Raw genomic sequence first — 48,291 nt, 5'->3', positions numbered from 1 at the left:
GGTACTGCAGGGGGGACCCTGTGGGAGAGTAGGACACCGCCGGACTTCTTTTAAGTAAAATGGCCACCCAATGCTGGGTGGCCATTTTGCGTTTATAGGGATAGGAATCATCATGCCGGAAGACGACCAGCGCCGCCCGCGTCGCGACAACGACCGCGGAGCCCGCAACGAGCGCCCTTCCGGCGGACGACCGAACTATCGCGAAGGGGGGCAGCGCCGCGAGGGCGGCTATAACCGCGACGGTGGTTCTGCTCCGCGTCGCGAGGGCGGCTACAACCGCGACGGTGGCTCCGCGCCCCGTCGCGAGGGCGGTTACAACCGCGATGGTGGTGCTCCGCGTCGTGAGGGCGGCTATAACCGCGATGGTGGTTCCGCGCCCCGTCGTGATGGCGGGTACAACCGTGACGGCGGAGCCCCGCGTCGTGAGGGTGGGTACAACCGTGACGGTGGTGCCCCGCGTCGTGAAGGTGGGTACAACCGTGACGGTGGTGGCCCGCGTCGTGAAGGTGGGTACAACCGTGACGGTGGTGCCCCGCGTCGTGAAGGTGGTTACAACCGTGACGGTGGTGCCCCGCGTCGTGAAGGCGGGTACAACCGCGAGGGCGGTGCTCCCCGTCGTGAAGGCGGGTACAACCGCGAGGGCGGTGCTCCCCGTCGTGAGGGCGGCTACAACCGTGATGGTGGGTCCGCGCCGCGTCGCGAGGGCGGCTACAACCGCGACGGTGGTGGCCCGCGTCGCGAAGGCGGATACGACCGCGACCGCGCGCCGCGCCGTGAAGGCGCCGGCGCTGGCCGCTCCTACCCGCAGCGCGGGGGAGCGGGGCGTGAGCGTCCTGTGCAGGCGACGAACGAGCGTCCTCGCTTCGATGAGCCGCAGATTCCCGAAGAGGTCACCGCGCGCGATCTCAATGGCGCCGCGCGCAATGAACTCAAGACGCTGAGCAAGGAGAACGCCGAGCACGTCGCTCGTCATCTCGCAATGGCGTCGCGACTCATCGACGAAGACCCCGCGCTGGCACACGAGCACGCCCTCGCAGCGTCGCGCAGCGCCGGACGTATCGCGATCGTTCGTGAAACCCTCGGGATCACGGCCTACGCGACCGAGGACTTCGCCCTGGCGCTGCGCGAGCTTCGCACTTTCCGTCGTATCTCCGGAAAGGACGACCAGATCGCGCTCATGGTCGACAGCGAGCGCGGCATCGGTCGTCCCGACCGTGCGCTCGAGACCGGACGATCCGTCGACCGTTCCACGCTGGCGACTCCCGTGCGGGTCGCGCTGGCGATCGCGATGTCGGGTGCTCGTCTCGACCAGGGCGACCTCGAACTCGCTCTCGGTGAACTCGAGATTCCCGAACTCGACCCCGATCGCGCCTTCGAGTGGAGCCCGGCACTCTTCGCCGCTCGCGCCGCTGTGCTCGAGGATCTCGGTCGTGATGACGAAGCGGCGTTCTGGGCGCACCGCGCGGAGGTCGCCGCCGAAGCACTCGGTATCGACGAGGCAGGCGACGAGGAGATCTTCATCGAGGACGGCCTCATCGAGGGCGAATTCGATGACGACGCCGAGGACGCCGACACGGAGGACGAGACCGCCGCCGAAGCGACTTCGGAGTCCGAAGCGTCAGAAGACTCGGTTCCCGAGTCGGATGCCGTGGACGCCGAGCCGTCCGTCGACGACGAGGTGCGCGAGCTCCTCGGCGAGTCCGACGACGACTCCGAGACGCCGGGGGCCTGAGTGGCGCTGTTCTCCAAGAAGCGCGCGGCAGTGACCCCGCTCGACGGGGTCGACACCGTCCTGGCCGACCTCGATGGTGTGGTCTACGCCGGTCCCGGAGCCCTTCCGTACGCCGTCGACAGTTTGAACGAAGCGGCACGTCGTGTGCGTCTCGGGTACATCACCAACAACGCGTCCCGCACGGATGCGTCGGTCGCTGCCCACTTGACCAGCCTCGGTCTCGAGGTCGCGCCGCATGACGTGGTCACCAGCCCTCAGGCGGCGATGCGGCTTCTGGCCGATATCGTCCCCGCTCCCGCCACGATTCTGGTGGTCGGGGGAGACGGCCTCGTCGACGAGCTGCAGAAAGCCGGATACACCGTCACCCGCAGCGCGCAGGACTCCCCGCAGGCCGTCGTACAGGGCTTCGCACCCGAGGTGGCCTGGACGGATCTCGCCGAAGCATCCTTCGCCTTGCAGCTGCCGGAGGACGAGGGTGGCATCCCCTGGATCGCCACCAACACCGACTGGACGATCCCGCGTGAGAGGGGCGTCGCCCCGGGCAACGGCACGCTCGTCTCGGCAGTGCACACGGCGGTCGGTCGGCTCGCGACCGTGGCCGGAAAGCCCGAGACGCCGATCTTCGACGAGGCCATCGCGCGCTTCGACGCGAAGAAGGCGCTCTTCATCGGCGATCGGCTCGACACCGACATCATGGGAGCCAATCGCGTCGGCATCGATTCGGTGCTCGTCCTGACCGGCATCGACCGCCCGAAGCATGTTCTGGCGGCTCCCGAGGGGTCGCGCCCGACGTTCATCGTGAGCGACCTTCGGGAGCTGCACCAGCCGTACCCTGCGACCGTCGAGCGCGACGGCGTCTTCTACGTGAACGGGGCCGCGGTGCGCGTGCACGGCGCCGATGTCGAGATCGTCGCCGACGCCGGGGAGCAGATCGACCTCCTCCGCGCGGGTGCGGCCGCGATCTGGGCGTCGGGAACCCCGGTGTTCGTCCTGCGCGTGCCCGAGCACTTGTACGACGATCCGTTCCACCGTCCCTGATCGCAACCGGTGTCCGGTTCGTCGCCTGCGCCGTGGCGACCGCCGCTGTCCGAGGCGCCGCGTACAGTGGAATCCGTGAGCGAAGATAAGACGAGCACCCCGACCGACGGGCTGTGGAGCCGGCTGCGTCTGATCGAAGGACAGCCGTTGCCTGCGCGCGCCGACGCCTACTCGGCCCTGCACGACGACCTCGCGCGACGCCTCGAGAGCGGGGCGAAACTCGACCCCCGGGAGACGCCGACACGATGACGCGCCTCGATGCCGCCCTCGCCGCGCGGGGACTCGCTCGTTCGCGCACGCACGCCGCCACTCTGATCGCCGAAGGACTCGTGTCGGTCGACGGCACGCCCGTCGTCAAAGCGTCCACCGCGGTGACGGACTCCTCCGAGATCTCGATCGCAGGCGCAGATCACTACGTAGGTCGGGCCGCGCACAAGCTGATCGCCGCGCTCGACGGCTTCGATGTCGACGTCGATGGGCGTCTCGCCCTCGACATGGGGGCATCCACCGGCGGCTTCACCCAGGTGCTCCGTGAGCGCGGTGCTCGTCGGGTCCTCGCGGTCGACGTCGGTCACGGACAGCTCGCGCCGTCGATCGCGGCGGACGCCTCCGTCGTCTCGATCGAGGGGTACAACGTCCGCCACATGACCCCCGGGAATCTCGCGGAGGCGACCGGGGAACAGGCGTTGCCCGATGTCATCGTCGGTGATCTCTCGTTCATCTCCCTCGAGCTCGTGCTCCCGGCTGTCTCGGGAGTCGCAGCCCCGACGGCAGACATCGTCCTCCTGGTGAAGCCGCAGTTCGAAGTGGGCCGCACCGCGGTGCGCGGTGGACTCGTCACCGACCCGGCGACTCGCGCCGATGCCGTGGCGCGAACCGTGTGGAGCGCGTGGGACGCGGGGCTCGGGATGCTGGGCATCCTTCCCTCCCCGATTCTCGGAACACACGGCAACTCCGAATACCTCGTCCATCTCGCGCCGGGGCGCGGTAGCAATCCGACAGAATGGTTGGATCGCATCAACGCTTTGGCAGGAGGACGATGAACGAGCGCAACATCCTGGTCGTCGCCCACGCCGGTCGCGCCGACACGGTCGCGGCTGCACGGCGGGTGATCGAGTCCCTGCGCGGTGCGGGCGCGCGACCTGTGCTGGCGTCGGACGACCGCTCCGAGCTCGCCGCGGTCGACGCGTTCTTCGCCGACGTCGCCGAGCTGGGCACCACCGTCGATCCCGGAACTCTCGAGCTCGCGATCGTGCTCGGCGGCGACGGCACGATCCTGCGGGCGGCCGAGCTCGTGCGAGAGACCGGGGCGCCGGTGCTCGGCATCAACATGGGCCACGTCGGCTTCCTCGCCGAGATCGATCGTGACGATATGGACGACGCCGTGCGGCGCGTGATCGCTCGCGACTACGAGGTCGAAGAGCGTCTGGCCCTCTCGGTGCGCGTCAAGGATGCGGATGGCGCGGTCGTCTACGAGACCTGGGCTCTCAACGAGGCGACGGTCGAGAAGGCCAGCCGGGAGCGCATGATCGAGGTCGTGCTCGAGATCGACGGGCGCCCCCTGTCGAGCTTCGGATGCGACGGAATGGTGATCTCGACCCCCACGGGCTCGACCGCGTACAACTTCTCGGCCGGCGGTCCCGTGATCTGGCCGAGTGTGGAAGCGATCGCCGTCGTGCCGCTCTCGGCGCACGCGCTGTTCGCCAAGCCTCTCGTCGTCAGCCCCGACGCCGCCGTCGCGATCGAGATGCTCGAGCGTACGGACGGCTCCGGCATCCTCTGGTGCGACGGACGTCGATCCCATGAACTTCCGCCGGGTGCGCGAGTGGTCGCGCGCCGCTCGTCGCGGCCCGTGCGACTCGCTCGTCTTCACCCGACCGCGTTCACGGACCGCCTGGTGCGCAAGTTCCAGCTCCCGGTCGAAGGATGGAGAGGGCAGGAGGTGCCGTCGTGATCGAAGAGATGCGGATGCAGGGACTCGGCGTCATCGATGATGCCGTGCTGCCGCTGGGTCCCGGGTTCACGGCGATCACCGGCGAGACCGGTGCGGGAAAGACCATGGTCGTCACCGGCCTCGGGCTGCTGCTCGGTCAGCGCGCTGATTCCGGCGCGGTGCGCGCCGGGGCCGCCCAGGCATCCGTCGCCGGCGTATGGATCGTGCCCGAGACCGGACCGGTCTCGGAGATCGTGTCGGATGCCGGTGGCGAACTCGAGCCGGCCGGCGCAGGTCGTTCCGAGCTCTACGTGTCGCGCACGCTGAGCGCCGAGGGGCGCAGCCGCGCGAGCGTCGGCGGACGAGCGGCCCCGGCGGGCGTGCTCTCGGCACTCGCCGACGAGCTCGTCGTGGTCCACGGCCAGTCCGAGCAGCTGCGGCTGCGATCCGCGGCCGCTCAACGCGACGCCCTCGACCGCTTCGGTGGAGCGCCGATCGCATCCGCACTCCAGACCTACGTCATTGCGTTCGAGCGTTGGCGGGCGTTGGATGCCGAGATCTCCGACATCAGCGAGAATCGCGACCGCCGCGCCGACGAGGCGACCCGGTTGAGGGAGGCGCTCGCCCTGATCGAGGCGACGGCGCCCGAGACGGGGGAAGACGAGGAACTCGCCGAACGGGCGGAGCGCCTCGCGAATTCCGAAGAGCTCCGGCTCGCGGCATCCGTCGCCCATGGGGCGCTCTCGAACGAAGAGGGGGAGCCCGACGCCTCTGCTCTGGTGGCCGAGGCGCGACGCGTGCTCGAGCGGGTGACCGATGCCAAGCTGGCGGCGATCTCCGAAAGCCTCGCCGACATCGGTTACCGCCTGACCGATGTCGCCGGTCTGCTCTCCGCGTACCTGGCCGACCTCGACGAGTCCGGTCCGCACGAGCTCGCGGCCGTCGAGGAGCGGCGTGCCGCCCTCGGCACCCTGATCCGTGCGCACGGCTCCCTCGATGAGGCGCTCGAGGTGTGGCAGACGGGCTCGGCCCGGCTCGCCGAGCTCGACGACGATGACGACCGCCTCGAGCGGCTGCTCGCCGAACGCGACGCCGCTCGCGAAGAGCTCGATGTCGCGGCGGATCGTCTGACCGCCGCGCGCACCGAGGCGGCGGAACGTCTGGGCGCCGCCGTGACCGACGAGCTGCATGCGCTGGCGATGCCTGACGCTCGCCTCTCCGTCGCGGTATCGACGGGATCCGAGAGCACCCATGGTCGTGACGATGTCGCGATCCTGCTCGCTCCGCATCCGGGCGCCGAACCGCGCTCCGTCGCCAAGGGCGCCTCGGGAGGAGAGCTCTCCCGCGTGATGCTGGCGATCGAGGTCGTCATCGCCGCGACCGATCCTGTGCCGACCTTCGTCTTCGACGAGGTCGACGCCGGCATCGGCGGCGCAGCGGCGATCGAGGTCGGGCGGCGACTCGCCCGGCTTGCAGAGAAGTCGCAGGTGATCGCGGTGACGCACCTCGCCCAGGTCGCGGCGTTCGCCACGAACCACCTGTCCGTCGTGAAGTCCAACGACGGAGCAGTCACCGCCTCGAATGTGAGGCGGCTCGACGGTGCGGATCGAGAGGCGGAGATGGCTCGTCTGCTCTCCGGACTCGCCGATTCCGACGCCGCACTGACCCACGCCCGTGAACTACTCAGCCTCGGTCGCTGAACGAACTGTTAGGATAGAAGCCCGTGATGAACTCTTCTTCTGCGGGACCCAACAACGACACCACCAAGCACATTTTTGTGACGGGCGGTGTCGTTTCGTCTTTGGGTAAGGGGCTCACCGCAGCGAGCCTGGGAAACCTGCTCACGGCCCGCGGAATGCGCGTCGTGATGCAGAAGCTCGACCCGTATCTCAACGTCGATCCGGGAACGATGAACCCGTTCCAGCACGGCGAGGTCTTCGTCACCGACGACGGTGCCGAGACCGACCTCGACATCGGCCACTACGAGCGTTTCCTCGACATCAACCTGTCGCAGGCCGCGAACGTCACGACCGGCCAGATCTACTCGCAGGTCATCGCCCGTGAGCGCCGGGGGGAGTACCTCGGCGACACCGTCCAGGTCATCCCGCACATCACCGACGAGATCAAGCGCCGCATGCGCCTGCAGGCGTCGGAGGACCCGCGCCCCGACGTCATCATCACCGAGGTCGGCGGCACCGTGGGCGACATCGAGTCGCAGCCCTTCCTCGAGGCGGCCCGCCAGCTGCGCCACGAACTCGGTCGCGACAGCGTCTTCTTCGTGCACGTCTCCCTGGTCCCGTTCATGGGAGCCTCGGGTGAGCAGAAGACCAAGCCGACCCAGCACTCGGTCGCGGCCCTCCGCCAGGTCGGTATCCAGCCCGACGCGCTCGTGCTCCGCAGCGACCGCCCGGTGAGCGAGAGCAACCGCAACAAGATCGCCCTCATGTGCGACGTCGACGTCGAGGGTGTCATCAACACCGTCGACCTGCCGAGCATCTACGACATCCCGTCCACGCTCAACGATCAGGGCCTCGACTCCTACATCGTGCGCCGCCTCGGACTCGACGCCAAGGCGGCCGATGTCGACTGGACGCGCTGGAACAAGGTGCTGCACGCGGTCCACAACCCCAAGCACGAGGTCACGATCGGGCTCGTCGGCAAGTACATCGACCTGCCCGACGCGTACCTCTCGGTCACCGAGGCGCTGAAGGCGGGCGGCTTCGCGCAGGAGACGAAGGTCAACATCCGCTGGATCCCCTCCGATCTCTGCGAGACGCCAGAGGGTGCGCAGGAGCAGCTGTCGCAGCTGGACGGCATCTGCGTTCCCGGCGGCTTCGGCATCCGCGGCATCGAGGGCAAGCTCGGCGCCCTGCGTTTCGCCCGTGAGCAGGGCATCCCGACCCTGGGCCTGTGCCTCGGACTGCAGTGCATGGTCATCGAGTACGCTCGCCACGTCGCCGGCATCGAGGGCGCGTCGTCGAGCGAGTTCGACCCCGAGACCTCCGAGCCGGTCATCGCGACCATGGCGGAGCAGGTCGAGATCCTGGACGGCGGCGACCTGGGCGGCACGATGCGTCTGGGCCTCTACCAGGCGACTCTCGCCGAGGGGTCGCTCGCACGCGAGGTGTACGGCGCGCCGCAGGCATCCGAGCGTCACCGTCACCGCTACGAAGTGAACAACGCCTACCGCGGTCGTCTGTCCGACGCCGGCCTGGTCTTCTCGGGCCTGAACCCCGAGCTCGACCTGGTCGAGTACGTCGAGCTGCCGCGCGACGTGCACCCGTACTACATCGCCACCCAGGCTCACCCCGAGCTGCGTTCGCGCCCGACCGACCCGCACCCGCTGTTCCGCGGTCTCGTCGGTGCCGCCATCGAGCGCCACCGCGCGAGCGAGCTGTTCGACGTCGACGCGGCCGCCGATGCCTGAGACTCACGTCGACGCGGGCGATCTCCACGACGAGCCCTTCGAACCCGAGGTCCTGCAGAGCGACCTCGCGTTCGAGGGGGCCGTGTGGGACGTCCGCGACGACCGGGTGCGTTACGGCGACGGTGAGATCCGTCGCCAGTACGTCGCCCACACCGGTGCGGTGGCGATCCTCGCGCTCGACGACGACGGGCGCGTGCTGCTCATCCAGCAGTACCGGCATCCGATCCGTCACCGTGACTGGGAGCTGCCCGCCGGGCTCCTCGACGTGCCGGGGGAGGAGCCGCTGGAAGCGGCTCGCCGAGAGCTCGCCGAAGAGGCCGACCTCACCGCTTCCCAGTGGGAGCCGCTCGTCGCATCGTGGACGACTCCGGGCGGAAACGACGAGCTCATCCACATCTTCCTCGCGACGGGACTCTCGGATGCCGAGACTCCGCACGCGAGAGAAGACGAAGAGGCCGACATCCGCGTCGAGTGGGTTCCCCTGGCGGATGCCGTCGACGCGGTGCTCGCCGGGCGCATGCGCAACGGCATCCTGAGCCTGGGCGTGATGGCGGCGACGCTGAGGCTGCGCGACCGGGGCTGAGGATGCTGCTCGCGCGCGCCCTCGACTCGTATCTGCGTCACGTCACGATCGAGCGCGGCCTGAGCGACCACACGGTTTCCGCCTATCGACGAGACCTCGACGGCTATATCACCTGGTTGTCGGAGCAAGGAGTCACGGATACCTCCGAGGTCACGGCCCAAGTAATCGGCCGGTTCATCGAGGAGCGCTCCTCGGAGGTGCCGCCGCCTGCTGCGACCAGCCTCGCGCGACTGCAGTCGTCCGTGCGCGGATGGCACCGGTACCTCGCGCGCGAGGGCATCGAACAGGACGATCCGAGTGGGCGCCTGCGACCGCCGAAAGCCCCCCGGAGACTGCCGAAAGCGCTGACGATCGACCAGGTCGAGAGGTTGCTCCGGGCGCCCTCGTCGGAGGAGCCGATCGGCATCCGCGACCGTGCGCTTCTCGAGCTGCTCTACGCGACCGGTGCGCGCGTGTCGGAGGCGGTCGGACTCGACGTCGACGATCTGGCCCACGGCGATGTGCTGCGTCTGCGTGGCAAGGGGTCGAAGGAGCGCATCGTTCCCATCGGGTCGTTCGCCCGCGACGCCGTCGACGCGTATCTCACTCGGGTGCGTCCGGGTCTCGCCGCGAAGGGGCGGGCATCGGCGCGCCTTTTTCTCGGAGCGCGGGGGGCGCCGCTCTCGCGGCAGAGCGCCTGGCTGGTGATCCGTTCGGCCGCCGAGCGTGCGCAGATTACGGCCGAGGTCTCGCCGCATACGCTGCGCCATTCGTTCGCCACGCACCTGCTCCAGGGCGGAGCGGATGTGCGCGTCGTGCAGGAGCTCCTCGGGCATGCCTCGGTGGCCACCACCCAGATCTACACGCACGTCTCGGTCGACACCCTCCGCGACATCTACGCGACCTCGCACCCGCGTGCCCGCTGACGCGGCGCGCTTCTCGCGTCGGCATCCGGGTGCTGATCCGGTGGATCAGTATGCCGGAAGCCTCCGAGTCCCCCTCCAAACGGGCCCGAGTACCGCGTCGAGGATGGGTGACGACTATACGGTGAAGACTTCCCTTCGACAAACATTGGAGTCATTCGTGCGCTCATCCACCTTGCTCGCTCCTGTGGCTGCGATCGTCATGGTCGCTCTCGCCGGCTGCTCGGCGACACCGTCCACCGGCGATGCCGACGACGCTGCGCTGACCGCCGAGGATTCGCCTCTCTCCGAGTATCTCGATGCCTCCTACTCGGCGGGGCTCTCGCCGGAAGACCAGGACAAGAAAGACGCAGCCGTCTGGGACGCGGGGGAGGAGCTCATCGCCGAATGCATGAAGGACCAGGGCTTCGAGTACACGCCTGCCGCATACGTCTCGGAGAATACGGTGACCGTCGATGAAGGCGATTGGAGACCGGATGATGAGGATTGGGTCGCCGAGTGGGGCTACGGCATCACCGACTCTCCTGCGAGACATATGTCGGCAGATGAAGCCGCGCCGGATAGCGCGGGGACGAGTCCGAATCTTGACTACCTCGGCACGCTGTCGCAGGTTGAACTGGAGGCGTATCTGGAGGCACTCGATGGGCCCCCTGCTGATCCGGAGGAGCTCGTCGACGGCGAGAGCGTGTACGACTGGGAGGAGTCCGGCTGTACGGGGCGTGCCTATCACGAGGTGGTCGGAGAGCAAGCCGACTTGAGTGAATTCGATGGTCTGTGGGAACGCATCCATGCGTTCGAGAAAGACGTCGTCGACGCTCCGGAGTTCGCCGACCTCGACGCAGGCTGGTCGTCGTGCATGTCGGATGCCGGCGAATCGGGCTTCACTCGCCAGGAGGATGCATGGCAATCGATTACGGACGCGATGCCCGAGCCGAAGGAAGCGCCGGAGGGCGGGTCAGCGGCCGAGGAGTACGAGAACCCGATGGATGACCCCGTAGTCGCAGAGCTGCATGAGCGAGAGATCGAGCTCGCGCTCATCGACCTCGAATGCCGCACGAAGACGGACTATTACCAGTCAGCGTTGAGGATTCAGTTCGAGCTCGAGGAGCAGTTCATCGCGGCGAACAAGACCGAACTGGACGCGTACAAACTCGCGGCAGAACAGGCGGGCTGAGTTCAGGGGCGGGCGGGCGATCACCCGTCCGCCCGGCCGGCGAATCCGGTGGATCAGTATGCCGGAAGCCTCCGAGTACACCTCCAAACAGCGGCAAACGCTCCAGAATCCGTGGTGCCTCTTCGTACGGTGAGATCTTCCGTCCCCGCGATATTGGAGTCTTCATGCGATTCTCGCGCCCCCTCGCTGCCTGCGCGGCAGCGGCTGTCATCCTCACCCTCTCCGCGTGTGCCGAGGCGCCGTCCGACAGCGACGAGTCTGTCGAGACACCGCTGACCCCCTACTGGGAGGCGCTCTACGGAGGGGGTGCCGATATGGACGAGCAGATGAAGGAGCAGCAGGAGGTGGAGGCGAAGATCCAGAAGAAGGTCGCAGAGTGCATGACCGAGCAGGGGTTCGAATACACGGCCTTCGTCCCTGACTTTCAGAATGACACCGACATGTCGGGCTCCGATGATGACGTCTGGGATCCCGACGACGAGAAGTGGGTGGCCAAGTGGGGGTACGGCATCACCGACTGGCCGGGACGCGAGGACGAGGACCAGGAGCAGGAGCAGTACGAGGAGGAGGCTTCCGATGATCCGAACTACGCGTACTACGAGTCCCTCACCGACGGTGAGAAGGCCGCGTACGACGAGGCCCTCTCCGGTCCGGTTCTGACCGACGAGGAGTACGCCGACCCCGATTACGAATACAAGTGGGAGGAAGGCGGATGCTACGGGAAGGCGTCGCACGAGGTCGAGGTCGACGTCGGCGACGACCCGCTGATCGAGTACGAGGATCTGATCGAGAAGATGAACTCGTTGTGGGAGGAGCATGAGAGCGATCCGAAGGTCATCGCCCTCGAGGGCGAATGGTCCAGCTGCATGAGCGATGCCGGCGAATCGGGATTCGAGGCCCAGTACGACGCCGCGGAGTCGATCTCCACGGAATACGGGGAACTGAACCCGACGCAGGTCGATCCCGGGCCGGCTGACTCTGCTGCCGAGGGCGAAGCAGCCGAAGAACTCGACATGTCGCCGGAGACGAACCCAGAGATCGCGGAGTTGAAGGAGCGCGAGATCGCTCTCGCCCTCGTCGATCTCGAATGCCGGGAGAAGACCTCGTACTGGGACGAGATGCAGAAGATCTCCTTCGACCGGGAGCAGGAGTTCGTCGACCAGAACAAGGCCGAGCTCGACGCGATGAAGCTTGCGCTGGAGCAGGCCGACTGAGCCACACGCCGACTCGTCGAATCGCGAACTGCGATTCGACGAGTCGGCGGGCGATCGGCTCGGGCGAACGCGCGCGTTCTTGGCATACCGGAAGCCTCCGAGTACGCCGCCAAACACCCGGAAACACGCGCTTTTCGCCAATGTGGTTTCGTACGGTGAAATCTTCGTCCCCCGATGACTGGAGACTCACCCATGCGTTTCATTCGCCCTCTCTCGGCCTGCGCTGCGGCAGTCCTCGCTCTGTCTCTCGCGGCGTGCGCAGCCGAGCCCGCTACAGATGACAGCGACGGTGGGGGAGGTGGCGAGGCAGAGGAGTACACCTCGCCGTTGACGCCCTACTACGAAGCGATCTACAGCGGTGGCGCCGATTCCGAGCAGCAGCAGAAGAAGCGATTGGAACGGAACGCCGAGATCGAGGAGCTCGTCGCCGTGTGCATGAAGGACCAGGGGTTCGAATACACCCCTGCTCAGCCCGACTCGCAGAGGGAACGCGACCTGCTGAACGGTGTGGAATCCGATGACGAAGGGGTGGAGCCCGTCTCGGAGCCCGACGACAAGGCATGGGTCGAGAAGTACGGCTACGGCATCGTCGATTTTCCGGGCCGTGTCGAGATCGAGCAACAGGCAGCCGCCGCCGAGGAGGACGACGCTGCCGACCTCGGCGACCCGTACTACGACTCCCTCTCGGAGAGTCAGAAAGCTGCATACGACGAGGCCCTGCACGGTCCTACGGTCGACAAGGAAGCGGTGCTCGCCGACGAGAACTACGAGTACAAGTGGGAGGAAGCCGGGTGCTACGGCAAAGCCGATCACGAGCTCGGAGACGAGGCGGGTGAGACTTTCGATCCAACCGAGTATCAGGATCTGATGGACCGGATGACCGCGCTCAGCGACGAGATCGCCACCGATCCGGAGATTGCTGCTCTCGATGCCGAGTGGGCCGCCTGCATGGAGGATGCCGGTGAGTCGGGCTTCACCGTCCAGGCGGATGCCGAGACATCGATCCGTGCGGAGTTCGATGGGCTCTACGCCGTGTCGGATGGTGGCGAACTGACCGAGATGCCTGACCTGTCGCCGGACACGAATCCGGAAGTGGCTGAGATCCAGAAGCGCGAGCTGGCGCTGGCACTGACCGACCTGGAGTGTCGCGAAGAGACCTCCTATTGGGATACCTGGGACACGGTCACCAACGATCGCGAGCAGGACTTCCTCGACGCGAACAGGGCCGAACTCGACGCGATGAAGCTCGCGCTGGAGCAAGCCGGCTGAGCCGGGCGCCGAAACGACCGGAGCAGATTCGAATGGACATCAACTGACCATGAACACACCTGACGAGAACGACGAACGCACGAACGACCACCACGAGAATGATCGCACCGAGCCGATCACGTCACGCGCCGAACTGGCGAGGATCCAGGACGCGACCCCGACGACTACCTTCTCGGAACTGCTCTACGACGCGCCGGATGACGACATCCGACTCGAGAATCTCGACCTTGCGGGCGACGCTGACGCGCCCGATGAGGAATCAGCACCGACCGAGTCTTCCCGTGTGTCGGGCTGGGGCCGCGTGCTCCGTGGCAACCGAACGCTGTGGATCGTCGCCGCCAGTGCGGTCGTGTGCCTCGTCGCCGGGCTGCTGGTCGGCCGATTCGTCCTGACGCCGGAGGACGCATCGGCCGATGCGCCTGATCCCGGGCTGGTGACCGCGCCGGTCGAGTTCGGCGAGCTGACGAACGACGTCACGCTGCGCGCGGACGTCGGCTACGCGGATGCCGTCGACGTGAAGATCGACACCTCCGGGCTGTCCGGAGGTGCGGCCGTGGTGACGATGGCTCCCCCTGCCGTCGGCACGGTGCTCAATCCGCTCTCCGTCGCGCTGGAGGTGGCGGGGCGCCCGGTCATCGTGCTCCCCGGCGAGCTGCCCGCCTACCGCACGATGAAGTTCGGAACCTCGGGCCCCGACGTGCTCCAGCTCAAGCAGGCGCTCGCGGGCCTCGGCTTCGGCGTCGGCGACGTGAAGTCGAACCTCTACGATCAGGCGACCGCGGATGCCGTCGGGGCGATGTATGCGAAAGCGGGCTATCCGGTACCGAAGTCGGACGAAGAAGGTGCTGAAGACGCTGTTGCCGTGGCAGAGAAGGCGGTGCGCACGGCGCAGGACACCGTGACGTCCAATGAGCAAGCGCTCGCCAAGGCTGGCGAGGGGCCGAAGGGGTCCGAGCTGATCGATCTCAACGGCGCCGTCACGATCGCCGAAGCGGAACTCGCGGCCGCCCAGAAGTCGGGTGAGGGCCTCCAACAAGCGCAAGTGAATCTGGAGAAAGCGCGGGCTGAACGTGACGAGGCTCTCGCCCCGAAGAACACGAGTGCCGAACAGGCCACACTCGACTCATCGCGAGAAGATCTGACGGCCGCAGAGAAGGACCTGGAAGAGGCGCGACAGAACGCCCTCCCGTTCCTCCCCGCCAGCGAAGTACTGTTCCTGACCGAGCTGCCGCGTCGCGTCGATGAGGTGAAGGTCAAGCGCGGCGCCGTGCTGTCGGACGCGGCCATGACCGTCTCCGGGGCAACGATCCGCCTGACCGGCGCGGCCGCGGAAGCAGACGGGGCCCTCCTCAAGAAGGGCGGCGAGGCGACGTTCGAACTCACCGGCGGCGATGGCACGGAGTTCCACGCCGTGATCGCCGCGGTGGCGAAGGGCGAGGGGGAGTCCTCCCGCTGGACCGTGATCCTCGAGCCCGATCCCCTGAAGCCCGAGCAGATCGAAGCACTCAAGGGACAGAACGTCCGTGTGAAGGTGCCCGTCGGCAAGACCGAGGGCGAGGTGCTCTCGGTACCTCTCGCGGCCGTGACGGCTGGCCCGGGTGGCGAATCGCGCGTCGAGGTCGTCGATTCGGACCCCCGGGAGGGCGACGAAGCCAAGACGCACATCGTGGTCGTGGAGACCGGTCTCGCGGCGAAGGGGGCCGTCGAGGTCACACCCGTCGAAGGCGAACTCGACAAGGGCGACCTGGTGGTGATCGGAGAGTGAACACCGCACTGGTCGAACTGCGAGACGTCACCCGCTCGTTCCCCGGACCGCCCGAGGTGCAGGCTCTGAAGGGCGTGAACCTGAAGGCCGATGCCGGCGACTACATCTCGATCGTCGGGCCCAGCGGCTCCGGCAAGTCGACGATGCTCAACCTCTTGGGACTGCTCGACCGCCCGAGCGTAGGGGAGTACCGGCTCGCCGGCTCGTTGACCGGCGACCTGACCGACGACGAACGCGCGGCCGTGCGGGCGCGCTTCATCGGATTCGTCTTCCAGGCGTTCCACCTGATGCCGCGCCGCAGCGTGCTCGATAACGTGTTGATGCCGATGCTCTACAGCGGGGTCCCCCGCAGGGAGCGGGAGGCGCGCGCTCGAGACGCGCTGAAGCGCGTCGGACTCGGGCACCGGATCGAGTTCTTCCCGAACTCGCTCTCGGGCGGAGAGCGCCAGCGCGTCGCGATCGCGCGCGCCGTCGTCAGCGGCCCGAAGCTGCTGCTCGCCGACGAGCCCACGGGCAACCTCGACCAGACGACGTCGGGTGAGGTCATGGAACTCTTCGAAGAGCTCAACGACGACGGCCTCACGCTCATCGTCATCACGCACGACCCTGTGGTGGCGCGCCGCGCTCGCCGCAGTATCCGCATCGCCGACGGCCGATTGAGCGAACTGTGACGCCGGACTCGCCGCGCCGCCGGCATCGGCGTGCGGAGAAAGCCGCATCGGCGGAGCAGGGGACGACGGATGCCGAGAACGACGCTGCCGCGACCGCAGACTCCGATGCTCCGGACGCCGCGACCTCCGCGACCGCTCTGCTCTCCGACGTCGCTCATGCCGACCGATTCACGTTCCAGGATCTGGTCACCGAAGCCACGGCCGATATCGGCTCGCGCCCCGCACGATTGGTCATGACGATCCTCGGCACGGTGCTCGGCATCGCCTCTCTCGTCGCCACTCTCGGGTTCGCCCAGACGGCCGCCGCGCAGGTCGCACGCCAGTTCGACGGCGTCGCGTCGCGGCAGGTCGTGGTGGCCCCGCTCGAAGCGGAGACGGGGCAGGAGAACACGACGGTCGCGGCCGGGCGACTGCCCTGGGACTCTCCGGAGCGCGTGAAGCTGCTCGCCGGCGTCGAGAGCGCGGCCCTCACCGCTCAACTGGAGCTGCCCGAGGGAGAGACGATCACCGCGGTCCCGGTGAACGACCCCTCGGCCCCCGCCGTGGCCCCGCCGAAGCTCTTCGCCACCACTCAGGACCTTCCCGACGCCGTCGACGGGCATCTGGTCACCGGTCGGTTCTTCGACGACGGGCACGACGTGCGCGGAGATCGGGTCGCCGTGCTCGGCCGCACCGCCGCGGAGCGCATGGGGATCAACCGCGTCGACTCGCAGCCTTCGATCTTCATCGCGGGCGTGCCGTACTCGGTGATCGGGATCATCGACGGAATGGATCGTCGAGGGGAGTTCCTCGACGGCGTGATCGTTCCGCAGGGCGCCGCGCGCGCCGACTTCGGCCTCGAAGCACCCTCGGAACTCACGATCCACATCGCCGTCGGTGCGGGGCCGCAGGTCGCGAAGCAATCGGTGCTCGCGCTCGAGCCCGACGCGCCCGACACGCTCAAGGCGCGAGCCCCTGCGGCCGCATCCGAACTCAGCCAGAACGTGCAGGCCGATGTGAACATCGTGTTCCTCATCCTCGGCGTGATCGCGTTGCTCGCCGGCGGACTCGGCATCGCGAACGTCACTCTGCTGTCGGTCATGGAGAGGGTGGGAGAGATCGGCCTCCGCCGCGCACTGGGAGCCACCCGTCGCCAGATCGGGCGGCAGTTCATGGTGGAGTCCATCGTCATCGGCTTCGTCGGAGGCCTGATCGGCTCGGCGCTCGGGGTGATCGGCGTCATCGTCGTCGCGATGGTGCAGGGCTGGGCTCCCGTGACCGACCCCGTGATCGCCGGCGCCGGCGCTCTTCTCGGGGCTCTCGTCGGGTGGGCGTCGGGGTGGTATCCGGCGCGCCGGGCCGCGCGGATCGAGCCGGTGGCCGCCCTGCGAGGAGCTTGATCCGACCGTTCCGCGCGCCCGGCCATGTCATCCTTTCGGTGGACGCGCGGAACGGATCCGAATCTCTAGTGTGGGATATTCCGGTACTCGCCGGATGCACAAAGGAGTCCCCACATGCGTTCCACCGTTCCTCTCGCTGCGCTCGCGGCGACCGCCATGGTGCTCGTCCTCTCGGGCTGCGGAGGCGCGTCCTCCGACGAGCTGTCCTACGAGGACTCGCCCCTGAACGAGTACCTCGCCGCGGCCTGGGGCAGCGACCTCTCGCCCGAGGAGCAGCAGAAGAAGTTCGACGAGCAGCAGGTCAAGGTCGAGGAACTGATCTCGGAGTGCATGTCGGAGGAGGGATTCGAGTACGTCCCGAACACCAGCAGCGGCGGCGTGATGACCAGCGACGGCGGCGAGTGGGAGCCGGACAAGCGGGAATGGGTCGAGAAGTACGGCTACGGCTACGTCAACAGCCCGTTCGCCGAGCAGCAGGACGAGGGCCCCACCGACCAGGAGTACGTCGACCCGAACGCGGACTACGTCTCGTCGCTCTCGGAGTCCGAGCAGACGGCGTTCTACGAGGTGCTGTACGGCCCGCCGCAGGAGGAGTCCGAGATGTCGGAGGACGGCAGCTACGAGTACAACTGGGAGACGGCCGGATGCCAGGGCTGGGCGCAGCACGAACTCGAGGGCGATGACCTGTGGCAGGCCGAGGAGTTCGCCGAGCTGCGCGCCAACATGGAAGAGCTGTGGACGACGTCGCAGGACGCCCCCGAGCTCGCCGATCTGAACGCGGAGTGGGCCTCCTGCATGGCCGACAAGGGCGAGCCCGGATTCGAGAAGCAGATGGATGCCGGTCAGTCGATCATCGACGACCAGAACGCGCTGTACGACGCGGCCTACGGTGATGGCTCCGAGCAGGTCGACCTCGACTCGCCCGACTTCGTCGACCCGAGCGAGAGCCCCGAGATGAAGGAACTGGGTGAGCGGGAGATCGCCCTCGCCCTCGTCGATCTCGAGTGCCGCGAGAAGACGTCGTTCACGAAGAAGTCGATGGAGATCCAGTTCGCGCTGGAGGAGAAGTTCATCGCCGCCAACAAGGCCGACCTCGACGCCTTCAAGGCCGCCGCCGAGCAGAGCAAGTGATGCGCGACGATGAGACCCCGACGACCCAGATCCCCGCAGAGGGAAGCGACGCCGGGGCAGGGGAGAACTCTGCCACGGCGGAGACCACGACGTTCACCGACCTGATCGACGGCCCCGCCGACGACGCCGCGGGAACGACGAACACTTCGCGGGTGAACGGGTGGGGCCGCGTGCTCCGCGGCAACCGCACCCTCTGGATCGTGGCGCTCGCGGCGGTGGTCTGCCTGGTGGCCGGGCTGCTGGTCGGGCGCTTCCTGCTCTCGCCCGACGCATCGAGCGCGGATGCGCCCGAGCCCGGTCTCGTAACCGCCCCGGTGGAGTTCGGCCCGTTGAGCAACGACGTCACCCTGCGCGCGGACGTCGGATACGCGGATGCCGTCGACGTCAAGATCGACACGTCCACCCTCACCGGCGGCGCCGTCGTCACCGGGAAGACGCCGGAGGTGGGGGCCACGCTCGAACCGCTCTCGGTCGCGCTCGAGATCGTCGGACGCCCGGTGATCGTCCTGCCTGGAGAACTTCCGGCGTATCGCACCCTGCGTTTCGGCGTCTCTGGTCCGGACGTGCTGCAGCTGAAGCAGGCGCTCGCGAGTGTCGGCATCGGCGCCGGCGACGTGAATTCCAACATGTTCGACCAGGCCACCGCCGAGGGGATCGCGCAGCTCTACGCGCAGGCCGGGTACCCGGTGCCGGAATCTGAGGAGGGGACCGCCGATGGCGTGCGGTCCGCCGAAGAGGCCGTCCGTTCCGCGCAGTCCGGAGTCGCCGACGCCGAGAAGGCGCTGACCGCCGCGGGAGCGGGCCCGACCCCGGTCGAAGCCTTCCAGGCGGATGTCGCCGTGCAGACGGCTGTGGAGGCGCTCGACGCCGCGCGCGCTGCCGGCGAAGGAGTCCCTGCCGCGGAGCGCGCCCTGCACACGGCGAATCTCGAACGGGATGCGATCTGGGCGCCGCGGGACACGAGCAGCGAAGCATCCGCTCTGGAGAGCGCGCGCGCCGCCGTAGCCTCGGCGAACGAGGCGCTCGAGGAGGCGCGTCAGAAGGCGCTTCCCTTCCTGCCTGCCAGCGAGGTGCTGTACCTCACCGAACTTCCGCGTCGTGTGGACGCGGTGAACGTGCAGCGCGGCTCGATCATCGAGGGCGCAGCGATGACCGTGTCGGGCGCGACCGTTCGTCTCACTGGGGCTGCGGCCGAGGCCGATGCCCGCCTGCTCGAGGCGGGAGCCGAGGCGACGTTCGAGCTGCCGGACGGCACCGAGCACCGTGGGGTGATCGCGACGCTCAAGGAGGGCAAGGACAGCAGTGCTCGGTGGTCGGTGATCCTCGAACCGGACCCGCTCACGCCCGAGCAGATCAGCCAGCTCCAGGGGAGCAACGTCCGGGTCAAGATCGCGGTCGGAGCCACGGACGGCGACGTGCTCTCGGTGCCGCTCGCGGCACTCACTGCCGGCCCCGGTGGTGAGTCGCGCGTCGAAGTGGTCGAGTCCGATCCCCGAGAGGGCGAGGACGCCATGACGCGCCTCGTCGTCGTCGAGCCGGGTCTCGCGGCCAAGGGCGCCGTCGAAGTGACCCCGGTCGACGGTGAACTCGACGAGGGCGATCTCGTGGTGGTGGGCCGGTGACGGCCGCGCCGCCGCTGGTCGAGCTCCGTGACGTGACGCGTTCGTTCCCCGGGCCGCCCGAGGTCCAGGCGTTGAAAGCGGCCACGCTGAGCGTCGCGGCGGGGGACTACATCTCGATCGTCGGACCCAGCGGATCCGGCAAGTCGACCATGCTCAACCTGCTCGGGCTGCTCGACCGGCCCAGCGTCGGGGAGTATCGGCTGGCAGGATCGCTCACGGGAGACCTGTCGGACGACGAGCGTGCGGCGGTGCGCGCCCGATTCATCGGCTTCGTCTTCCAATCGTTCCATCTGCTTCCCCGACGCAGCGTGCTCGACAACGTGCTCATGCCCATGCTCTACAGCGGTGTTCCTCGGCGCGAACGCGAGGAGCGGGCGCGCGAGGCGCTCTCCCGGGTGGGCCTCGGACACCGCATCGACTTCTTCCCGAACTCGCTGTCCGGCGGCGAGCGGCAGCGCGTCGCCGTTGCGCGCGCGGTCGTCAGCGGACCCCAGCTGCTGCTGGCCGATGAGCCGACGGGCAACCTCGACCAGCGCACCTCCGGCGAGGTCATGGAACTCTTCGAGGAGCTCAACGCGGACGGGCTCACCCTCATCGTCATCACGCATGACGATGCGGTCGCGCGCCGCGCCGGGCGGAGCATCCGCATCTCCGACGGCCGATTGAGCGAGCTGTGATGCGCCTGCTCCGGCGTCGACGCAGGGATGCCGGGTCGACGCACGATACGGCCGAGGGCACGACAGCCGAGAACTCCGCGTCTGAGAGCGCAGCCCCCGAGAATGCGGCGCCCGAGAATGCGGCGACGGCGCTCCTGCCGTCGGTGAAGCATGCCGATCGGTTCACGTTCCAGGACCTGGTCGCCGAGGCGACGGCCGATATCGGATCGAGGCCCGCGCGTCTGGTGATGACGATCCTCGGAACCGTGCTCGGCATCGCCTCGCTGGTCGCGACGCTCGGGTTCGCCCAGACGGCGGCGGCGCAGATCGCCGCGCAGTTCGACGGAGTCGCAGCGACCCAGGTCGTCGTCACGCCGGCGAAGGCGCAGTCCGGCCGGGAGAACACGACCGTCGCTGCCGGACGGCTGCCCTGGGACGCCCCGGAGCGTGTGAAACTCCTCGCCGGTGTCGACAGCGCGGCTCTCATCGCCGACGTCGAACTCGCCGACGGCGAGACGATCACGGCCGTGCCGGTGAACGACCCCTCGGCTCCGATCACCGCCTCGCCGAAGCTGTTCGCGACGACCCAGGATCTGCCGGATGCCGTCGACGGGGAACTCGTGACGGGACGCTTCTTCGACGACGGTCACGACGAGCGGGGTGATCGCGTGGCGGTCCTCGGCCAGCGCGCCGCGGAGCGGATGGGGATCAATCGTGTCGATTCCCAGCCGTCGATCTTCATCGCCGGCGTGTCGTATTCCGTCATCGGCATCATCGACGGGATGGAGAGGCGCTCCGAGTTCGTCGACGGGGTGATCATCCCGCAGGGAGCGGCACGCGCGGACTTCGGATTGGCCGCGCCGTCGGAGCTGGCGATCCACATCGTCGTCGGTGCGGGGCCTCAGGTCGCCGAGCAGTCGGTGCTCGCGCTCCAGCCCGACGACCCGGAATCACTGGACGCACGCGCGCCGGCGGCATCCTCCGACCTCAGCCAGAACGTGCAGGCCGATGTGAACGTCGTCTTCCTCATCCTCGGGATCATCGCGCTCCTCGCCGGTGGGCTCGGGATCGCGAACGTCACCCTGCTCTCGGTCATGGAGCGCATCGGTGAGATCGGTCTCCGTCGGGCGCTGGGCGCGACGCGTCGCCAGATCGGCGGGCAGTTCATGGTCGAGTCGATCGTGATCGGCTTCATCGGGGGGATCATCGGCTCCGCCCTCGGGGTCGTCGCGGTGATCGTGGTCGCGGCCGTCCAGGGGTGGTCGCCGGTCACCGACCCGCTGATCGCCGTCGCCGGGATCTTCCTGGGGGCGCTGGTGGGATGGGGATCGGGCTGGTATCCGGCACGGCGCGCCGCACGCATCGAGCCGGTCGCCGCGTTGCGCGGCGTGTGAGGGAGAGGGCGACCGCTAGAATCGAGCAAGCACGAAGGAGCAGGAGAACCGGTGGCGGAGAAAGCGGCGAAGTCCAGGGCGACGGCCAAGAAGGTCGACGAGACACCCATGGGACCCACCGGTCGGCCCTATCACGGGTTCGACACACCCGAACCGTTGAGCTCCCACGGTCCCGCGAGGATCATCGCGCTGTGCAACCAGAAGGGTGGCGTCGGCAAGACGACGACGACCATCAACCTGGCGGCAGCCCTCGCCGAATACGGGCGCAAGGTACTCGCGGTCGACTTCGACCCGCAGGGTGCCCTCTCCGCAGGCCTGGGCATCCAGACGCACGACGTGCCGACGATCTACGACCTGCTGCTCGACACCAAGCGCGACGCGAACGACGCGATCGTCCACTCCAGCGTCGAGAACCTCGACGTCCTGCCCGCGAACATCGATCTGTCCGCCGCCGAGGTGCACCTCGTGAACGAGGTCGCCCGCGAGACGATCCTCGCCCGGGTGCTCCGCCAGGTCGCGGGGGAGTACGACGTCATCCTCATCGACTGCCAGCCGTCGCTCGGCCTGCTGACGGTGAACGCCCTCACCGCGGCGCATGGCGTGATCATCCCGCTCGAGTGCGAGTTCTTCGCGCTGCGCGGTGTCGCGCTCCTGATCGAGACGATCGACAAGGTGCGCGATCGGCTCAACCCCTCGATCACGATGGACGGCCTGCTCGCGACGATGTACGACCCGCGCACGCTGCACTCGCGCGAGGTGCTCGAACGCGTCGTCGAGGCGTTCGGCGACGACGTGCTCGAGACCGTGATCGGTCGCACCGTGAAGTTCCCCGATGCGTCGGTGTCGGGTGTCCCCATCACCGAGTTCGCGCCGGAGCACGCCGCCGCACAGGCGTATCTGCGACTGGCGCGGGAGCTGGTCGCCCGTGGCGCCGTCGCCTGATTCCGAGTACGACGCCACCCTCGCGCCCGACGGCACCGCCCCTGCGCCGGAAGGCGCTTCACTCGCGCCCGAAACCGACGCCGCTCTCATCGAGCAGCCGTCGGCATCGGATCCCGGATTCCGCGTCTCGCTGTCGAACTTCGACGGACCGTTCGACCTGCTCCTGAACCTCATCTCAAAGCACGAGATGGACATCACCGAGGTCTCGCTGAGCGCGGTGACCAACGAGTTCATCGCCTACCTGCGCGACCTCGACGGCGATGAGGAACTCGACCAGGCCTCCGAGTTCCTCGTGGTCGCGGCGACGCTCCTCGACATGAAGGTGGCGGGGCTGCTGCCGCAGGGCGAACTGGTGGATGCCGAGGCCGTGGCGTTGCTCGAGGCACGCGACCTGCTCTTCGCACGTCTGCTGCAGTACCGCGCCTTCAAGGAGGTGTCGGCCTGGTTCTCGCGCTGCCTCCAGCGGGAGGACCGTCGTCACGTGCGCGCGGTGCGGCTCGACGAGAAGCACCGTCGCAAGACGCCCGAGCTCGTGTGGTCGCTCACCGCCGACGACTTCGCCGCGCTCGCGCTCCTCGCGTTCGCGCCGAAGGAGATCCCGCACGTCGGCCTCGATCATCTGCATGCGCCGCTGGTGAGCATCCGCGAGCAGGCGGCGATCGTCGTGACGCTCCTCCGCGGCACCGAGTCGCTGAGCTTCCGCGAGCTCGTGGCGGGGGTCAGCGAACCCGGCATCGTGGTCGCCCGGTTCATCTCGGTGCTCGAGCTCTATCGGCACGCGGCACTCTCCTTCGAACAACTGGAACCGCTCGGTGAGCTGACGCTGCGCTGGGCCGCCGACTCCTGGTCGGACGAGACACTCGCGAGCCTGGGGGCCGACTATGACCGATGACGTGACCGCCGCCGAGACCGTGAGCCGCCCCGAGAACGCAAGCGACACCGAGACCGAGCAGACGCCGTCGACGCCCCTGACGGAGCGCATCGAGGCAATCCTGCTCATCATCGACGAGCCGATCGGACTCGTGGCCCTCGCCGCCGCGGTCGGATCGCCCGTGCCGGCCGTTCGGCAGTCGCTCGAAACGCTGGTCGACGACTACGACGGCCGCGGACAGGGGCCCCGGCGCGGCTTCGAGTTGCGCGAGGTCGGTGGGGGCTGGCGCCTCTACGTGCGCGAGGACCATGACGATCTGATCGCCGAGTTCGTCGGCGGGCAGGCGCCGGCGCGACTGTCGCAGGCCGCGCTCGAGACCCTCGCCGTGATCGCCTACAAGCAGCCCGTCACTCGCAGCCAGGTCGCATCGATCCGCGCGGTGAACGTCGACTCCGTCGTGCGCACCCTGCTCGCTCGTGGCCTGATCACCGAACTGTTCGCCGATTCAGAGACCGGCGCCATCAACTACGGCACGACCGAGGCGCTGCTCCAGCATCTCGGAATCAACTCGCTCGACGAGTTGCCCCCCATCTCTCCGCTGCTCGATGACGGTGCCGATGGGTTCGACGAAGGGACCATCCGATGACCGATTCCGAAGCGCCGCAGGGCGTCCGCCTGCAGAAGGTGCTGGCCGCGGCCGGTGTGGCCTCCCGTCGTGTCGTCGAGGAGTACATCGTCGCGGGTCGCATCCGCGTGAACGGCGAGGTCGTGAGCGAGCTCGGACGCCGCATCGACCCCGAGACAGATCTGGTCGACGTCGACGGCACGGCGATCCAGCTCGACGTCTCGAAGCGCTACGTCATGCTCAACAAGCCCACCGGCGTCGTCAGCAGCATGCGCGACGAGAGCGGTCGTCCCGACCTGCGCCGGTTCACCGACCAGTACGAGGAGCGCCTCTACAACGTCGGTCGCCTGGACGCGGAGACCAGCGGTCTGCTGATCCTCACGAACGACGGGGAGCTCGCGCACGTGCTCGCCCACCCGTCGTTCGGCGTCACCAAGGTGTACATCGCCAAGGTCGAGGGCACCGTCACGGCGCAGACCATCGCGAAGCTGACCGCCGGGTTCGACCTCGAGGACGGGTACATCCGCGCCGATAAGGCCCGCCTCCTCGACACCTCGCGCGGATCGAGTCTCGTCGAGCTCACGCTGCACTCCGGCCGCAACCGCATCGTGCGTCGCATGATGGCCGCGGTGGGCCACCCGGTCACCGAACTGGTGCGTCGTCAGTTCGGGCCGCTCCACCTGGGAACGCTCCCGGCAGGAAAGTCCCGCGAACTGGGTAAAATCGAACTCGGCGCGCTGCTCACTCTGTCGCGCCGTGATTCCGGTGTCGCCTCGGCGCCAGGCGAGCAACAGGAGAACGAGTGACCGACACGTCCAGTGCGTCCAGCGTGCGATCGACGTCCGTCGACGCTGCTCGTCGTCCGGGATCCGAACGATCGGCGGTCGCCCCGCGTCTGTCGGGGACCGTCCGTGTCGTGGGCGCCGGACTCCTCGGCGCGAGCGTCGGACACGCGCTCCGCGCGAAGGGCATCGACGTCGTCCTGACGGACTCGTCGCCCGCGCAGCTGCGCCTCGCCGTCGACTACGGCGCCGGCCGCCTCGCCGCAGAAGACGATCGTCCCCGCCTCATCGTGGTCGCTGTGCCGCCGGACGTGACGGCCGACGTCGTCCAGGCCGAGCTCGCGCAGTACCCGGATGCCGTCGTCACCGACGTCGCGAGCGTGAAGCTCGAGCCGTTCCGCGAGCTGCAGGAACGCGGTGTCGATCTCGCTCGCTACATCGGTTCGCATCCGCTCGCCGGGCGCGAGCGCGGGGGAGCGATCTCCGCGCGCGCCGACCTGTTCATCGGGCGCCCCTGGGTCGTGTGCCGTGACGGTGACACCGCCGCCGCCGACCTCGCTCTCGTGGAGGCGCTCGCCCTCGACGTCGGCGCCATGCCGTTGGAGATGACGCCCGAGGAGCACGATCGGTCGGTCGCTCTCACCTCGCACGTTCCGCAGGTCGTCGCGAGCCTGCTCGCCGGGCGCCTGGCCGAGGCCGACGAGGCCTCCCTTCGGCTGTCGGGCCAGGGCGTGCGCGACACGACGCGCATCGCGGCATCCGCTCCGGAGCTGTGGGTGCAGATCCTCGGAGCGAACGCCGGGCCCGTCGTCGAGATCCTCGATTCTCTGGCCGCCGACCTGCGTGAGGTGTCGGACGCGCTGCGCGACCCGGGCGCCGCGGGTGCCCGTCGTGTCGTCGCGGAGACGATCCGTCACGGTAACGACGGCGTCGACCGGCTTCCTGGCAAGCACGGCCAGAACCGGCGTTTCGAATCGCTCGTCGTGATGATCGATGACACCCCCGGTCAGCTCGGCCGTCTGTTCGGTGAGCTCGGAGAGCTCGGCGTCAACGTCGAGGACCTGCGTCTCGAGCACTCGCCGGGCGCGCAGTTCGGCCTCGCCGAGATCAGCGTCGAACCGGCCTCGCTGCACGGCGCGATCTCGGGGCTTCAGGAACGTGGATGGCGGATTGCGGGGAACACCAATGACTGACACCTCTCTCGACCGGTCCGCCGCCGACACCTCGGCCGTGGACTTCATCGCGATCGACGGTCCCGCAGGTTCCGGCAAGTCGAGCGTGTCGAAGGCGGTCGCGCGGCGCCTCGGCTTCGGGTACCTCGACACCGGATCCGCGTACCGGGCGCTCGCGTGGCACGTGCTCGACCGGGGCGCCGACACGGCGGATGCCGACGCGGTGCTCGCCGCGGCATCCGACTTCCCCGTGCGTCTCGGGCTCGACCCCGACGACCGCACCGTGCGCGTCGGCGACGTCGACATCACCGATGAGATCCGCGAACCGCGGGTGTCGGGTGCCGTGAGCGGTGTCGCCCGCGTGCCCGCCGTGCGGGCCCAGGTCAACGATCTCTTCCGCTCCCTCGTCGCCGAGGCGCCGTATCCGGCCGTCGTCGTCGAGGGCCGCGACATCACGACGGTCGTCGCCCCCGACGCCCCCGTCCGCATCCTGCTGACCGCGGCCCCCGAAGTGCGGGCCGCACGCCGAGCCGGTGAACTCGCCGGCGAGAACGCGGATGCCGTCGCCGCTGCCCTGCACAAGCGCGACGCCTCCGACAGCGCCGTCGTCGACTTCCTCAACGCCGCGGACGGCGTCGAGGTCGTCGACTCGACGGAGCTCGATTTCCCCCAGACCATCGATGCCGTCCTCACGGTGATCGAACGACTCCGAGGAGCACACCGTGGCTGACGAAGAATACGAAGGCGGCCCTGACCGTCTCGCCGAGAAGATGGAGGAGCTCGACGAGCACCTCGCCGAGCAGCGCGCCGAGACGCTGCGTGCCGGCCTCGCCGACTACGACCTCGACGACGAGGATGCCGCGCTCCTCGCCGGTGTCGAACTGGGCGAGGACGGGATCCAGTTCCTGCCCGCCCTGCCCGTCGTCGCGATCGTCGGGCGCCCGAACGTCGGCAAGTCGCAGCTGGTGAACCGCATCCTCGGCCGCCGCGAGGCCGTCGTCGAGGACACCCCCGGCGTCACCCGCGACCGCGTCACCTACAAGGCGGAGTGGGCGGATCGCCGCTTCACCCTCGTCGACACCGGTGGGTGGGAGCCGGATGCCCGCGGCATCGATCGCTCCGTCGCCGCGCAGGCCGAGGTCGCGATCGACCTCTCCGACGTCGTACTGTTCGTCGTCGACGCGATGGTCGGTGCCACGTCGACCGATGAGCACGTCGTGAAGCTGCTGCGCAAGAGCGGCAAGCCGGTCTTCCTCGTCGCCAACAAGATCGACGACGCGCGCCAGGAGCCCGAGGCCGCAGCCCTCTGGAACCTCGGTCTCGGCGAGCCGCACCCGGTGTCGGCCATCCACGGTCGTGGCGTCGCGGATCTTCTCGACGAGGTGCTCAAGAAGCTGCCCGAGGTCTCCGCGGTCGCGAAGGCCGAGATCGGCGGACCGCGTCGTGTCGCGATCCTCGGCCGTCCGAACGTCGGCAAGTCGTCGCTGCTCAACAAGGCCGCGGGCGAGGAGCGCGTCGTGGTCAACGACCTCGCCGGCACCACCCGCGACCCGGTCGACGAGATCGTCGAGCTGGGCGGAAAGCTGTGGACGCTGGTCGACACCGCCGGCATCCGTCGTCGTGTGCACATGGCGCAGGGCGCCGACTTCTACGCGTCGCTGCGTACTTCGGCCGCTCTCGAGAAGGCCGAGGTCGCCGTGGTCGTGCTCGACGTCTCGGAGACGATCAGCGAGCAGGACGTGCGCATCATCGACCTCGTGCTCGAGTCGGGCCGCGCGCTCGTGCTGGCGTTCAACAAGTGGGATCGTCTCAACGACGACGACCTCGAGAACGCCGATCGTCGTCGTTACCTCGAGCGCGAGATCGAGCAGGACCTCGCGCACGTCGCCTGGGCTCCGCGCGTGAACATCTCGGCGAAGACCGGCCGTCACCTCGACAAGCTGGTGCCCGCGCTCGAGACGTCGCTGGAGAACTGGGATCGCCGAATCCCCACCGGTAAGTTCAACGCCTTCCTCGCGGAGCTCGTGGCCGAGCACCCGCACCCGCTGCGCGGTGGCAAGCAGCCGCGCATCCTCTTCGGGACGCAGGCGTCGACGCGTCCGCCGACGTTCGTGCTGTTCACGACGGGATTCCTCGACCCGGGGTACCGCCGGTTCATCCAGCGTCGCCTGCGTGAGCTGTACTCGTTCGAGGGAACGCCGATCGTCATCAACATGCGGGTGCGCGAGAAGCGCCAGCGCTGATCCTCGTCCTCGTGAAGCGGGCGCATCCTCTGCGAGGTTGCGCCCGCTTTCGCATGTCTTGGGCTTCTGCGGCGGGCTCCCTCGGGCGAGTGCTGTTTTCTCTCTGTGACCGATTCGATGCCCGGACGCGGCGGCTGTGACAGGGTGGAGGGGTGACGATCGTTCCCCCCGCTTTCGATGAGCCGCGCCGCCCGGAGGGGCCGCGCGATCCCGGGGATGCCTGGGTCGTCGCCGACTCGGGGGAGCGGTACTGGGGGCGTTTCGGCGCTGCCGGGCTGCTGGCCGTGGATGCCGAACGCGGGGTGCTGCTGCAGCACCGCGTCGCCTGGAGCCATTTCGGCGGCACCTGGGGCCTGCCGGGCGGCGCGCTGCACGAGGGCGAGAGTTCGATCGTCGGCGCGTTGCGCGAGGCGCGGGAGGAAGCGGGAGTGCCCGAAGGCGCCGTCCGCCCGAGATTCACCAGCGTGCTCGATCTCGAGATCTGGTCGTACACGACCGTCGTCGCCGATGTGCAGACGCCCTTCGAGCCCGTGATCAGCGACCCGGAGAGCGTCGCGCTCGAGTGGGTGGCCATCGACGACGTGGAGTCCCGGCCGCTGCATCCCGGCTTCGCCCGCGCCTGGCCGGAGCTGCGCCGCCTTCTCGAAGAGCGCGTGGCCCTCGTCGTCGATGCGGCCAACGTGGTCGGGTCGGTTCCCGACGGTTGGTGGAAGGATCGTGCCGGCGCCGCCGAGCGACTTGCCGGGCGGCTGGACGGCGTCGCAATCGCAGCCCCCGAGCTGGGCATCGGCGGAACCGAATGGTTCCCGGAGGTGTCGCTCGTGGTCGAGGGCCAGGCGCGGGCGCTGGACGCGCATCCGCACGGAGTCTCGATCGTGCGCGCGGATGCCGCCGGTGATGACGCCATCGTCGCCGAGGTCGAGAGGCGCGTCGGTTCCGGAGCGAACGTCGTCGGGGTCACGAGCGACCGCGAGCTCGCCGACCGCATCCGGCGGACCGAGCCGGCGCAGGTGCGCTCGGCGAGATGGCTGCTCGAGCGACTCTGAACGAGTCCGTCCCCGCGGTGTTCGCGGAGCGGACGTCAGCGGAGGAAATCGTCCGATCCGCGCTCGGACCGTGCGTGCAGGCGATCGATCTCCCGGCGTTCGCGTTTGGTGGGGCGTCCGGCCCCACGGTCGCGGAGGCCGAGCGCCGCCTGGGGCTCGCGCTCGGGCGTTCTGTCGTCGTAGGCGACGGCGGCGAGGGGTGCGCCGACGCGCTTGACGAGGAGTTGCCGCACGAAGAGGATGCGGTCGAATCCGGCGATGCGGATGCGCACCTCATCGCCGATTTTGAGAGCCTGCGCCGCCTTGACCTTGTCGCCGTTGACGCGCACATGCCCTGCACGGCATGCCGTGGTCGCAGCGGAGCGGGTCTTGTAGACGCGTACCGCCCAGAGCCAACTGTCGACGCGTGCGGTGGTGCTCATGGAGTGCTCCTACGGGTGAGGGCGGCGATCGCGCCGGCGATGAGGAGGCCCTGCCCGAGCGTGTAGGTCAGCATCACGACGGGGCTGCCCCAGGGGGAGACGACCTCGGGGAGGAAGAGGCGAAAGGCGAGGACCGTGTCGCTCGCGAGGAAGAAGGCGCCGCCGACCGCGATGGTCGAGGTGCTGCGTGCCGAACTGGCCGCTGTCCCCGCAAGGACGAGCCCGTAGATCGCCAGGGCGAGGAGGAGCCCATCGGTGTGCGGTCCGAGGATCACCAGCATCGCGATCCACCAGAGGGCGTAGATCAGCGTCCACCACGGCATCCTTCTCCGGGTCAGGAAACCGACGAAGAGAGCGATGTAGGCGAGGTGGGCAAGACCGAAGAAGCCGAGCATCAGCGGCAGTTCGGGAAGCGCGGGGAAGAAGGCACCCGCGCTGTCGCCCAGCCACGAGAACACGAGCGCCGCGGCCAGGAGCCACGTGGCCTGCGGGGATCCGATCCGCCGCGCGAAGACGATCAGCGGGACGGCCAGGAGCGGCATCAGCAGGATCTTCGTCGGTCCCGCCGCCGTGCTGTCGATGGATAGAAGGATGACGTGCACGACCGAGACGATGGCGTAGGGCGTGAAGGCCCAGACCAGCGCGGGGGAGAGGACGCGTCGGTGCATCCCTCCATCGTAGAGTCGCGGCGGGTCGATGCTCGGGTCAGGGCTCGACGGGTCAGGACTCGACGGTGACGTGCGTGATGGTGTCGTCATCGCCGAGATGGGCGGCAGGCCAGTAGCCGTCGGGGAAGTGCGTGCCGCAGGTGTCGGTCAGGTGGAGCACGATCGTGCCGTCGGCCGACGCCTCGATCGCTTCGAGTGCCAGGTCGGATGCGGCTTCGTCGAGCTCGAACGGTTCGGGGTCGCCCTGACTGAAGGCCGTGACCACCGCATCGGATGCGCGGCGCTGAATCGAGTCGATGTCGGCGACGACGGCGCGGAGGCGGGGGAGTCGTGCGCGGGATTCCTCGGCCGACGTCCCCTCGAGCATGAGCTCGATCGAGGAGTCGTCGCGGACGAGCGATCCGCCGTACCAGTCGTGCGTGAGCACCGTGCCATCGGTGAGTTCAGTCGTCGCGCGGGTGAAGGTGCCGAGCTCGGCGTCGTCGATGATCGGATGCTCGTCGCTCATGGCTCCACGCTATCGGTCGACGCAGGTACGTCGGGGTTCATTTCGAAAGGTCGAGCGTCACGAGTGGACGCCCGGTCTTCAGCTCGCCGCGCGGGCGGAACCCCTCGGCGAGGAACGTCGTGAGCATGCCGTGGAACAGTTCGTTCGCCTGCTGCTTCGAGCCGCCGGTGTCGACGGGGTAGCCCTCGATCAGACGGGCCCCCGCTGTGCGGGCATAGTCGACGGCCGCGCGCAGCAGGGCGCCGTTGAGGCCCTGTCCCCGGTGCTCGCGTCGCACGACGAAGCAGGTCACGGCCCAGACCGAGTCGTCGTCGAACGGCTCTTCGGTGGCGGCGGCGATCGCGCGGGTGTGCTCCAGCCGGCGCTGCACCGTTCGTGGGCCGATGCGGATCCATCCGGCGGCCTCGCCGTCGACGTAGGCGATCAGTCCCGGTGGCGGCCCCGCGTCGATCTCTTCGTGGAGCATCGTCGTGCGCTCGGGCGTCGTCGTCTCGTTCCAGTCCTTGTTTCGCAGCATCGGCCAGATGCACTGACAGCTGGCGCCGTCACCGCCTCCGGTCAGCGCGTGCTGCACGTCGTCCCACCGGGTGCTCGTGGCCAGCTCGGTCGTGATCGTGGTCATGGGCGGCACGCTACGCCGGGCATCCGACACTCGCAACGCCGGTGGTTCGCGGAGGCCTCGGCGTCAGGCTAAGATGGATGAGTTGCCTGCGCGAGAGTGCAGAACAACGGGCTGTGGCGCAGCTTGGTAGCGCACTTGACTGGGGGTCAAGGGGTCGCAGGTTCAAATCCTGTCAGCCCGACCAGAGAGAAGCCCCGGAGAACCGCTGAACGACGCGGAACTCCGGGGCTTTTTTCGTGCCCGGCGGCTCGTCCTCCTCCTGCTGACGAGCCGCCGAACATCCCGCGTCTAGTTGGACTCGCAGGCGATTCCGTCCTTGTCACGGTCGAGCCCGAAGACGTCCCCGTACCACGGGTAGTACTTGTTGAAATCTGCTTGGGCGGCCGCCTGCGAAGGGTAGTCAGAGCAGTTCTTGTCGAAGTTCGGCTTCGGCGGCGCGGTCGGCTTGGGGGGAGTGGTCGGCTTCGGAGGTGTTCCCCTCATCTCCGGGCGGGGTGAACCCAGCGCCTTGTACTCAGCGGCCGTGAGCGCCTTCGAAACCGTTGGGCCGGAGTAATAGATCGTGCCGCTGCCGTAGTTCTGCCAGACCTTGTCGTTCGGGAATCTCGTGCGCACGACGGGCGTCGGGCTCCCCTCCGCCTTCCAGCGCGCCGCGCTCACGGGCGAGCCCAACCCCTGTGCGTAGTCGGTCAGGAACGCGATGCTGGAGTTCCACGAGAGTTTGACGAAGCCCTGATTAGTGCGCTTCTCGAACGCCGGCTTCCCAGCTGCCGCCCATTCCGCGCCGGTCAGCGCGTGCTTGGTTCCGCCCACATCCTGGACGAAGATCTGCGAGGATCCGGCCCACTGATAGTAGGTCGACCCTTCGATCCACCCGGCGTTGCGCGGCTTCGGGTTGCCCGCCTTCTTCCACTCGGCTGCGCTCACGTGCTTCCAGATCCAGCGCGACCTGTCGGTGCCGAAGATCGTGACGGCGCTGATGGTGGGCGACCATGCGTACTTGACATAGCTGGTCGGCGCCGGTCGAGGAGTGGGAGTGCCCGCCGCCTTCCACTGCGCGAAGGTGAGGGCGGTGATGGATGTGCCCGTGACCGCCCAGATCGTCCCGTCGTACTTCGTGATGTAGTAATCGGTCGGCGATGCCGGTGTGGCAGGGCGGTCGTCCGGAAGCGTCGGAACGACGGCCGTCTGCGGCCCGCATCCGGCAAGCACGTTCAGCACCGCGGTCACCATACGCAGCGACCGCGCATCGCCGATGTCGTGCGGATCAGGCGTCGATGCGTGCACGCCTCCGCAGCAGAAGCGCGGTCGCTCCGAGAACCAGCAGAACGCCGGCCAACGGCCCGGCACCGAGATCGAGTCCGCTCTCGGCGAGCTCCGGTGCAACCGGCGCCTGAGGTGCTCCGACGACCGGTCCTGCCGGCGGTGCGGCGACGACCGCGGGCGCGATCGTGATCTCATACGCGACCACGACATCGGGCGAGGTCCCGTTGCTCACCACGACGGTGAAGGGGAAGGTTCCGGGTGCGGTCGGCGTTCCGGTGATGACGCCGGTGATCCCATCGAGCGCGAGTCCGGGAGGCAGGGAGCCCTCGGCGATCGCGTATGTCGGAGCCGGAGTACCGGTGGCGGTGATCGTATGCGTGTAGTCCACACCGGTCTCGCCGTTCGCCGGTGCGCCGGAGGTGACCTCGGGGCTTGTGCTCACCGTACCGGGAGCAGAGCAGCCGCTCGGAGCGACGATGACGTTGTCATCGAGTGTCACGGCGCCGGTGCGGGCCAGCAACCTGCCCTCGACGGTCGCGGCGGTCTGCGCCGTGACGGAGACGTCTGCCATGACGGTGCCGATGAACTGAGCTGCCGAGCCGATCGTGGCGGACGACCCCACCTGCCAGAACACGTTGCAGGCGCTCGCACCGCCGGTCAGGATGATGGTCGCGCCGGTCCCGATCGTGAGAGTGGATGCGGCCTGGAAGACCCAGACCGACTCTGCCGTACCCGCGAGCGTGAGTGCACCCGAAAGCGAGAGCTCGCCACCCGCGTAGACGCCAGGGGTGAGCGAGGCCCCCGCGAGATCGCCCAGCCCGGACACGGTCGGCGTCAGGCCGGCGGCGACATCGTATGCCGTCGTCAGATCGACCTGCGCCTGGGCGGCGACGGCGTCTGTCTGGTGCACAGTGCCGTTCACGGTTCCCGGAGGGAAGCCGGTGATCGAGGTCTCGGGGCTGAGTCCGAGATCGCCGTCGAGCACCGAGGGCCCGGTGTTGGTGACCGCCGCCGCTGCCAGCACGGCGAACGGGGTTGCGGTACCGAGGTCGATCGGGCCGTCGATCGTCGTGTCGGCGGATGCCGCGCTCGGGGAGGAGACGAGAAGGACGGCGGCGACGGCCGCCGCGAGGATGATGGCGGGTCTACGTGAGGGGAACATGACGTTCCTTCCGTTCAGGAGGGCTCGTCATCGACGGGGGTCAACAGGTCGGCACCTCCCGCCTGTCTATCACCGATATATCAATGCTCCCGATCTGGGCGGAACTGACTACTCAATCGTGACCTGGGCGCTCCCGCGCTCACGGACTCAGCATCCGCATTCCTCCCGCTCCTAGACTGGGCCGCACGGCGCACGTGCCGAGGAGGACCGGATGGACCACGAATCACTTTCCGACGCCAAGCCCTGGCTGAATGCCTACGCCGACGGCGTTCCGCACGAGATCGACGAGGTGACCCAGACTCTCCCCGAGATGCTCCGGCAGAGCGCCAAGAAGCACGCCAAGCGCACGGCGCTCGAGTTCTTCGGCGCACGGACCAGCTACGCCGATCTCGACGAGCGGGTCAGGCGCGCGGCCGCCGGTCTCCGGAGCCTCGGCGTGCGAAAGGGAGACCGGGTCGCACTCGTCCTCCCGAACTGTCCGCAGCACGTCGTCGCCTTCTACGCGGCGCTGCGACTCGGCGCGATCGTCGTCGAGCACAACCCGCTGTACACGCCGCGCGAGCTGCGCCATCAGTTCGAGGATCACGGTGCGACGTTCGCCATCGTGTGGAACAAGGTCGCCGACACCGTTGCGGCGTTCCCGTCCGACGTGCGCCCGGCGCACATCCTCACCGTCGATCTGACGCGGGCGATGCCGGCCGCTCAGCGCCTGGCGCTGCGTCTGCCGGTCCGACGAGCGCGCGACGCACGCGCGGCCCTGACCGCCAAGGCACCGCGGGGTCGCGGCATCCGCGAGTGGGAGAGCATCGAGCGCTCCCGGCCACTGCCGCGGCGCGCATCCGGCCCCGAACTCGACGACATCGCCCTGCTGCAGTACACGAGCGGAACCACCGGCGAGCCCAAGGGCGCGATGCTCACCCATCGCAACCTCCGCGCGAACGCGATGCAGGGTCGTGCCTGGTTGCCCGGCCTCCGCGAGGGTGAGGAGACGGTCTACGGAGTGCTGCCGCTGTTCCACGCCTACGGGATGACGCTCTGTCTGACGTTCGCGATGGGCATCGGAGCCAAGCTCGTGCTCTTCCCGACGTTCGACGTCGGTCTCGTCTCGACGGCCGTGCGCAAGTCTCCGCCCACGTTCCTCCCCGCAGTGCCGCCGATCTACGACCGTCTGACTCGCGCAGCATCCCGCGACGGCCTCGATCTCTCGACCGTGCGATTCGCCATCTCGGGGGCGATGAGCCTGCCCGTGTCGACGGTCGCACGCTGGGAGGAGGTCACCGGCGGCCTCCTCGTCGAGGGCTACGGGATGACCGAGACCTCGCCCGTCGCCCTCGGCAACCCCGTCGGCCCGACGCGGCGTCCCGGAACCGTCGGAGTCCCGTTCCCGAGCACGACCATCCGGGTGGTCGATCCCGACGATCCCCAGATCGACGTGGCAGCCGGCGATCCGGGCGAGTTGCTCATCCACGGGCCGCAGGTGTTCTCGGGCTATTGGGGGCGCCCGGAGGAGACGGCCGAGACCCTCTTGCCGGGAGGCTGGGTGCGCACCGGAGACATCGTCACCGTGTCGGAGGACGGCTTCGTGACGGTGGTCGATCGCCGTAAAGAGCTCATCATCACCGGAGGCTTCAACGTCTCGCCCAGCGAGGTGGAGGAGGCGCTGCGGTCGCACCCGGATGTGGAGGATGCCGCGGTCGTTGCTCTCCCGCGTGGCGATGGTGCCGAGATGGTCGCGGCCGCAGTCGTGCTGCACGCCTCGGCGGCGATCGAGATGGAGGCGCTCCGCGACTACTGCCGCACCCGGCTCGCGGCCTACAAGGTTCCGCGACGGATCGTGCCGATGGACGATCTGCCCCGGTCGCTGATCGGGAAGGTCCTGCGGAAGGACGTCCGTCAGCGGATGCTCCAGAAGGAGATCTAGCGCGACGGGGGATGAGCCCTCTCGAGTCGTCTGCCCCACGCAGGTCTTCTCGAGAGGGCTTCACCGTCCTCCCGGACGGTGGGGAGGCGGCGATGAAAACTCGCTGCTCTCTCTGGGGCTGATTCCCCAGTCCTCAGCCCCTGTAGCCCCCGCTACGCGTATCAGAATATCCCGAAATTGTCTTGTCCGCCATTTGGGGGACAAACTTTTTTGAAAGTCGTGATTTTCCGGGGTCTCTATCGCCCCGAGCGGATGCTTCCTAAGGTGGAGTCATGGACAGATCGATCGTGTTTCCGGGGCAGATCGCCATCGCGCAGGGCCACCGCGTCGAGGTGACCGAGCAGCTCGATCCGCTCAGTGGCGAGACGCTCGCGATCGCCGTCCGCGATCTCGAGACGAACATCCGCTACCGGCTCGTCGAAGAGGCTGCCGGCGTCGATGAGGTGCGTTGGCTGGGCAGGGTGCTGGACTGCACGATCGGCGTGTCGTCGACCGGCTCGCGCACGGAGCTGCGTCTGGATGCCCGCGGGCCGGGTCCGGTCGGCGCGAAGGTCGCCCTGCGCGAGGCGGATGCCGCAGCCGACGCCGCCAAGGCCGAAGCCGACCGCTGGGGCGGATCCGATCGCCCGCGGCCCGTCGAGGAGTCCGAGCGCTTCTGGTGAGTGGACGACCCTCCGGCGCTCGGGTACTCATCGGAAGTCCCGCGAGCGGTGGGAGAGGCCGGTGCGCAGATCGTCGAAGGCATCCGCGAGCACATTGATGACCCCTTCCTCGGAGCGTTCGAGGATTCCCCGGATGATCAGCGCGGGGGAGTCGCGAGCGACCCGACGGTAACGGTTCCAGACGCCAGCCGAGCAGATGATGTTGACGAGTCCCGTCTCGTCCTCGAGATTCACGAAGGTCACGCCCGCCGCGGTCGCCGGTCGCTGGCGATGGGTGACGAGGCCGGCGACCTCGACACGGCGGCCCGTCTCGTGGGTGCGCAGATCGGCGGAGGTGAGCACGCCGCGCTCGCCCAACGCCGCGCGGAAGTGCAGCATCGGGTGGTCGTCTGTCGAGACGCCGGTGGCCCACAGATCGGCGGAGAGCCGTTCGTAGCTGCTCTGATCGGCGAACAGAGGAGGCTGCACCGACACGCTGGTCCCCGGCAGGAAGCGGGAGCGGTCATCGGCCGCCGCCCCCGCGAGCCAGATGGCCTCTCGGCGTTCCAGACCGAGGCAGGCGAATGCCCCGGCGGTCGCGAGCGCCTCGAGCTGCGCGGCCGTGGCATCCGTGCGCCGCACGAGATCGTTCAGATCGCGATACGGGCCGTGCGCCTCGCGCTCCGCGACGATCCGCTCGGCCATCGGCACCCCGATCCCCCGCACCCCGCTGAGCCCCATCCGCACGGCGTAGCCGCCATCGCGACGGTGGGCATCGGATTCGTCCGGGGCATCGCGGTCGAAGCGCAGCGTCGGCGGCTGGGGCATGACGCGGCAGGAGTCGCGGCCCGTCGGCATCCGGCCCTCTGCTCCGGTGAGCGGTTCGAGCGTCTCGGTGGCCCCGGAGAGCTGCAGATCGGGACGCCGCACCTCCACGCCGTGCCGACGGGCATCCGCCGTCAGCGTCGCCGCGGAGTAGAACCCCATGGGCTGCGAACGCAGGAGGCCGGCGAGGAAGGCAGCGGGGTAGTGCAGCTTCAGCCAGGAGCTGGCGTAGACGAGGAGGGCGAACGACAGTGAGTGCGACTCCGCGAAGCCGAAGTTCGCGAACGCCTGGATCTGCGCGTAGATGCGATCGGATGCAGCCTCGTCGAGTCCGCGTCGTGTCATGCCCGCGTAGAGCTTCTCGCGCACCTTCTCGATCTTCTCCAGGCCCCGCTTGGATCCCATCGCCCGACGCAGCAGGTCGGCCTCGTCGGCGGTGCAGTCGCCGACCGCGGTCGCCATCTGGATCAGCTGTTCCTGGAAGATCGGGATGCCTAGGGTGCGCTTCAGGATCGGCTCGAGATCCGCGTGCGGATAGGGGATCGGGAAGTCGATGGGCGCCTCACCTCGGGCCGCGCGTTCCCGGTTCTCCTCGTCGACCCTGTCCTTCGCCATCTTGCGCTGCACGAACGGGTGCACCGCCCCGCCCTGGATGGGGCCCGGACGGATGAGGGCGATCTGGATCGCGAGGTCGTAGAAGCTCCGTGGTTGCAAGCGGGGCAGCAACCCGATCTGCGCCCGGGACTCCACCTGGAAGACGCCGATCGAGTCGGCGCGGCAGAGCATGTCATAGACGCCGGGCTCCTCCTTGGGCAGGGTCTCGAGCGTCCAGAGCTCGCCCGTCGCCTCGTGGATCAGGTCGAAGCAGTGCTGCAGGGCCGCCAGCATCCCGAGACCCAGCAGGTCGAACTTGACCAGGCCCATGAACGCCGCGTCGTCCTTGTCCCACTGGATGACGGTCCTGTTCTCCATGCGCGCGTGCTCGACCGGAACGACCTCACCGACCGGACGCGCAGTGAGCACCATCCCGCCCGAATGGATGCCGAGGTGGCGCGGCGCCTTCATCAGCTCACCGGCGTAGGCGAGAACGTTCTCGGGGATGTCGTGCCCTTCTGCGGGCTCCAGCCCGGCACCCCAGCCGTCGACCTGCCGCGACCACGAGTCCTGCTGTCCCGGGGAGTGCCCGAGCGCCCTGGCCATGTCGCGCACGGCGTTCTTCGGTCGGTACTGGATCACGTTCGCCACCTGAGCGGCGCGCTCCCGGCCGTACTCGGCGTACACCCATTGGATGATCTCCTCCCGGCGTCGCGAGTCGAAGTCGACGTCGATGTCGGGCTCCTCCTGACGGGTCGTCGCGAGGAACCTCTCGAAGGGCAGCCCGTACAGAATGGGGTCGACGGCGGTGATCCCCAACAGGTAGCAGACCGCGCTCGCCGCGGCCGACCCGCGCCCCTGGCAGAGGATGCCTCGGCGACGGGCCTCGGCGACGATGCCGTGAACGATGAGGAAGTAGCCGGGGAAGTCCTTCTCCTCGATCACGTTCAGTTCGCGTTCGATCCGACTCCGTCCGGCGTCATCGATGCGGGGGTACTTCGAGGGCACGGCCTCCCAGACGAGTCGGCGCAGCCAGCTCATCGGGGTGTGTCCCTCGGGGACCTTCTGCCGGGGAAGGGCAGGGCGGGCGAGACGCAGGGGGAAGGCGGATGCCGCGGCCAGCTCGAGCCCCGAGGAGATGGCTCCGGGGTACCGCCGGAAGCGCGCCGTCATCTCGGCGCCGCTGCGCAGATGCGCGCCCCCGTGCGCGGGGAGCCATCCATCGAGCTCATCCATGCTGCGCACCGCCCGGACCGCGGCGACGGCCTCGGCGAGCGGCGCCTGCTGCGGGGCGGCGTAGTGCACGTTGTTCGTCGCGACGACGGGGAGGTGCATCCGTCCCGCCAACTCCGCGAGCACGTCGTTGCGGCGGGTGTCGAGCGGATCTCCGTGGTCGAAGAGCTCGACGGCGACGTGCTCTGCGCCGAAGAGGTCGACGAGGTGCTGCAACGGCGCCCGGGCGTCACCGCGTTCGAGCCCCTGACGCACCGCACCTTTGCGGCATCCGGTCAGGATGGTCCAGTGGCCCCCGGCGCTCGCCGCGAGCTCGTCGAGATCGTAGACGGGGCGGCCCTTCTCACCGCCCCGCAGCTGCGCGGCGGTGATGACTCCGGAGAGCCGGTGGTAGCCCTCCATCCCGCGGGCGAGGACGAGCAGGTGCTCACCGGCCGGATCGGGCGTGCCGCGCTGCGGGGCCGGGAGATCGAGCGACAGTTCTGCTCCGAAGACGGTCTGCAGCCGGACGTCCATGAGCTCGGCGACCTCGGCGAAGCGTGCGGCACCGTAGAAGCCGTCGTGGTCGGTGAGCGCGAGGGCGCTGAGTCCGAGGCGCTCGGCCTCGATCAGGAGCGCCTCGGGGGAGGATGCGCCGTCGAGGAACGAGTACGAGGAGTGGGCGTGCAGCTCGGCGTAGGGCACGGCGTCATCGGGGCGCGGCACGGACGACGGCGGGATGCTCTTGCGTCGCCTGCTCACCGGGCCAGGGTCGGCCCGTGCCCCGGAGGGCTCGGCGCTCGCGGGTGGTGGCTCGCCGCTCAGAGTGCGAGCCAGCTCGCCCCACTTCAGAGGCGGGTTGTGGAAGCCCATCAGCGGTACCTCCCCTCGGCCCACCAGCGCCCACCGGCGCAGAACACCAGCCAGGCGCGATCTCGGTCGTCGACGACCTGGAAGCGGTGCCCTCTCTTGCCTCCGCCCGAGGCCCAACGGCGCTCGTGAACGGGCCAGGGCCCTGCCCAGGCGTGCACGGCGGTGCCGTCGATGAACGCGGGGTCGGAGGAGAGCGCGCCGCGTTCATCGATGCGGATCGCGGTGCCGTCGGCTCCGGTGACCCCGAGGGGGCGGGGCGGGCGGAAGACCTCGGCGGGAAGCGGGTCGGGCAGGCTCCCGGGCCAGGGCGAGGCGGGGTCGCGCGGAGCGACCGCGCGCTCACCCCAGGGAGTGAGCACCTGGCGGTCGGCGAGCCACCGTCCGCCGGCGAGCGCGGCGGTGACCACACCCTCGTGCCCCAGCATGGTCTGCACGCGGGACACGGCGTGGTGGAGGCGTTCATCCGTGCCGGAGCCGAAGAGCCCCGGCTGGTGGTGAGCGGCGTCATCGACCGCGACCGGCACGATCCGCACCGCCGAGATCCCACCGAACGCCCGTGCCTCGTCGACGGGATCCTTCGCGGTCTGCGCCGCCAGCGCCTCCAGTTGCCAGCGCACCCGGTCGACCAGGTCGGAGGCGTCGAAGCACGAGGGGTGCAGCCACGGTCGGGAGAACACCTGCCCGTTGTCGTCGGTCAGGTCGATGCGCACCTCGGTGCAGACGACGGATGCCTCGCCCAGCGCGAGCATCACCGCATCGGCCGTCTGCCGCACGGCGAAGGCCACCTGATCCGCGCCACTCAGTGGGGTCTCGAACTCCACGCTCCGCATCAGTTCCGGGTCGGGAGGGCGGGGCACGAGGCGCTGCGAGTCCGCGCCCGCGGCCAGCGCCCGGAGACGGGCGCCGCGCTCGCCGAAGCGATCGCGCACGTCGACGGGGCCGAGGGCGGCGAACTCTCCGAGGGTGCGGACGCCGAGGCGGAGGAGGAGGCCGGTGATCTGCTCGTCGCGCAGCACCTGCACGGGGAACGGCGCGAGGAACTCCCGTGCCTCACCCGGCGGCACGACGGTGCAGCGCTGCGGCCCGCGGGCGGCGGTCTCGGCGGTGAAGGGGCCGTCGCCGACGCCGATGCGCACCTCGGGGAACCCGGCCTCGGTGAGCTGCGTCACGAGCCAGGCCGCGGCAGCCTCCTCGCCGCCGTGATAGCGGGAGATCCCGCGAGCGCGAAGCACCGCGAGTCCCGGTCGCAGCAGCGTGACGCCGGGGGCGTGCTCCTCGATGAGCTGCAGCACGGGGAGGAAAGCACGCTCGTCGCGGTCGGGATCGTGGGGGAGCACGCGCAGGGAGGAGAGGCGCCCCTGCGCCTCGCGACGGCGCTGCCCGACCCGCACTCCGTGCTCGCGGGCGGAAGCGGTGCAGGCGACGACGATGTTCGCCTGCATCAGGGCCGTCGGCGGGTGCGGGAGCGCGTCGCCCAGTGCGGCGCGCAGCGGCCAGTCGGGGAACCACAGCACCAGGACGCGGAGAGGGGCGCTCATCCGGCCTCCGCCCAACGGAGGAGCTCGGGCGCCGGCGCAGGGCTCTGCGTGCGCGCGGGCAGAGAGGGGAGCGCGGCGAGCTCGGTCGTCACGGACTCGAGCGCACCGTCGCGCCCGGGCAGTCGCACGCGAACGCTGGAAGCGAGCGGACGTCGGCGGGTCTGCGCGGTCACGGTCACCGTGCGGTCGGACAGCAGCCCCCAGCCCGCGCCGAGGCCGTTCCACTGCGGGTCGTGCACGCGGATGGACCCCTCGCTCTGCGGCCAGACGCCGGTGACGAGCAGCGTGGAGCCACGATCGCGCAGCCGGGCGCTCAGCCGGGAGACGTCGGCGTCGCGCAACCGTGTTCCGGGGTGCACGGCGATCAGCGGCACGACTTCGGCGAGGGCGGAGGTCGCGGCGAACCAGCGATCGCCGGGATCGGGCACCAGGATCAGCCGGTCGAGATCGATTCCGAAGCCCGCGGCCGCCTCGACGCCGAGCGTCGGCATACCGACGACGGCGCACCAGTGCCCCTTCTGCGATGCCGCGCTCAGCAGGGCGAGGACGAGGCTCGGCGAGGGGGAGAGCGTGTATGCGGTGCCGGCGAGGAGGCCTTCGTCGGGGAGGATGGAGGAGAGGGCGGGGTCGAGCGGGAGCACGGCCTGGTCGCTGCGGCGGCGCTGCATCCGACTGATCTCGCGGCGCAGACGAAGCACCTCTCCCGCACGCGCATCGCTGTTCGGAGAGAGCGCGGTCACCGCATCGAGCCCGATCCCCATGTTTTCCATCCTCGAACGAATATTCGAATTAATCAAGTGATGGGGTCGATGCTAATTCGTACATCGGACATTGCGTGAACGGGCGTTCGGGCGACAGGGGGAGGTTATCCACAGCGCCCCGCAGGACGGAACCGGAATCTCCTAGCCTTCCGGGATGGATACGCGCTTCGCCCTCATCGGGCTCGTCCACCTCATGCTGCTCGGCATCGGCGGGTGGTTGCTCGTCATCGACGCGCGCACCCACCGCCTGCCCGATCGCATCGTGCTCCCGACCCTCGCGGGGCTCCTGCTGCTCGCACTCGTCGATGCACTCGCGACCGGCGACAGGGCGCCGTCGATCCGCGCGCTCCTGGGCATGATCGTGCTCGGCGGCTTCTACGCACTGCTGCGTCTGCTGAGTCGCTCGGGCATGGGAGGCGGCGACGTGAAGCTCGCGGCCGTGATCGGCCTGGTGCTGGCCTGGCACGGATGGACGGCCCTCGCGGTGGGCGCGGCATCCGCCTTCGTGCTCGGCGCGTTGTACGCCCTGGGGCTCATGGCGCTCCGGCGGGCCGATCGCACCACGCGCATCGCCTTCGGTCCCTGGATGATCGTCGGTGCGGTGCTCGGCGTCCTCGCCGTCTGACCCGGACCCGCCGGTTCTCCGCCCGAAGGTCGGAGCGCGGGGATAGGGTGAGGGCATGGCACTCGCACGACTTCACGGCGGCCCGCTGGACGGGCAGATCATTCCCCTCGGCGACGCGGACGACAAGCTGATCGTCCCCTACAGCGAGACGCAGGTGGTGTACAACCGTCGCGGCGAGCCGCAGAACACCGGCTCCGACGACGGTCCCACCGAGATCGACTACTGGTACGACGAGTCCCTCGAGGACCTCACGTCCAACGATGACTGAGCCGTCTCGCACCGTCGAGGTCGAGCGCAAGTTCGACGTCGACGATGCGACGCCGCTCCCTCGCTGGGACGCGATCCCCGGAGTCGACACCGTCACGGACGGTGAGTCCCGCGACCTCGACGCCCAGTACTTCGATACGGCCGACGGGGCGCTGTCGCGCTCCGGAGTGGCGCTGCGTCGACGCACCGGCGGTCCCGATGCGGGCTGGCACGTCAAGGGTCCGCGCGAGGGCGACGGCCGGCTCGAGCTGGGATGGCCGCTCGGAGATGGCGAGGGCATCCCGGATGCCGTCGCCGCCACGGTCGCCCGTTGGGCCACCGACCCGTTGACGCCCCTGGCGCGCATCCGCAATGACCGGACCGCGTATCTCCTCACCGGACCCGACGGCGTGATCGCCGAGTTCGTCGACGACCGGGTTCGCGCCACCGACCTCCGCCAGGGGGTCGAGCGCGCGTGGCGCGAGTGGGAGATGGAGCTGGGGCCGGCCGCGCCCGCGGACGCCGACGGGCGCGAGGCTTTCTTCTCCGCGGTCGAGGCCGCGGTGCGCACGGCCGGCGGGCGCGACGCCTCTTCCGGATCGAAGCTCGCCCGCGCACTCGGCTTCTGAGCCTTCGCAGAGGTCGCGACACGGCACAACCCCCTTCCCCCGGGAACAGGCCGCGTGCTTGAGTGACACCATGAGCCGTCCCGCCGTCCTGCGCTCGCTGCAGACGATCGTTCCCGACACCGTCATCGCGCAGGACGCGGTGAGAGACGTCTTCGCGCAGCAGCCCGGTCTCGGGCGGCTCGCGCAGCGGATCGTCACGGCATCCTTCGACGGCTCCGGCATCGACACCCGACACACCGTGATCGAGGAGTTCTCGCCGCTGCACGAGACGGACGAGCCCGTGTTCTTCGCCCCGGTGACGCGCCAGTTGCTCGCGCCGGGCACCCGGGCGCGCAACGACATCTACGTGCGCGAGTCGACGAGGCTGTTCGTGGAGGTCGCGCAGCGGGCGATCGAGGAGGATCCCGACCTTCAGGCATCCGATGTCACGCACGTGATCACCGTCTCGTGCACGGGCTTCCATGCCCCGGGACCCGAGTACGAGATCGTGCGCGCCCTCGGACTGGCCGACAGCGTGCAGCGCTTCCATTTCGGCTTCATGGGCTGCTACGCCGCCATGCCGGCCCTGCGCGCGGCGAGCCAGTTCTGCGCGGCGGATCCGGATGCCGTCGTCCTCGTCGTGAGCGTCGAGCTCTGCACCCTGCATCTGCGGTCTTCCGACGACCCCGACACGATCGTCGCGACCTCGCTGTTCGCCGACGGAGGGGCGGCCGGTATCGTCACGGCCCGCCAGCTGCCGTCGGAGGTGCCGGCGCTGAGTCTCGATCGTTTCCACACGGCGATAGCGCCCGAGGGCGAGAAGGACATGGCCTGGACGATCGGTGACGAGGGCTTCGAGATGATCCTCTCGACCGCTGTGCCGCAGATCATCGGCGAGACCATTCTCGGAGCGCTGCGCCCGCTGTACGTCGGGGAGCACGACATGTCGATCGCGTTCGAGGAGGGCGCGATCGGCGAGCGGGTCGCGCACTGGGCGATCCATCCCGGGGGACGCAGCATCCTCGACCGGATCCAGGAGCGTCTCCATCTGAGCGACGCACAGCTGCATCCGGCGCGCGCCGTGCTGCGCGAGAACGGCAACATGTCGAGCGCCACCATTCTCTTCGTGCTCAAGCGCATCCTCGAGGAGGAGGGCGCGCAGCGCGGAGATCGTGTCGCGGCGATGGCCTTCGGCCCGGGTCTCACCGCGGAGAGCGCGCTGATGACGGTCGAGACGCCGCGCGGTCATGGCGCCTGACCTCCGGGAGCGGGCGGTCGACCTGCGAGAACTCATGGACGACCCCGAAGCCGATCTGCGGATGCTCGAGCGCACGTATCGGCGCTTCGCGGTCGTCAACGCGTTGGTGTCGCGACCGGGGCTGCTCTATCGGCGGCACGTACGACCGCGCGCACGACGAGGCGAGGTGCGGATCCTCGACATCGGGGCGGGCGGGGGAGACCTCTGCCGGTATCTGGCGGGACGCCTTCGACGAGACGGGCTGTCGGCTCGGATCACGGCGCTCGACCCGGACGACCGGGCGATCGACTGGGCACGCACCCATGACGGCACGGCCGGGGTCTCGTACCGATGCGCGGACAGCGCGACGCTCGCGGATGCCGGAGAGCGCTTCGATATCGTCGTCTCGAACCATCTGCTCCACCACCTCGACTCCGCCGAACTCGCGGCTCTCCTCCGCGACAGCGAGAAGCTGGTGGAGCCGGGTGGCGTCGTCGCACATCAGGACATCGCGCGGGGACGCGCCGCCTATGCGCTCTACGCCGCGGGCACGGCGCTGTTCGCGAAGAACCTCCTCGCGGACTCGTTCATCCGGATCGACGGCCTGCGCAGCATCCGCCGCTCCTACACCGCGGCTGAGCTCGACGCGGTGACCACCGAGGGGTGGCGCGTGCGATCGGCGCTGCCGGCTCGGCTCGAACTGCGGTGGGAGCATCCGCTCGGCTGAGCATGCACGGCCGCCATACGCACGAAGGCCCGGTCGCGCGAGCGCGGACCGGGCCTTCGTGGCGGCGCCTTCGAGAGGCGCGCGGGTGATCAGAAGTTGATCATGTGTCCTGCGAGGCCGTGGAAGCCCTCCTGCAGTGCCTCCGACAGCGTCGGGTGCGTGTGCACGTTGCGCGCCAGCTCGAGCGCGGTGAGGTCCCACTTCTGGGCCAGCGTCAGCTCGGGCAGCAGCTCCGAGACGTCGGGGCCGATCATGTGGGCGCCGATGAGTTCGAGGTGCTCGGCGTCGGCGATGAGCTTGACGAAGCCGACCGGCTCGCCGAGGCCGTGCGCCTTGCCGTTGGCCATGAACGGGAAGCTGACGACCTTGATGTCGCGCCCCTCGTCCTTCGCCTGCTGCTCGGTGAGGCCGAACGACGCCACCTGCGGCGAGCAGAACGTCGCGCGCGGCATCATGCGGTAATCGCCGAGGGTCATGGTCTCGGCGTTGCCGATGGTCTCGGCGGCGACGACACCCTGCGCCTCGGCCACGTGGGCGAGCTGCAGCTTGGCGGTCACGTCGCCGATGGCGTAGATGCCCTCGACGTTGGTGCGCATGTGGTCGTCGATCGCGATCGCGCCGCGCTCGGTGAGCTCGACACCGGTCTTCTCGAGGCCGAAGCCCTCGACGCGCGGGGCGAAGCCGATCGACATCAGCACCTTCGAGGCCTCGATCGAACCGGACTGGCCGTCCTTACCGGTGTAGGTGACGGTGACGGACGAACCGTTGTCGACGACAGTCTCGACCTTGGTCGAGGTGAGGATGTCGACGCCATAGTTCTTGTACTGCTTGGCGATCTCCTTCGAGACGTCGGCGTCCTCGTTGGGGAGGGCACGGTCGAGGAACTCGATGATCGTGACCTTCACGCCGTAGTTCGTCATGACGTAGGCGAACTCCATGCCGATCGCGCCGGCACCGACGATGACGATCGATTCGGGGAGCTCGCGGCTCATGATCTGCTCTTCGTAGGTGACCACGTTCTCGCTGAGCGTGACGCCGGGGAGCAGGCGCACCGTCGAACCGGTCGCGATGATGACGTTGTCGAAGGTGACCTCTTCGGTCGTGCCGTCGGACTTGGCGACCGAGATGGCCTTCGGGCCGGTGAACGTGCCGCGGCCGTCGTACTCGGTGACCTTGTTCTTCTTCATCAGGAAGTGGATGCCCTTGACGCGGCCGTCGGCCACGACACGGCTGCGGTCGAACGCCTTGCCGTAGTCGAGCGAGAACTCGCCCGAGATGCCGAAGAAGTCGGCCTTGTGCTTCAGGGTGTGGGCGATCTCCGCGTTCTTCAGGAGGGCCTTGGAGGGGATGCAGCCGACGTTGAGGCAGACACCACCCCAGTACTTCTCCTCGATGATGGCGGTGGACAGGCCGAGCTGCGCGCTGCGAACCGCAGCGACGTATCCACCAGGACCTGCACCGAGGATGACGACGTCGTAATGAGGCATGCGTTAAGCCTATCGCGCCGCGGAGTCGTCGGAACCGGCCGGCGAGGCGCTCCGGCGACGCCGGGAGAGGATGACCGCGAGCGTGATCCCCGCGGCGATCACCAGGATGCCGAGGACGACGAGGATCCAGATCCACGCCGGTGAGGATGCGGTGTCCGCGGGGTCGTCGGCCGTGAGGGTCGGCGTCGCGGTGGGCGTCGCTGTCGGGGCGGGGGCGAACGACGAGGAGGACGACTCGGTGGGGGCGGGCGTCGGTTCGGTGGTCGGCAGGGTGCTGTTCGTGACCGTGAAGAAGTACTCGCCCGATGTCGGATGCCCGTCGCTCGAGACGACCTTCCAGACCACGTGATAGGCGCCGGCCGTGGCTTCTGCCACCAGGGGCTGGGTGACCGTGGGGCCTTCGGTGACCGCCGCGCCGTCCGTGACCGGGGAACCGGCGGCATCCGTCACCTGGACCTCGGTCGCGCCCTCGCCCGTGATGAGGTCGGCGCTGAAGGTGAGGGTGATCTCCGCGGGCAGGACGTCGACCGTCGAATCCGCCTCGGGCGAGGACGCGGTGAGCGCGTCATGGGCCGAAGCCGACAGGGGAGCGAAGAGCACGAGGAAGGCGGCGAGAAGAGCCGCAGCGAGAGCGAAGGGCGCGGTCGAGCGCCGGAGAATGGTGGTCTGCACCCCACCACCCTAGGAATATCCGGTGTGCGCGGCCTGAATGTGGGAATCGACTGTGGATGCGGCTCCCGCGGGGGCCTCGGCATCCGATAGTCTGGACGATCAGGA

General features: G+C 68.9%; 45 protein-coding genes and 1 tRNA gene. 35 read left to right on the top strand and 11 right to left on the bottom strand.

The window, feature by feature from the left end; translation table 11 throughout:
- The first annotated feature begins 112 nt into the window (after positions 1-112).
- The 27 genes from ACTJKK_RS14385 to ACTJKK_RS14255 all read left to right on the top strand — a co-directional run bounded on the left by ACTJKK_RS14385 (position 113) and on the right by ACTJKK_RS14255 (position 29,571).
- The gene (locus tag ACTJKK_RS14385; protein ID WP_440748488.1) at positions 113-1,732 is read left to right on the top strand and encodes a primosomal protein; all 1,620 of its coding nucleotides are present in this window, start codon (positions 113-115) and stop codon (positions 1,730-1,732) included.
- Positions 1,733-2,770, top strand: coding sequence for an HAD-IIA family hydrolase (locus ACTJKK_RS14380; protein ID WP_440748487.1), 1,038 nt, complete (start codon positions 1,733-1,735; stop codon positions 2,768-2,770).
- Positions 2,771-2,845: 75 nt separating this feature from the next.
- Entirely contained in the window at positions 2,846-3,019 is a 174-nt protein-coding gene (locus ACTJKK_RS14375; RefSeq protein ID WP_247622030.1) for a hypothetical protein, read from the top strand.
- Positions 3,016-3,813 carry a TlyA family RNA methyltransferase gene (locus ACTJKK_RS14370; protein ID WP_440748486.1) on the top strand — a complete coding sequence of 266 codons (798 nt, stop codon included), beginning with the start codon at positions 3,016-3,018 and terminating at the stop codon, positions 3,811-3,813. Before ACTJKK_RS14375 ends, ACTJKK_RS14370 begins: the two co-directional genes overlap by 4 nt.
- Entirely contained in the window at positions 3,810-4,724 is a 915-nt protein-coding gene (locus tag ACTJKK_RS14365; protein ID WP_440748485.1) for an NAD kinase, read from the top strand. Before ACTJKK_RS14370 ends, ACTJKK_RS14365 begins: the two co-directional genes overlap by 4 nt.
- Positions 4,721-6,403: a DNA repair protein RecN gene (gene recN / locus ACTJKK_RS14360; protein WP_440748484.1), complete on the top strand. Its 1,683-nt coding sequence runs from the start codon at positions 4,721-4,723 to the stop codon at positions 6,401-6,403. The genes ACTJKK_RS14365 and recN overlap by 4 nt, the downstream gene beginning before the upstream one ends.
- Before the next feature lie 26 nt (positions 6,404-6,429).
- Positions 6,430-8,130 (top strand): CTP synthase, encoded by a 1,701-nt coding sequence (locus tag ACTJKK_RS14355; protein ID WP_440748483.1) that lies wholly within the window; start codon positions 6,430-6,432, stop codon positions 8,128-8,130.
- Complete coding sequence (locus tag ACTJKK_RS14350; RefSeq protein ID WP_440748482.1) at positions 8,123-8,713, top strand: NUDIX domain-containing protein; 591 nt, start codon at positions 8,123-8,125, stop codon at positions 8,711-8,713. Before ACTJKK_RS14355 ends, ACTJKK_RS14350 begins: the two co-directional genes overlap by 8 nt.
- Positions 8,714-8,715: 2 nt before the next feature.
- Positions 8,716-9,618 carry a site-specific tyrosine recombinase XerD gene (xerD, locus tag ACTJKK_RS14345; RefSeq protein WP_440748481.1) on the top strand — a complete coding sequence of 301 codons (903 nt, stop codon included), beginning with the start codon at positions 8,716-8,718 and terminating at the stop codon, positions 9,616-9,618.
- A gap of 157 nt (positions 9,619-9,775) precedes the next feature.
- Complete coding sequence (locus ACTJKK_RS14340) at positions 9,776-10,789, top strand: hypothetical protein (RefSeq protein WP_440748480.1); 1,014 nt, start codon at positions 9,776-9,778, stop codon at positions 10,787-10,789.
- A 164-nt stretch (positions 10,790-10,953) separates the two neighbouring features.
- Positions 10,954-12,003 carry a hypothetical protein gene (locus ACTJKK_RS14335; RefSeq protein WP_440748479.1) on the top strand — a complete coding sequence of 350 codons (1,050 nt, stop codon included), beginning with the start codon at positions 10,954-10,956 and terminating at the stop codon, positions 12,001-12,003.
- 327 nt (positions 12,004-12,330) lie between these two features.
- The gene (locus ACTJKK_RS14330; RefSeq protein ID WP_440748478.1) at positions 12,331-13,272 is read left to right on the top strand and encodes a hypothetical protein; all 942 of its coding nucleotides are present in this window, start codon (positions 12,331-12,333) and stop codon (positions 13,270-13,272) included.
- A gap of 49 nt (positions 13,273-13,321) precedes the next feature.
- Positions 13,322-15,037, top strand: coding sequence for a hypothetical protein (locus tag ACTJKK_RS14325; RefSeq protein WP_440748477.1), 1,716 nt, complete (start codon positions 13,322-13,324; stop codon positions 15,035-15,037).
- Positions 15,034-15,708 (top strand): ABC transporter ATP-binding protein, encoded by a 675-nt coding sequence (locus ACTJKK_RS14320; RefSeq protein WP_440748476.1) that lies wholly within the window; start codon positions 15,034-15,036, stop codon positions 15,706-15,708. The genes ACTJKK_RS14325 and ACTJKK_RS14320 overlap by 4 nt, the downstream gene beginning before the upstream one ends.
- A 137-nt stretch (positions 15,709-15,845) precedes the next feature.
- The gene (locus tag ACTJKK_RS14315) at positions 15,846-17,087 is read left to right on the top strand and encodes an ABC transporter permease (RefSeq protein WP_440748492.1); all 1,242 of its coding nucleotides are present in this window, start codon (positions 15,846-15,848) and stop codon (positions 17,085-17,087) included.
- Positions 17,088-17,201: 114 nt separating this feature from the next.
- Positions 17,202-18,218 carry a hypothetical protein gene (locus ACTJKK_RS14310; RefSeq protein WP_440748475.1) on the top strand — a complete coding sequence of 339 codons (1,017 nt, stop codon included), beginning with the start codon at positions 17,202-17,204 and terminating at the stop codon, positions 18,216-18,218.
- Positions 18,218-19,840: a hypothetical protein gene (locus ACTJKK_RS14305; RefSeq protein ID WP_440748474.1), complete on the top strand. Its 1,623-nt coding sequence runs from the start codon at positions 18,218-18,220 to the stop codon at positions 19,838-19,840. Before ACTJKK_RS14310 ends, ACTJKK_RS14305 begins: the two co-directional genes overlap by 1 nt.
- A complete protein-coding gene (locus ACTJKK_RS14300) occupies positions 19,837-20,517 on the top strand; it encodes an ABC transporter ATP-binding protein (protein WP_247622039.1) in 681 nt (226 codons plus the stop codon). Before ACTJKK_RS14305 ends, ACTJKK_RS14300 begins: the two co-directional genes overlap by 4 nt.
- Positions 20,514-21,890, top strand: a complete 1,377-nt coding sequence (locus ACTJKK_RS14295) for an ABC transporter permease (protein WP_440748473.1) — start codon at positions 20,514-20,516, stop codon at positions 21,888-21,890. The genes ACTJKK_RS14300 and ACTJKK_RS14295 overlap by 4 nt, the downstream gene beginning before the upstream one ends.
- Positions 21,891-21,998: 108 nt before the next feature.
- Entirely contained in the window at positions 21,999-22,832 is an 834-nt protein-coding gene (locus tag ACTJKK_RS14290; RefSeq protein WP_247624672.1) for a ParA family protein, read from the top strand.
- Entirely contained in the window at positions 22,816-23,724 is a 909-nt protein-coding gene (locus ACTJKK_RS14285; protein WP_404596154.1) for a segregation and condensation protein A, read from the top strand. The genes ACTJKK_RS14290 and ACTJKK_RS14285 overlap by 17 nt, the downstream gene beginning before the upstream one ends.
- Positions 23,714-24,349 carry an SMC-Scp complex subunit ScpB gene (gene scpB / locus ACTJKK_RS14280; RefSeq protein WP_440748472.1) on the top strand — a complete coding sequence of 212 codons (636 nt, stop codon included), beginning with the start codon at positions 23,714-23,716 and terminating at the stop codon, positions 24,347-24,349. The genes ACTJKK_RS14285 and scpB overlap by 11 nt, the downstream gene beginning before the upstream one ends.
- On the top strand, positions 24,346-25,134 hold the full coding sequence (locus tag ACTJKK_RS14275; protein WP_440748471.1) for a pseudouridine synthase: 789 nt from the start codon (positions 24,346-24,348) through the stop codon (positions 25,132-25,134). The genes scpB and ACTJKK_RS14275 overlap by 4 nt, the downstream gene beginning before the upstream one ends.
- 23 nt (positions 25,135-25,157) lie before the next feature.
- Entirely contained in the window at positions 25,158-26,303 is a 1,146-nt protein-coding gene (locus ACTJKK_RS14270) for a prephenate dehydrogenase (protein WP_440748491.1), read from the top strand.
- Positions 26,296-27,012 (top strand): (d)CMP kinase, encoded by a 717-nt coding sequence (cmk, locus tag ACTJKK_RS14265; RefSeq protein WP_440748470.1) that lies wholly within the window; start codon positions 26,296-26,298, stop codon positions 27,010-27,012. Before ACTJKK_RS14270 ends, cmk begins: the two co-directional genes overlap by 8 nt.
- Before the next feature lie 40 nt (positions 27,013-27,052).
- Entirely contained in the window at positions 27,053-28,525 is a 1,473-nt protein-coding gene (gene der / locus ACTJKK_RS14260) for a ribosome biogenesis GTPase Der (RefSeq protein WP_440748490.1), read from the top strand.
- 152 nt (positions 28,526-28,677) lie between these two features.
- A complete protein-coding gene (locus ACTJKK_RS14255) occupies positions 28,678-29,571 on the top strand; it encodes an NUDIX domain-containing protein (RefSeq protein WP_440748469.1) in 894 nt (297 codons plus the stop codon).
- A gap of 35 nt (positions 29,572-29,606) precedes the next feature.
- Here the strand turns inward: ACTJKK_RS14255 and ACTJKK_RS14250 are convergent, their stop codons facing one another.
- From ACTJKK_RS14250 to ACTJKK_RS14235, 4 genes are read right to left on the bottom strand one after another with little or no spacing between them, the layout of a single operon-like run.
- A complete protein-coding gene (locus ACTJKK_RS14250) occupies positions 29,607-29,993 on the bottom strand; it encodes an RNA-binding S4 domain-containing protein (RefSeq protein ID WP_247622045.1) in 387 nt (128 codons plus the stop codon).
- Positions 29,990-30,661: a lysoplasmalogenase family protein gene (locus ACTJKK_RS14245; RefSeq protein WP_440748468.1), complete on the bottom strand. Its 672-nt coding sequence runs from the start codon at positions 30,659-30,661 to the stop codon at positions 29,990-29,992. Before ACTJKK_RS14245 ends, ACTJKK_RS14250 begins: the two co-directional genes overlap by 4 nt.
- A 52-nt stretch (positions 30,662-30,713) precedes the next feature.
- Positions 30,714-31,169, bottom strand: coding sequence for a hypothetical protein (locus ACTJKK_RS14240; protein ID WP_440748467.1), 456 nt, complete (start codon positions 31,167-31,169; stop codon positions 30,714-30,716).
- A gap of 37 nt (positions 31,170-31,206) precedes the next feature.
- Complete coding sequence (locus ACTJKK_RS14235) at positions 31,207-31,791, bottom strand: GNAT family N-acetyltransferase (protein ID WP_440748466.1); 585 nt, start codon at positions 31,789-31,791, stop codon at positions 31,207-31,209.
- A gap of 107 nt (positions 31,792-31,898) precedes the next feature.
- On the opposite strand from ACTJKK_RS14235, the gene ACTJKK_RS14230 reads away from it, so the two are divergent.
- Positions 31,899-31,975, top strand: a tRNA-Pro gene (locus ACTJKK_RS14230).
- Positions 31,976-32,079: 104 nt separating this feature from the next.
- Here ACTJKK_RS14230 and ACTJKK_RS14225 read toward each other — a convergent pair.
- Both ACTJKK_RS14225 and ACTJKK_RS14220 read right to left on the bottom strand, forming a co-directional pair.
- Complete coding sequence (locus tag ACTJKK_RS14225; RefSeq protein ID WP_440748465.1) at positions 32,080-33,012, bottom strand: excalibur calcium-binding domain-containing protein; 933 nt, start codon at positions 33,010-33,012, stop codon at positions 32,080-32,082.
- Between the two features lie 46 nt (positions 33,013-33,058).
- The gene (locus ACTJKK_RS14220) at positions 33,059-34,219 is read right to left on the bottom strand and encodes an ice-binding family protein (protein WP_440748464.1); all 1,161 of its coding nucleotides are present in this window, start codon (positions 34,217-34,219) and stop codon (positions 33,059-33,061) included.
- 211 nt (positions 34,220-34,430) lie between these two features.
- On the opposite strand from ACTJKK_RS14220, the gene ACTJKK_RS14215 reads away from it, so the two are divergent.
- Positions 34,431-36,140 carry a long-chain-fatty-acid--CoA ligase gene (locus ACTJKK_RS14215; protein WP_440748463.1) on the top strand — a complete coding sequence of 570 codons (1,710 nt, stop codon included), beginning with the start codon at positions 34,431-34,433 and terminating at the stop codon, positions 36,138-36,140.
- 272 nt (positions 36,141-36,412) lie between these two features.
- Complete coding sequence (locus ACTJKK_RS14210; RefSeq protein WP_440748462.1) at positions 36,413-36,802, top strand: hypothetical protein; 390 nt, start codon at positions 36,413-36,415, stop codon at positions 36,800-36,802.
- A 27-nt stretch (positions 36,803-36,829) separates the two neighbouring features.
- Here ACTJKK_RS14210 and ACTJKK_RS14205 read toward each other — a convergent pair whose 3' ends face one another.
- From ACTJKK_RS14205 to ACTJKK_RS14195, 3 genes are read right to left on the bottom strand one after another with little or no spacing between them, the layout of a single operon-like run.
- A complete protein-coding gene (locus ACTJKK_RS14205; RefSeq protein WP_440748461.1) occupies positions 36,830-40,285 on the bottom strand; it encodes an error-prone DNA polymerase in 3,456 nt (1,151 codons plus the stop codon).
- Positions 40,285-41,823, bottom strand: a complete 1,539-nt coding sequence (locus tag ACTJKK_RS14200) for a DNA polymerase Y family protein (RefSeq protein ID WP_440748460.1) — start codon at positions 41,821-41,823, stop codon at positions 40,285-40,287. Before ACTJKK_RS14200 ends, ACTJKK_RS14205 begins: the two co-directional genes overlap by 1 nt.
- Positions 41,820-42,584 (bottom strand): hypothetical protein, encoded by a 765-nt coding sequence (locus ACTJKK_RS14195; protein ID WP_247622056.1) that lies wholly within the window; start codon positions 42,582-42,584, stop codon positions 41,820-41,822. The genes ACTJKK_RS14200 and ACTJKK_RS14195 overlap by 4 nt, the downstream gene beginning before the upstream one ends.
- 154 nt (positions 42,585-42,738) lie before the next feature.
- On the opposite strand from ACTJKK_RS14195, the gene ACTJKK_RS14190 reads away from it, so the two are divergent.
- The 5 genes from ACTJKK_RS14190 (at position 42,739) to ACTJKK_RS14170 (ending at position 46,027) form a co-directional block, all read left to right on the top strand.
- Positions 42,739-43,209, top strand: a complete 471-nt coding sequence (locus ACTJKK_RS14190) for a prepilin peptidase (RefSeq protein ID WP_440748459.1) — start codon at positions 42,739-42,741, stop codon at positions 43,207-43,209.
- Between the two features lie 55 nt (positions 43,210-43,264).
- Positions 43,265-43,477, top strand: a complete 213-nt coding sequence (locus tag ACTJKK_RS14185) for a response regulator (protein WP_247622058.1) — start codon at positions 43,265-43,267, stop codon at positions 43,475-43,477.
- Positions 43,470-44,084, top strand: a complete 615-nt coding sequence (locus ACTJKK_RS14180; protein ID WP_247956427.1) for a CYTH domain-containing protein — start codon at positions 43,470-43,472, stop codon at positions 44,082-44,084. The genes ACTJKK_RS14185 and ACTJKK_RS14180 overlap by 8 nt, the downstream gene beginning before the upstream one ends.
- Before the next feature lie 70 nt (positions 44,085-44,154).
- Positions 44,155-45,321: a type III polyketide synthase gene (locus tag ACTJKK_RS14175; RefSeq protein ID WP_440748458.1), complete on the top strand. Its 1,167-nt coding sequence runs from the start codon at positions 44,155-44,157 to the stop codon at positions 45,319-45,321.
- A complete protein-coding gene (locus ACTJKK_RS14170) occupies positions 45,311-46,027 on the top strand; it encodes a methyltransferase domain-containing protein (protein WP_440748457.1) in 717 nt (238 codons plus the stop codon). The genes ACTJKK_RS14175 and ACTJKK_RS14170 overlap by 11 nt, the downstream gene beginning before the upstream one ends.
- 89 nt (positions 46,028-46,116) lie before the next feature.
- Here ACTJKK_RS14170 and lpdA read toward each other — a convergent pair whose 3' ends face one another.
- Both lpdA and ACTJKK_RS14160 read right to left on the bottom strand, forming a co-directional pair.
- Positions 46,117-47,514, bottom strand: coding sequence for a dihydrolipoyl dehydrogenase (gene lpdA, locus ACTJKK_RS14165; protein WP_247631933.1), 1,398 nt, complete (start codon positions 47,512-47,514; stop codon positions 46,117-46,119).
- Between the two features lie 9 nt (positions 47,515-47,523).
- Positions 47,524-48,186: a copper resistance protein CopC gene (locus tag ACTJKK_RS14160; RefSeq protein ID WP_440748456.1), complete on the bottom strand. Its 663-nt coding sequence runs from the start codon at positions 48,184-48,186 to the stop codon at positions 47,524-47,526.
- Positions 48,187-48,291 lie beyond the last annotated feature (105 nt).

Source organism: Microbacterium sp. 22179 (genome assembly GCF_052045715.1).
Classification (GTDB): domain Bacteria; phylum Actinomycetota; class Actinomycetes; order Actinomycetales; family Microbacteriaceae; genus Microbacterium; species Microbacterium galbinum.
The sequence above is the reverse complement of the archived record's forward strand: the minus strand, read 5'-3'. Positions and strand labels throughout refer to the sequence as shown.

Excerpts from the sequence above, each read along its gene's own strand:
- ACTJKK_RS14385 (WP_440748488.1), top strand. The coding sequence starts at position 113 with ATGCCGGAAGACGACCAGCGCCGCCCGCGTCGCGACAACGACCGCGGA.
- ACTJKK_RS14370 (WP_440748486.1), top strand. The coding sequence starts at position 3,016 with ATGACGCGCCTCGATGCCGCCCTCGCCGCGCGGGGACTCGCTCGTTCG.
- ACTJKK_RS14365 (WP_440748485.1), top strand. The coding sequence starts at position 3,810 with ATGAACGAGCGCAACATCCTGGTCGTCGCCCACGCCGGTCGCGCCGAC.
- ACTJKK_RS14355 (WP_440748483.1), top strand. The coding sequence starts at position 6,430 with ATGAACTCTTCTTCTGCGGGACCCAACAACGACACCACCAAGCACATT.
- ACTJKK_RS14350 (WP_440748482.1), top strand. The coding sequence starts at position 8,123 with ATGCCTGAGACTCACGTCGACGCGGGCGATCTCCACGACGAGCCCTTC.
- xerD (WP_440748481.1), top strand. The coding sequence starts at position 8,716 with ATGCTGCTCGCGCGCGCCCTCGACTCGTATCTGCGTCACGTCACGATC.
- ACTJKK_RS14335 (WP_440748479.1), top strand. The coding sequence starts at position 10,954 with ATGCGATTCTCGCGCCCCCTCGCTGCCTGCGCGGCAGCGGCTGTCATC.
- ACTJKK_RS14325 (WP_440748477.1), top strand. The coding sequence starts at position 13,322 with ATGAACACACCTGACGAGAACGACGAACGCACGAACGACCACCACGAG.
- ACTJKK_RS14310 (WP_440748475.1), top strand. The coding sequence starts at position 17,202 with ATGCGTTCCACCGTTCCTCTCGCTGCGCTCGCGGCGACCGCCATGGTG.
- ACTJKK_RS14305 (WP_440748474.1), top strand. The coding sequence starts at position 18,218 with ATGCGCGACGATGAGACCCCGACGACCCAGATCCCCGCAGAGGGAAGC.
- ACTJKK_RS14290 (WP_247624672.1), top strand. The coding sequence starts at position 21,999 with ATGGGACCCACCGGTCGGCCCTATCACGGGTTCGACACACCCGAACCG.
- scpB (WP_440748472.1), top strand. The coding sequence starts at position 23,714 with ATGACCGATGACGTGACCGCCGCCGAGACCGTGAGCCGCCCCGAGAAC.
- ACTJKK_RS14275 (WP_440748471.1), top strand. The coding sequence starts at position 24,346 with ATGACCGATTCCGAAGCGCCGCAGGGCGTCCGCCTGCAGAAGGTGCTG.
- cmk (WP_440748470.1), top strand. The coding sequence starts at position 26,296 with ATGACTGACACCTCTCTCGACCGGTCCGCCGCCGACACCTCGGCCGTG.
- der (WP_440748490.1), top strand. The coding sequence starts at position 27,053 with ATGGAGGAGCTCGACGAGCACCTCGCCGAGCAGCGCGCCGAGACGCTG.
- ACTJKK_RS14250 (WP_247622045.1), bottom strand. The coding sequence starts at position 29,993 with ATGAGCACCACCGCACGCGTCGACAGTTGGCTCTGGGCGGTACGCGTC.
- ACTJKK_RS14245 (WP_440748468.1), bottom strand. The coding sequence starts at position 30,661 with ATGCACCGACGCGTCCTCTCCCCCGCGCTGGTCTGGGCCTTCACGCCC.
- ACTJKK_RS14240 (WP_440748467.1), bottom strand. The coding sequence starts at position 31,169 with ATGAGCGACGAGCATCCGATCATCGACGACGCCGAGCTCGGCACCTTC.
- ACTJKK_RS14235 (WP_440748466.1), bottom strand. The coding sequence starts at position 31,791 with ATGACCACGATCACGACCGAGCTGGCCACGAGCACCCGGTGGGACGAC.
- ACTJKK_RS14220 (WP_440748464.1), bottom strand. The coding sequence starts at position 34,219 with ATGTTCCCCTCACGTAGACCCGCCATCATCCTCGCGGCGGCCGTCGCC.
- ACTJKK_RS14215 (WP_440748463.1), top strand. The coding sequence starts at position 34,431 with ATGGACCACGAATCACTTTCCGACGCCAAGCCCTGGCTGAATGCCTAC.
- ACTJKK_RS14210 (WP_440748462.1), top strand. The coding sequence starts at position 36,413 with ATGGACAGATCGATCGTGTTTCCGGGGCAGATCGCCATCGCGCAGGGC.
- ACTJKK_RS14205 (WP_440748461.1), bottom strand. The coding sequence starts at position 40,285 with ATGGGCTTCCACAACCCGCCTCTGAAGTGGGGCGAGCTGGCTCGCACT.
- ACTJKK_RS14200 (WP_440748460.1), bottom strand. The coding sequence starts at position 41,823 with ATGAGCGCCCCTCTCCGCGTCCTGGTGCTGTGGTTCCCCGACTGGCCG.
- ACTJKK_RS14195 (WP_247622056.1), bottom strand. The coding sequence starts at position 42,584 with ATGGGGATCGGGCTCGATGCGGTGACCGCGCTCTCTCCGAACAGCGAT.
- ACTJKK_RS14190 (WP_440748459.1), top strand. The coding sequence starts at position 42,739 with ATGGATACGCGCTTCGCCCTCATCGGGCTCGTCCACCTCATGCTGCTC.
- ACTJKK_RS14185 (WP_247622058.1), top strand. The coding sequence starts at position 43,265 with ATGGCACTCGCACGACTTCACGGCGGCCCGCTGGACGGGCAGATCATT.
- ACTJKK_RS14180 (WP_247956427.1), top strand. The coding sequence starts at position 43,470 with ATGACTGAGCCGTCTCGCACCGTCGAGGTCGAGCGCAAGTTCGACGTC.
- ACTJKK_RS14175 (WP_440748458.1), top strand. The coding sequence starts at position 44,155 with ATGAGCCGTCCCGCCGTCCTGCGCTCGCTGCAGACGATCGTTCCCGAC.
- ACTJKK_RS14170 (WP_440748457.1), top strand. The coding sequence starts at position 45,311 with ATGGCGCCTGACCTCCGGGAGCGGGCGGTCGACCTGCGAGAACTCATG.
- lpdA (WP_247631933.1), bottom strand. The coding sequence starts at position 47,514 with ATGCCTCATTACGACGTCGTCATCCTCGGTGCAGGTCCTGGTGGATAC.